The following is a 56777-nucleotide window of genomic DNA, read 5'->3' on the forward strand; positions in this document are numbered from 1 at the left end:
TTTACGATGGGGGTACAAAATGATGGGAAGCCAGGGCATTGGTTGGCCTACTACGTTACGACAACAATCTTGAAAGAACGGGATGAGAGGAGAGCGGAATACAATGACCCTTCTCTGTCAATTTTATCTGACACAACAACCTCGACACCAGATTTCTTTTGGGGCAACGGATCACCGGCCTGGGAAAGCCTTCTGACAATGGAAGAAAGGCTCGCTCAAGAGCCAGGGATTGCTCATACCTTTGTACTGACTGGGCTGCTCCGTCATTATACGGACAAAACTTTGCGACAAGATCCAACGGTCCTTACTGGTCAAAATGATTCTACCCTTGAAATCAATCTCCAAGCCAGTTTGTGGAAAATAATTTCAATTAACACAACAGCACATACCTTTGTAAGTGCATTTATCTTTCCCTCCGGATCAGAAAAAGCGGAAAACTATTGTCCGTTCATTGTCGATGTATCCGCCATCGAAAGAGAAACCGGATTTACCTTCTTTCCGCTGACAAACCAGCTACTTCCGGAACAGCGCGAAAACCATTTTCAAGAATTGCACCCCTATATAGAGTGCTCTTGAGCATTTGATATATTTGACTAAGTTACTTTATCTTGCCTTGTTCTTCGGCACTTTGTTTTCTTCATTATCATCAGAAGTCGGAGCACCAGATATCCCTATCTCGGAAGAAATAGCCCTCGTGCACGGAGTACCTGTCTCAATTGATAACAATACAACACTCGAACTCATTTATGTATTGGATGAACGACAAGTTCCGAACAAACAATCAAAGCTATATTTTGGACTGAAAATTAAAAGGATAGATGAAGAAGCTTTAATAGAAATAAGTCCAGAATCTTTTACTGCGTGGAAAACTTATCATTTCAAATATATGAGCTCTTACTCAAGCACTCTACGCATCAAGATTTCCATGATTAACGATAAATAGAAAGTTACATTTTCTATTTTCACCCCACAATCACGCAAGTCTCTCGCGAAGCAATAAAACCTTATTAACTTCGTACTCTCACCCTTTTAAGGGTATATCCCGGTCTCGATTTGCCACATCACTGCAAAAAAATTTCTTCAAAAACTCCTTACACAAAATTCACAAAACTTTTGGTACACTCACTCTTAAAATCAACCGCATCAAATCAGATCGTTTTTGCGTACCAGTTTTGAGAAAAATCGATTTAATCTGAGTTCGGGTCGTTGCAATAGAAACTTTGCGAATTTCTGAAATTTCCTCTGTGCTATAACCTTCCGCCAAAAGGGATGAAATTTCAATCTCTGCCTTGGTTAAGCCATAGAGACCTTCCAAATTATTACAGGAAATACCACGGCGGCAGGCCGGATCAGTTAAAAACAATAATGTGCCTTCCTCAGAACGAGCAAAGTCATCCGGCTGACTGCATGCCGGGGAAACCTCCAGAATAAAAGCATCTCCTCCAGAATGCCGTTCGATAAAAATGGCACCCCCAAAAGCAATACCATTTGCTGCAATGGTTTCTTTACAGCCAGCCAAGAGTGATAAAAATACTGACTGAATACCTGCATTCTGAATACTCAGGCATTGCTCTCTGTCCCTTTTAATACCATCATCCAACGACAGGATGCGTTCTGCTTCATCATTGGTAAAAAGTATTTTCCCTTTCTTGGATACTAAAACCGCACCTACGGAAAGACGGTTCAGTGCATTAAGAGAACTTTTGACAGAACTTTCAAGCTGACATAACGGTTCCGCTAGTCGTAAGGCTCTAACCAAATGAGGTGCGAAAATCTTGACCAATTCCTGAATAAAAACGGGATCAACTTTATTCCCTTGATCACTATAAAAAGTCACCAGATCATTATAGCCATCCCGCTTACCCAAATTGGCGAAATATCTGTTCCCCAATCCAAAGACATCAGCTTTCCATGCCGAAGCAGGTGCTCGGGAACTTGAATAGTTTTCTATGCTCAGACATAGATCCTGCTCGGCAATCAAGGCATGGGGAATAAATTTTCCAATCCCCCCCAAAACTTTTGCTTCATCCGAGGCAAAATCCTTGGAAAATTCGCTATGTGCTTTTTTATTCAACGGATAACTGCGCTGAGTAATTTGCAATACACTGTTAGCCGGATCCACACGCAAAATATTGACTGCCCCCACACCGGCCATTGTTGCAAGTTTACCAAGCTGACTTGTCCACGTTTCATTATCCAAAACAGTGTCATATGTTTCAGATATGAATTTTAAATGTTCTTCTGTAATACGCATGTGATTCCAACGAAACCATGAATTATTATAACAGTACTCTTACCTTCACATCACCGGATATATCTCGGCTCATTAGATGAAAGATCTAAGCAATAAGCCTCTTTTAATAAGATCAGAATTTCTAATTTAAATTCAGGTCTTTCAGGACAAGATATTTATTATCCGGCGTGTAAAAAGGGTGATCTTGGTATAGCTTCTGAACAACCGTCCTGATATCGGTCTCTAAAACATCGACAAGTTCTTCGGCCTTTTCTGCAATCGATCCAGAATAATCCTTTGAAAAAGTCATCTTAGAAGGATCAATCCAGCCTTCTGCAACAAATCCACGAGCCTTTTTCTCGCAACGGCATGAGTTTGAGGGATCAATCAACCCACAACGCCCTCCCATAAAGTTACGAATATCTTGTACTGCTCGTGATTTTAATTTTCGAAATCCCGACGGGTTTACATCAAATATATAAGCACCTGTTTTGTGATCAACATCCAAAATTTCACCCAGAATATAAGCTAATCTTTGGTCAGCTGAGAGACACATTAACATACCTATGGTACAACTCACTTTGACTTCTTTTAGGAGCAGATCATCCTCTGGCGTTGCACCAAGGTTGCTATCTTTTATAGTATCCAACCCAGCATCAAAATCATCAAACCCCAATTGTGGAGCACGATTTTTCTTTTCTTTCTCGTTCAAAAAATGATTAACAGTCATTTTATAAACCCAAGCTTTGAAAGAAACGTCCTTGGTATATTTATTCAGGTTTGTGATCATTCTCACGATCACATCCTGTGTGATATCCAATGCCTCTTCATGCTTAAACACCATACGTCTGGCAACGTTAAACACAAAATCATAATATCGTGTAACAAGCTTATTTAATGCTTCTTTATCGCCCTCACAGGCTTTTTGCACTAACTCAAAATCATTTTGTTCAATAGGCATTTAATTAATCACGCTATTCGATTATTCATAAAAGGCCTGTATTGAGAAACACAACTGGCTACTCGTACAATATTTTGGGCATGAGTTTTCGCAACATTTAAACTATCCACTGATATCTCTTTTGGACACATGTTCTCATTGGCAGACAGAGCATAAGCACCCCATTGTAACCCTCCTTTATCAAAGCCCACAGTGTTTTTAGGTAACGGAACATAAACCAGTCCCATTTCTAGTAATACATTTGCCAAAGATATCATTGTAACTTCTACACCAGCACCCGCCTTGCCAAAACCGCCACCTGTAGCGAAACAACCGGCAACTTTGCCAACGATTTCGTCTTCTATCCAAAGAGATGCCATGACAGTATCAATCATAGCTTTTAGTTTATGATCAATCCCTCCCATTTTCACAGGTGTACCGATTATTATCGCATCTGCGTCAATAAAATCTTGTGCCATCACCTTATCACACTCAATTAACTTGGCTTGATCAAACCCCAGTTCCTTAACTCCTACCAGCATTGCTTCGGCCATACGACGGGTGCTCCCGTTATGGGAGCAATATGTAATCAGTGTTTTTGTCATTTAATTACCTATAATTACAGCTCTATAGATACCTAAACAATTGGCAATCAAATGTGTGACGAAAGTTTTCAAATAAAACTCATACCTGTTGATTTTTTTCTGTATCACCATGCTTGATCTAACTTTATAGAGTTATTTTGCCAAAGCTAATTTATCACAACCTGAAAATTATCAGATAGATGGCAAATATTCCTTCTTGTTAAAAAGCAGGATTTTCTCTTTATTCTATGTGGCTGATTGTAGCCATTACATTGCAATATATTTACAAGGTGACACAACTATTTACGCCCATCCAATGACACATTAAAGCCGACAATTTTGAAAACTTCGCCTTCTCGCAGATATTTTATAGTGAATGAATATTTATACATCTTGTTGAAATAATACCCATCGATTGCATGAACCAAATCGCCCTGTTCTTTATCATATTTCTCGATAAAAACTTGCGTTTCTAATAAATCAGAAATTTCATCAGCATAGCCCTTGAAGGGACCATAGAGATTAATAAATTCAGCTTCGCTATATTGCTGTTGAAAGGCTTCCGCAAAATTCTTGTAAAAAAAGATTAGATCATCATTGCGAACAGCTGATAGGAAAATTCGTAAATCCAGGGGGATGCGACTTTCCAGTTCTTTTTGCACCCCAATCTCGGTTCCTTGATTGTTTTTATCCAGCCCAGTCAAATTTAAGGCGTAAATTCTCCAGTCATCCTCATCTTGCCCTAAAATAAAATCAAAATGAGTGCTTTGTTCATTTTCGTTAGTCAAATGCCCAGAGACGAAACCGACTTCATTCTCTCTGTAGCGGTCTGCCCAGCTAATTTTTCCATCACGATCAAAAGAATAATTCTCCACATGAGATCTAAAACCCTCATAGGTAAGCTCATTCTGCAGATCATTTGAAAGAAGGTTATAGGCCAATTTTGTTTCCTTACTCTGCAAAGAAGCAATAAATACTTCACCTGTCTTTTCCAGACTATTGATCTGAAAAACAACAATGACAACAAGCAAGCAAACTAAACTACAGATCAAAAAGGCACCTTTTGCGATCGTTTTTAATGTCATGCTCATTCCTTTTTGCACCTTAACTTTACCAACGGAATTGCTATTCGACATTACCTACTTTTCGATCGCTTCGTGCCAAGTCGATACAACTTCTTCACTTGTTTCACTTCCCTCACCTCACCGCATCCCCTAAATGAGGTATATACAACTATATTATCGAAAACTATTCGCTGACACTCGACTAAACCAGTTTCTCTCCAATATTTGATGCCCTTATAGGCAATCACAGACACTCAAGTTTAATGAAACTATCACTTGCTATTCAAAAGCAAAATGTTCACTATACGTTCTTATTGTTTGCGAAATAAATTACAGAGAATATAAATGGCTAAATCCGATAAACTATCTGATAAGCATTGCATATTTATCCAACAACAGCCTCTTTTCTTTGTCGCAACAGCGGGAAAAGACAGCCGGGTAAATCTTTCACCAAAAGGCCTGGATAGTCTGCGTATCATTAATCCAAACCGGATCATGTGGTTAAATCTCAGCGGCAGCGGGAATGAAACAGCAGCTCATTTGCTTGACGTTAATCGTATGACGCTCATGTTTTGTGCCTTCGAGGGCGCAGCGCTAATTCTGCGCGTATACGCTCAGGCTAGTATTCTACATCCCAGAGACGATGGATGGAACGAAGCACTTTCTAATTTTCCCGAAGCAGCAGGCAGCCGACAGATATTCGATATGACAATCGATCTTGTTCAAACGTCTTGTGGAACTGGTGTACCAGAAATGAGCTTCGTCAAAAGCCGGGCAGAGAAAGAGCTGCTACCCTTCTACGAAGAAATGGGGCCAGAGGGAGTAGAGAAATACTGGGCGCGCAAAAATGTTAAAAGCATAGATGGTCATGCCACCGGAATTTTTAACGACGATTAAAATAATCCGCCTTCTTAATCGGGAATAACCTGTCCGTCCCAGGCAAGAATTTGACCGCTCTTATCCGGCGTTATCTCTTTGATAACTGAAATCATTTTTTCTGCTGAATAGTCTGAAGGAAACAACTTGCCTTTGGGAACATTTGCCTGAAAAGGCTTGGAGAGATCGCTATCAACCGTTCCCGGATGCAGGCCTATAATAACAGCATTCTTATTGGTTCTTTTAATTTCAATACTCGCCGTCTTAATAAACATATTAAGCGCCGTCTTTGACATACGGTACGCATACCATCCCCCCAGACGATTATCACCAATAGATCCAACCCTCGCTGAAATTGCAGCAAAAACAGAACGTGACTTTCGATTTAACTTGGGAAGAAAGTGTTTAGCAACCAAGGTTGGCCCAATTGTATTCACTGCATAGAGTTCGGCTAACTTCTCATAAGATAAATCTTTGAGCGACTTTTCCGGCATCAAGTCTTTGTCATGAAGCTTTCCTGTCGCCACAATAACAAGATCAACAGGCTCCTTGATCATATTTGCCTTAAGTGAAAGTTCTTCTTCATTTAAGAAGTCCAGCTCATAGCAGGTTATTTTCGGTAAGAAATAAGGTATCTCACGTCTGGAAAACACATGTAAAAATGCAGATGGATATTCGCTAGAGAGTTTTTGAACCAAGGCTTTGCCAATCGTCCCCGAGCCACCAAAAACAACAATATTATCCATATATTTTACTTCCTATTGTCCATTTCACAAAACCAGCTTAGGGCCACTTAATAACATTGCGTAAGACACCAACACCTTCGATCTCAACTGAGATTTCATCACCAGAAACGAGTGCTGAAGTTCGACCTGGTGTGCCCATGAAAATCATATCGCCAGGTTCTAACGTGAAATAATGGCTAAGATAACTAACAACTTTTTCTGGTTTATGGATCATATGAGCCGTGGTTTCCTGTTGAACAACTTTGCCATTTAATCTGGTGGTTAACAGCAGCTTGTTCCAATCAAGTCCTGTGACAATAGCTGGTCCCACTGGCCCAAATCCATCACTTGCTTTGGCCCGCATCCACTGAAGGTCACTGCCTTGCCAGGATCTTTCAGTCAAGTCATTCCCCGCCGTTATCCCAAAGATATATTCCCCAGCCTTTTCTTCTGTAACATTTTTGGCTTTCTTGCCAATAACAACTACCAGTTCTCCCTCAAAGTGAACATTTTGCGCATCTATGGGTACCAGGACATCCTGGTTATGACCGATGAGCGAGGATGGTAATTTTAAAAAAAGCGGTGGAGGTGCATTAGCAGCTGAAGACATGTGGCTGGCAAAATTCATTCCGACAGCAAACACCTTCGCAGGATCTGTCGGCGGCAAAAGCACAACATCTTGCAAAGTAACTGTATCATCTGAAAGTTCAGACAAGGGAAACAACCCTCCCTCTAACCGTGTGATTAGTTGTCCGGACAAGACACCGTAATAAATCTGCCCCTGTGACTCGTATCTCACATAACTTGCGCTTCGAAGGTCATCACTCTGGGCAACCTTGCCAAGATATAGAAGGCTAATACCGACCCAGATAACGATCAACTTTAGTTGCATGATTTCCTCGCTTGTCAGTCACACACCCTAGATTTCCCAATAAGTGTAGCCCTCATATATCAAACGATGGAAACATTATTTTCTAAGCTCATCATGCTTAAAATATAATGATCATCGGATTGGTTTACACCCTTTGAAATAAAGAAATATCAACGTGTTAATCACCTCTATATTTACAAGTTCTCTTTTTGTAATTGCTTATATTGCTCGCCAAACATACCCTAATAAAAACTTGCACTTGGTGACATTATGAAATCTCAGTACGAATTGTATATTTGTGATATCACAGGTGCGCATGAACCTGTTGCACTATTTATTTCGAATACTCCATTTCCCAATCAACAAGTCGGACAGCGTTTCGATGATCATGGGTGGGATAGATTAAGAGGAGTTGGTAAAATTGCTTCGGAACAAGAACCAAAGAGATACACAGTACATTCAATAAAAACGACACTCCTAACCCAAAAAAATATAAATATCTTTCAAACCTGGCTAAACCTCTCTCCTTTTCATGGCAAAAGATCACCAGTTTTTGGAGATACGCCCCCAACCATGTCTTCGGAAGAAGCAAAGCAAAAATAACTCTGCAGAATTAATTCGACACATTTTGGGAACGTTTAACTATCAGCTATAATTGATAAACTTAATATCATCATAAAATCATAAGACTATGTATCTGTAATATTTTTTGATCAGGTTGAATAAGGGCATTTACTTTTTCCCCATTCTCGCTGTAGTATCCCCGTCACAAAATGAGAAGCCAAACACGAAGATACCTACAGTTCTCGTATTTGATGGCTCGCATAGTACAAAAATACAACACCAATATAATATATCAACAAGCTCTTGAAATTATAAACATTTCCGGAGCTTTATGCCATACAGACAAATCGAAGATCCAGATCAATCCGGGGGATAGGTTATCGTGAGTCCTGACGACGGTAGCACTCAACATAATGCTTTGAATTACAAGGCACAGAACCAGACTTCGCATGAAGCGCTATATCAGGCTGCAATGCACCCCGGAAGCACGCGTCCACGGATAAGCCTTATTGCATCAGCAGCAACAACCTGCTCGATTATCCTCTGTTATGGCACGCTGATACTTATTAACCTGTTCGGCAAAATGGGTTTTGAAATTACTGTCAATGAAACTCTCTGGGCCGGTGCCATTACCATCGCGTCTCTTTTTGCCATTCTTGGCTTGTTTGCTAATCTCTTTCGCCATAAACACTTCTTACCACTTGTTATGGGGTGCCTTGGCTGTGGATTTGTGAATTTTGTCATGCATTTCGATGACAACATGTTCATTGAATTCACTGGCTTTGCCTGCCTTTGCTTAGCAGCAGTACTGGACTGGCGCGCCTTAAAAAGAAACTAAAATAACCATAAGCGTCGCAGAGCAAATAAAATCTGTTACCTTGTGTTAAATCGCGAAACTGACATCAAGCAAGACAGTGAAAAAAGAGATACCTTCTGTACCTGTACCTTCTCAGGACATCCCAAACCCGGATAAATCCATGTCCAGACGCAGGGATGATGATCCTGCCTATAATGATGCCTGTCGCTTTATCATAAAGCTGGGCACGGCAGTACATGGATATGGTCCCTCGGCAGCCCGCCTTGAAGCTTATCTCAACGGTGTCACTGAAGCTTTGGGCTATCAAGGTGTTTTCCGCTCCACCCCGTCCGAAATTACCTTCGCCTTTTCCAAGCCGGGTCAGCTATGGCAACGAACGCATATCGCACCGGTTCCTGTTGGCGGCTATAATATGGCAAAGCTGGCCTACGTTGGTGAACTTGTCGAAAAGCTTGTGTCCGGTGAATATAATCTCTCGGAAGCCTATGACAGGCTGGATGAAATCGAAAACATGTCAAACCCTTGGGGCGTTACGACCTATGCGCTGAGTTTTGTCCTGGTCGGTTTTGGCTTCGCCGGCCTGATCCAGGGAAACTTATGGGATGTAGCAATATCCGGCCTCTTAAGCCTTGCAGTTTATATTATACTTGTCATTGCCGATAAAACCGGGGGGCGTTTTGCAGATGCCCTCCCCTTTGTTTCTGCATATTTTGCCGGGCTGAGTGCCGCCCTCATAAAACTGTTTTTGCCAGAGCTTAACCACACTGTTGTCACTCTTTCAGCAATTGTCATTTTGATTCCCGGTTTTATGGTTTCTGCCGGAATCATTGAGATTGTTGAAAACCATGTGGTTGCAGGATCTGCCCGATTGATGGGTGGACTTGTTTATCTGATCAAACAGTTTACAGGTGCCTGGTTGGGCATTGCTACGGTTGGTCTTCTCTGGTCTTCGGAAAACGGGGCCATTGGCTCTCATACGACAGGTAATGAAATCTGGCTTTATATTGCCATGCTCTTTCTGGGCCTTTGTTTCGCTTACCAGACATTACTCAGGGATTTTATCTGGGTTGTGATCAGCTGTGCCCTTTCCTTTGGTGCAGTTAATCTCAGCAGCGTTCTTTTAAATGCAAACCTCGGCACTCTTTTCGGAGCTATAGCAGCCGGACTTTTTGCCAACCTCTGGGCCAGGACAACCGGACGCCCAACATCCATTGTTCTCATTCCCTCAATCACGGTTCTTGTCAGTGGATCGATTGGTTTCCGGGGGCTTGTCGTTGTCGCCGCGGGTCAAACAGATCAGGGCCTTGATCAATTCATGCAGATGTTTGTTGTTGCCTTGGCTATTGCAGCAGGTCTTCTGGTGGCCAATACAATTTTACGCCCCAAAGTAACACTTTGAAGTAACAAAAAGGGTGCTCAAACCGCACCCTTTCAAATCAGCCCACCGAAACAAGATAATGAAACGGGATAATTAAACCGTCAGATTTGGTATGATTTGCTTCTTACGGGATACAATCCCTGGCAACACAACACTGTCACCAGAAACACTGACGCCAAAAGATTTTTCGGCAACTTGTTTCACCAGATCATTCGCAACTAGCAAGGTGGCTTCTTCTTTCAGGATATTCACAACAAAAAGAAGAACCTGATCAATACGATCTTCGGCAGCAACCGTTGCCATTGACGCCATCAAGCTGTCTTTCCGGGTAAATATTGTTTCCGGGCTCGTCGTCTCCAAAACTGAAACGCGGAACTTGGTATCACCGATCTCATATTTCTTACTATCAAGACGAAGCAACTCGGCATCGGAAAAATGAGAAACATCAGATTTCGCCGCGAACATTTCCCCTGCATAGGTTGGAATATCCAGCCCCAGATCACTTGCCAGCTCTGCTGCAAGTTTGCGATCTACAGCAGTGGTGGTCGGGCTTCTGAATTCCAGTGTATCGGACAGGATACATGACAGCATCAACCCCTTAATGCCTTCGGGTGCTTTGGCAACATCATCACCCATCATTCCAATCATAATTGTCGCGGTGGATGCCAAGGGCTTGATGGTAATATTAATCGGCTGTTTTGTTTTGATACCGCCAACCAACAGGTGATGATCAATGATCTCTATAATATTGGCGTCATTAACATTCACAGGTAATTCAGCCGGATTATTGGTATCGACAATCACGACATCCTGATCAGCTTCCAAATCCCCCAGAAGATCCGGTATTTCAAATCCCCAGCGTTTGGCAACAAACTGTGCTTCTGTATTCGGTACTCCAAGAACAAAAGCTTCTGCGCTCTGCCCTTTTATTTCTTTAAGATACCAAGCCCAGATCAGGGCCGAGCAAGTTGCATCTGTGTCAGGCGCCAAATGGCCAAAAATTTTGATCATGTTCAAACAGTCATCATTTTATCAGTAAAAAGATCGGATTCACCTGCTGTTATAATAAAGCATCAGGCGTCTGTCACGATCCTTTCAACTCTGTCGGACATGGTCTGTCGCCCGCAGCAGTTATAATCGTTGAGTTGATAGGAATAGTCTCGGGATAACAAACTGCCACAAGGATAAAAACTTAGACTTTAACTTACTGATATTAAAGCTAGGCATAGAAAAGAGGCGCCGATGATTGCGATAAAAAAAACCATCGTTTTATACGAAAAAGAGACCTGTTTAGCACCCTGACATTTAAAGCGTTTGGAATTAGGTATTAACTAGGATCATCGCTTTCTGTCTTGTTAAAACCATACTCAGCGAGGATTTGATCATACCTGCCACTTTCTTTCAGCGCGTCAATTCCCCGATCAAAGGCCAAGGTTAATTCATGCTTTTTAAACACCGCATATTTGTGCCCGGGTAAAAACACCTGATGAATGGCAATCGGTTGCGTTGTGTCTAGTCCCTCGCGAAAACGGGCATTTTTGACAAACCAGGCCAGAATGTTCTTGTCACCAATCACCAGATCAACATCACCGGCATAAAGCCTTGTGATTTGTTCGCGTTGTTTGGGAACTTCCTGATAAAATTTAAAGGTCGGGATCAGTTGAGCAAAATCATCCCCCAAAACTTTCGAAGCAGTTTGAAAGGCCACAACGCGCATGCCTTTCAAGTCTGCCAAACGATTAATACCCAGATCATTCTCGGCCAAGGAAATCGCTACGTTTTGGTAAGTTATATAGGTTTTGGAATAAAACCCATCCAACTCTTCAAGCGAGGAAACGGTAATGGCCCCATCGGTCACACCATCAAGAAATTCCGCATTGCGACGTTTGTTTGATACATAAAATGGGATAATTGTATAGCCCTCAAGGGCCATAGCCTCACGTACAATATCCAGCTCTGCCCCTCGGTTTTTATTTGTTAAAACATAGGGCGGGACAGAAAATCCCACACTGATGTGAACCACTTTATCGCTTTTTTGGGATTCCGACGTTTGCGCCAGAAGCGGCGCAGAATAAATAACAACCAAACCTATGGACAAGAGCAAACAAAGGAACTGCTTCAGACGGAATGTTTCTGATAGTTTTAGTACAGTATTTCGTAAAGTACGACACCCCGAGCACATCTAAAGCATCCTCACTCTTTTTAAATAAATGCGTCTTTATTCAAAAAACGAGTTCCAATAGGACGTACGACTATATCAGAAAAAATTCATCTATTGCGAGAAAATATATATAAACCACAATCAAATTTTCGTCACCCTTGATGGCCAAGTCAAAAATTCGAATTAAGACCACAGCTCCATGAGCTATCCATAATCCAAGATATCACCCGGTTTACAGTCCAGCACCTCGCATATCTTTTGCAAAGTATTGAACCTTATCCCTTTGACCTTACCTGACTTGAGAAGCGACAAATTTTGTACCGTAATGCCCACCTCTGCGGCCAGTTCGTTTGACCGCATTTTCCGTTTCGCCAACATAATATCCAGCGTCACAATAATTTCTTTTTGGCTTTCTTTTTCCGGCACGTCCATTTTTTCTGCTTTATCATCCATCGAGTTAAACAATCTTTTCGTATTCTTCGGCAATTTCACCAGCACGCATCATGACTGATGCCATCAAAGAAAGAAGGATACCAACCAGCAATAAAACAAAAGCAATCGGTGCGGTAGATGCATCCAGATCCAATGTAATCATGCGTTGTCCCGCTGGGTTATTATAGGTCAGCGCCAAACTCATCAATGCCTGTACAACAGGTATAAGGATTGTAAAAAAAACGAGAGACAATCCAAAACGACGAAGAGACTGACTAAATGAAGGCAAATGCCATTCCCCTGTATTAATTTGCTTGAATATGCGCCCGACTGCCATCAAACCAACGGCTAATACCATCAGATGTGCCGTCGAAATAAATCCCCCCAACAGGCGATTGTTTATCGCAACATTAAATTCCGTCTCCATCATTCCGGAATAGGCACGTGCAGGAAATTCAACGAGTTCCGGGCTCATCCACAAACCGATATTAATCATCAGGAAAAGTACCGCCAACAAACGAGAGAAAGGGGCTAAAAATCGAGTAAGATACATCAACATAAAAACAATCCGAATTCATTTTAATTTATTAAAAATTTATCGCTAAACAATAATTATGTCAATTAAAACATGTATCGACTCCATCGACATTTTTAAATTTAAAACCTTGCTGATCTTTCGCCAGAGGCTTTACCCCCCATACAACTCCCAAAGCCATTGTTCTAAGAGGCCTGCAAAAGAGTATTGATCTCCACAAAGGATAAAGGCATGATCGCCAGCGAAACCTAACTAAATTAGGAATAATACTGAATATGATAACGGGGAGAATAATCGTGGGTCGTTTAGCTGTACGCTTCATAATGTCGTTGGTAATGCTATTGACTATAGGGCTTCCGGTACTTGCTGATAATCTGGACGACGCAAAGGCAGCGATAAAACAACGCGATTACAATACTGCATTCAGCCTATACCTCCCCCTCGCTGAACAGGGCAATCAGGAAGCTCAATATGCCTTGGGTCAAATGTACAGTAAGGGGTTGGGCACAGAACAGGATGTTACCACAGCTGCAAGCTGGTATGAAAAGGCCGCGGATCAAGGGCACCTACTCTCACAAGTTCAGGTTGGGCGTATCTACTTCTTAATCACGAATGATCTGGTTAAGGCACATAAATGGTTAAATGTTATTACCCTGCGAAAGATCGAAGGCGCAAAGAAACTACAACTCTTTGCCAAACAGATGCGGAATGATATTGCCAAGGAAATGACATCCGAAGAAATTGAACAAGCCGAAAAAGAAGCACAGGACTGGATCTTAAAAAACGAAAAGCAGGCTGGGGTAGAATAATTATCTCTCTCAAAAGACTGTCAAAAAGTGGCGCCTATATATAGTAAAAAACTTTTCGGCTCCAAAGTTCCCCTGAAGAACACCAGCGCATCAAGACATCATTTCGGCCCTTAATTTTGGAGTATTATTCTGAAGCAGGCTCCAGAAAAAAAGCAGCCTTGTGATTGCGAGCGCTGTAATAACGTGTGCTAAATTCAGCGCCTCGAAAGCCGGGGTCAGCTTGTTCCGCCAACTGCGCCAAATCGATCTGATCACTCGCCCAGGCAAAAGCATGAAGACCGCCAACATAGGTGGGGATTGCGGCATGGTAAAACCCACTGAAACCAAAGAGAGACAGCATCCGGCTTCGCATATGCGTCAGAATTGAAGGCTGGTAGGAAGGGCAACCAGCCTGAGCAACCATAAGACCGCCCTCGGCTAATCGGGCCTTACAGCTTTTATAGAAATTATCGGTAAAGAGGCTGGTGGAATTATCATCGGGATCGGTAGAATCAATAATAATGGTGTCATAGAATTTCTTTCCTGACACAAGATATTCAGCACCATCCCCGATAACCAAATTCAAACGGGGATCGTCATAGGCACCATCAAGAAGTGTTGATAAATGCTCTCGGCACACCCTCACCAAAGCACCATCAAGCTCAACCATTGTCACCTCTTGAACACTTCTGTGCTTAAGAACTTCCCGCAGTACGGTGCCATCACCGGCGCCGATAATTAAGACTGACTTTGGATTAGGATGCGAGAGCAATGGCACATGTGCAATGCTTTCGCTATAGATTTCTTCATCATGCTCGGTAATCTGAACGGCGTCGTCCAGAACAAGAACACGCCCCAACAAATCGTTTGCGAAAATCTCAACATGCTGAAAGTCTGTCTTGCCTTCAAACAGAACCTGATCCCGACGGAGTGACTGACGGATCTCAGGATGGATACCTTCTTCGAACCAAGACATTCTTATCTAACTTTCAATAACTTAATCTGCGCTTATAGGCATAAGACTTTAAGTGTTAAAAGTCCATTATTTTCAACCAAAGAATGTTGTCCCAATAAAAATCACAACAGAGATTTGATAATTTCATTCGCGGCTTGATGCCCCGTTTCGTAAGCCCCAGGCGCCATGCTTGCCCACTTCCCATGCAGGGCTTCTCCTGCGAAGAACAAACGATCATCAACAGGCTGGCGCGCGACTTCCCGTAAGTGGTTTTTGCCAATATTTGAATAGGCATAGCCCCCGCGTGCAAAAGGATCTGCGAGCCATTTTGTCTTATGCCCTTTAAGGAAAAGCTTTTTCACATCTTCTCCCAAAACAGACGCAAGCGATGACAAGGCAAAATCCTGTGCTACTTCGTCACTTTCAGATGTAAGATCACGGGCAAGGTCTCCACCAACGAACATCGTACTCATCGGCGCACCAAAAGGACATAAAAGATGACTGTGCCAGCTATCAGTCTGCTTCATACCTTTAGGTGTTTCTAAATATGCTTCATTCGTGTTGGCATCAGGTATGAGCGACTTAAATGCGGGATCAAACTGGAGAGTTATTTTGTCCAATACCCCCATCGGCAACTCGTTAAAGGCAGCCATTTTTTCTTGTGGTAAAGCAGGCAAAAACATCAAGGTTTCATCTGCGATAATCTCGGTCGGAACTGTCACAAGGACAGCGCGACAGGCTATTGTTCCCTGATTGGACTGAACCTTGATATCATGTCCCTGCCAATCAATGCTTTCAACAACGGTTTTCAGTTTTACCGGCACAGGACCAAGAGCTTTGAAAATACCGGCAGCCAGCCCTTGCGGAACCATCCACTCGGTTCCGGTTTCATACTGCGTTTGGTAATCGATGACTGATAAATGGTCCGAATGCACCCCCGCCTCGAATGATCCCTTTCGCAATTGAGCAAGCTGATCCCAATTATCTCTTGGCGGTCGTAAATTATGAATAGAGGTATCGCCATTTTTTACCGCATCGTAACCCCATAGATCGTCATAGAGGGCATCTTCCGCCTTCTCGATCTCAATGACTTCCTGCTCCGATGCTCGGCGTGCCCCCTGATTTCCCTCTCGAGATCTATGGACAAAGTAAATCGGCTCTCTTTCCCCAAAATCAAATATATCAAACCCGGCTTTATCCCTCACTAAGGGAGACAGAGGGTTTTCATCCGCTGAATGCAGCCAAGTACACCCATGATCATAGGGAACACCAAAGGTTTCGCATTCGGTATAGGCCCTGCCCCCGATACGATCCCGCGCTTCGAGAATAAGCACAGATATTCCTTGCCGCATCAATGTCCGGGCGGCAGTAATTCCCGCTATGCCAGCCCCGATAACGATCACGTCAGGGTTCCTTACTTGCGCTCCCAAGGTTAAAGACGCCCTATTCATTGTCTCCGTATTAGTCAAAACCTTACCCCAAGTTTTTGCCCAAGCTCTTGACGACCAAGATCAGTCAATTTGATTATCCTGCGGTGTTTAGTCCGCTCTATCCACTTCAAGCTAAAAGCCAAATTCGTTATCGCAGCCCCCAGTGCGCCGGCAACATGAGGTTTTCGTTCACTCCAATCCAGGCACTGTGGCGCAAACTGACGTCGTGCTTTTCGTAAAGTTCTCAGATCAATGCCCAGTTCGGCAAAAAAACTTTCGCCTGCTTCAGTCACATCGTAGTGACGATCTTTTACGACCAGATATCCTTGATCAACCATCGCTGTCGTGATTGAAACACCCAGTTCTCCGGCCATATGGTCATAACACAGTCGGGCACATCTGATTTGTTTTTGCTCAGGAGATACTTGCCGGATTGGTGCGGGTTTGTGACGAACGAGATGTATCAAAGGCTCCAGTGCTTCAGCAACTTCGTCACCAGCGAGTTTATAATAACGATGCCGCCCATGCTTTTCACAAATCAGCAAACTACCGGAAACAAGCTTGCCCAGATGTTCACTGGCCGTTGCAGGGGAAACACCTGCGGCTTGGGACAACTCAGTTGCCGTCAATGCCCGCCCGTCAAAAAGAAGCGCCAACATCGCCGACCGTGCCGGAGACCCAATAAGTGCGCCAATAGAGGCCATAGAAGGTTCTGCATCCATATTTCGGTTTTATCCAAAACATATCGACAGCGCAAGTGATATGGTGTTTACATGAAACAAACATCGCGCAGAAAAGCTTCCATCTATGACAACTAAACACACTCCAAAAGCTACAGTTTCAATATCTCCGAGCCCTTCATATCCAAGTGATACGAAAGCCAGTAGCACCGAAGCCGGCAACATCAAAGAAAAAGATCCCCAAAAACAGGATCAAGATAATATTGCGCGTAATAAAAGAGGTATTATTCTTGTTATCTTATCGGCCACTCTTTTCAGCATGGCAGGTATTTTCACCAAAACTATTCAAGCTGAAACCTGGTCGATCATAGCCTGGCGCGGTATTTTCGCAGCTATTCTCCTCTTTATCTGGATTATATATAAGAGAAACTTCATCCATAGTTTCCTGAGGATGGGTACAAGTGGCATAGCCGTCGCTATAATTGGTGCGCTGGGAACAGCGGCCTTTCTCTCGGCTTTTAAACTGACCTCTGTCGCTAATGTTTCCCTAATCTACGCCGCCGCGCCTTTACTTGCAGCGATCATTGCCTGGATTTGGCTCAAGGAGAAAATAACCAAACCAGTTGCATGGGGATGTTTCGGGGCGATTTCAGGGGTCTTGATTGTGGTAAGCGGATCACTGGGCAATTTGAATCAGAGCAGCTTAAATCTGGAAGGCGATATGCTCGCCCTTGGTATGACTTTTTCGCTTGCCTTGATAATGGTTATTTATCGCCGTTATCCAAGTACACCCTCTGCCGGCCCGACGGCTTTATCTGCGCTTTTGTTAATTCCAGCTTGTTTCTATATGGGAACTCCACAGGATATCGCTCTGTCAGAAATCCTTCCGCTCGCCTTGTTTGGCTTACTCTTTTCGATCGCGGCTATTTCCCTAACCGAAGGTGCCAAGTTAATAGCATCCGGGCGTGCCGCCTTGCTCAGTTCTCTGGAAACACCCATTGCACCATTACTAGCCTGGTTGATCCTCTATGAGCTCCCGACTTTACAGGCTATTATTGGTGGCATCGTTATCATGATCGCCGTGATTTATAGCCAAAGAACGCACTGTCCGTAATTTTCTCAGAACTCAAGAACAAGCGCCAAAGCTAAGGTTAAATCATTAACCCGGGGTCAATCACCAAGATGGCAGAGATTATTTTCTGCTGAAAAGGTCTTTGCTAGGAAATCAATAAAGACCCTCACTTTTGGTGCAAGGTTTCTGGTACCGTTATATATAGCATTTATATTCAAATCGAAGGCATTGTACTCGTTCAGTAGCGGTATTAATCGGCCAGTCTTGATATCAGGCATCACGATAAAGCCCGGACAGAATGCGATCCCATTACCATTAAGAGCAAACTCTCTTGCTGAACGGGCTGAATTCACCGCCAGAGCACCATTCACTGTTACGCTGATACGTTGTCGATTAACAATAAAGGGCCAACTTTTTCCCGGACGAAAATTTGTATCAATAATACAGTCTAACCCTTTTAAATCATCGGGATGAGCAGGAGTACCCTTTTGTTTCAAATAGTCTGGAGAGGCACAAAGTATCATCGGAGAAGGTGCCAGCTTCTTTGCAATAAGCCCGGAGCTTTCTAAATCTCCTATACGGATAGCAAGGTCGAAACCTTCATCTACCAAGTTCACATAACGATCAGTTAAACGAAGATCGACCGAGACCTGCGGATAAAGCTCTAGGAATTTGCTAACTTGAGGAGCAACATACATTTCTCCAAAAGTACTCGGTGCTGAAATCAACAACTTACCACGAGGTGAAGCCACTTGATTTTGAACCGTAAGCTCCAACTCTTCCAGATCGTCAAGCAACTGTAAGCAACCTGCATGATAGAGTGTTCCCACCTCTGTCAAACTAAGGCTACGTGTTGTTCGGTGTAACAGCCGACTACCCAGACGCTCTTCCAGTTGGCCTATGTATTTACTCACCAGCTTCTTTGAAACCCCCAAGCGTTCCGCTCCTCCGGTAAAAGACCCGGCGGCGACAACTTGGGTAAACGTTCTCATACCATCAATCAAATCCATAATTGTCGCTATCACAGCGACAATTATTCGTCAATAGGCATGTTTATTCCCAACAAAAGACACCTTAAGTTTATCCCATCGTTTATTAATCAGAATCTCAGATAGAAATTTGGATGTTCAATATGACAACACGAAAACTAGCTCCAACAATCCATCCGTCTTATGCAGCCCTAATTTTACGTCTATCACTCGGCGTATTATTCCTTGCGCACGCCAGCCTTAAAGTTTTTGTCTTCACACCCGCTGGTACAGTCGGCTTTTTTGAATCATTAGGCCTGCCAGGCCTTTTCGCATATCTCACTATTTTAGCAGAAGTTATCGGCGGCATTGCTTTAATTGTGGGTTATCACACTCGAATTGTCAGCATTGTTCTTCTTCCAATAGTGTTGGGTGCCATCATCTTTGTCCACGGAGGAAATGGTTGGCTCTTTTCCAACAGTAATGGTGGGTGGGAATTCCCGGCGTTTTGGGCTGTTACTCTCATTGTCCAGTTTCTTACAGGTAACGGCGCTTATGCCCTTAGCTTTTCAAATGGCCGTTTTTCCCTATCTCATCCTGATTAAGCCCTGCTCAAATTAAATACAAAAGCCTGCTCAAATTAAATACAAAAGAAGGAAAAACCATGTTGGTAAATGGCAAGTGGGATGCAGAATGGCAGCCCGTACAAGATAAAGACGCACAAGGGCGCTTTATACGGCAAACCTCAACTTTTCGCGACTGGATCACTATCGACGGCAGCCCTGGTCCAGAAGGGCAAACAGCCTATAGAGCAGAAGCAAACCGTTATCACCTTTATGTGGCATACATCTGTCCCTGGGCTTGTCGAACTTTAATGGTACGTGCCCTTAAAAAGCTAAACGACGTCATAAGCATTTCTGTCGTATCACCTGTCCTGACAAACAAGGGCTGGAAGTTTGATAATTTTCCCGGCAGCACTGTTCAGGAGCCCCATATCAACGCAGATTATATGCATGAAATTTATAGTCACGCCGATCCGATGATAAACGGACGAGCAACTGTTCCTGTACTTTGGGATAAAAAACGTCAGACAATCGTTAACAACGAATCAAGTGACATTATTCGTATTCTCAATAACGGATTTGATGACTATGGAGATGAAACTGTCAACTTGCGACCGTCTCACCTTCTTGCAGAGATAGAAACACTTTCTCAACAACTCTATAATGATCTGAATAACGGTGTTTACAAAGCAGGCTTTGCAACCAGCCAGTTGGCTTATAATGAAGCTGTCACCAATGTGTTTAAAAAACTGGATACATTGGAAGAAAAATTGAGTGATAACCGAAAATACATTCTGGGCAATGTTCTGACCGAAGTGGATATCAGATTATTTGTAACCCTAATTCGATTTGATGCCGCCTATGTCAATATCTTCAAGTGCAACCTGAAACGCATTGCAGACTACCCAAACCTTTCCGCCTATACCAAGCGTCTCTTTGACACTGCTGAAATTAACGGCACCGTATTCTTTGATCACATCAAAGCTGGATATTACTCGATCAAGGCACTCAATCCATCGGGGATCATCCCGCAGGGGCCAGAGTTACCAGATTTCACATCTCAAAAGCTGGTCGCGTAAAATGGCTATATACTCATCACAGCCTAGCCTCTTTTTACCCCACGGAGCACCGGACCTTCCTCTGAGCACTCATCCCGCAACCACTTTTTTGAAGGACCTTTCCGGTCAACTGGAAAGGCCAGATGCCATCCTGATTATCTCCGCACACTGGGAAACAAGGGGCTTACATATTACGACGAGTGAAACACTTGAGACTATATATGATTTTGCAGGCTTTTCGTCAGAGCTATACCATCTAAAATACCCAGCAAAGTCGAGCCCGGTATTAATTAATTTACTCCGTGAACATTTAAAAAGTACAGGCTACGACCTCATCGAAAATAAACGACGAGGATTGGATCATGGAGCTTGGATACCTCTATTACTGACTTTTCCAGAAGCAGAGATTCCAATTGTTCAACTTTCACTGGATCGCAGACTTTCAACAAGCGATCTCTATCAATTAGGATTGGATTTATCAATTTTACGTAACGATAATATTCTCATCATCGGTTCAGGGGCCATCACCCACAACCTCGGAGCTTTAGCCCCTGAGCACACGCCGCCGCCCAATTGGGCCATCGAATTTTCTGATTGGGTAGAGAATACTCTACAAAATTCTCAATGGGCCTCACTTTGTAACTACATGACTGAGACCACTAAGGGTCAAGTTGCACACCCAACACCTGAACACTTTCTCCCCCTTTTAATCGCAGCAGGGGCTGGTGGTGAAAATGCTGTAGCTCGCAGACTTCACAACAGCTTTAGTTACGGATCAATCTCTATGGGTGCTTGGATGTTTAATGCCCCCTGATCTCTCGTCAGTATTTTGAACCATAAGTTAAATACGGGAACTCTATCTGTTTTCGACACCCATTCTGGCTTTATAAAGATTGAGAGACGACAGTATTTAAGATATACACAATGCATGAAAATCCTCGCTATCTCTGGCAGTGGTCGTAAAGAGTCGACCAACACGGCCTTGCTCAAAACTGCTGCGAAAATTGCAGGCCCCGACCACAGCGTGTCAGTGTTTTCTGATATCTCAGAGCTACCTGTCTTCTCGCCTGATGCCGAAGAATACCCCTTGCCACGTCCTGTACAGGCGTTCTGTACTTTGATTGAAGAAAGCGATGGCCTGATCATATCAAGCCCTGAATATGTCAGGGCCATTCCGGGTGGTCTGAAAAACGCAATTGACTGGCTCGTTGCCCGCGAAGAAATTATCGAGAAGCCGATTGCGTTAATGCATGCGTCCCACAGAGGGGAAGATATGCTCGAACAATTGCGTCTGGTCCTGTCCACGGTCAGTAACGGCTTTACGCCAAATATTTTCCTGAGATTTGCACTAATGAAGCTCTCGCCTGATGAAATACATCAAGAAATTATGACACCGCCAAATCGACAAAAAGTGAACGATTTTCTTCGCGATTTCACACGCTGCATTAAATAAGCAAAAGGAACTAGGACATCAAATCGTTCGCCACTTTGTTCGACAAGGCTCTCTCGCCATAGGTAAATGTACCCTGCTCTTTTATTTCGGTTGCGGCCTGCATAAAACCGCCCAGTGCAGCCCGGGCCATTGAGCCGCCCGTCGATATTCTTTTCACCCCGACATCTGCAAGTTCGTCTACGCTAAAGGTCGCCCCGACAAGCCCCATCACCACATTCACAGGTTTTGATACAGCCTCACAAACAGTTTTAATCGCTTCCAGATCGGGTAATCCCGGCGCAAAAAGAACATCTGCCCCGGCACGATCAAAGGCCTGTAAGCGGCGGATTGTATCATCCAGATTTGGACGACCGCGGATAAAATTTTCACTGCGCGCAGTCAACAAAAATGGCTGTCCTCGGCACGCTTCGCTTGCGGCATGAATACGCTCAACGGCCAGTTCAAAATCATAGATTGGATTTTCAGGATCACCTGTGGCATCTTCTATAGAGCCACCAACAAGCCCGACTTTAATTGCCCCTTGAATAGTTTCCACGCAATTCTCTGGCGCAGTTCCAAAACCATCCTCCAGATCTGCAGAGACAGGCAGCTCACTCGCCTCGACAATCTCGCGGCAATTCGCAAGGGTTTCGTCACGAGTTAAAGCAGCAAGTCCATCCGCACGCCCCAGAGAGAAAGCAATCCCGGCTGACGTCGTGGCCAGCGCCTCAAAGCCCAAAGATGTTAAGATTTTTGCTGTTCCGGCATTCCATGGATTGGGGATAACAAAAGCGCCGGGTCTTTCATGTAATCTTTTAAAGGTCTGGTATTTTTCTTCTTGCGTGGGCGACATATCTAGATTTCCTCAGGTAGTGCTCATTAGACTGGGCATTCGGAATAAAGAAAATAAACGATAAGCTTAGTCATTTAGTCTAAACCCTACTTGAGAAGGAAACCTTGAACAATAACGACGGATAATGATGAAAAATTTATAAGTTTACCGATCGATCCAGCGCTTTCCCCCATGCCAGAATTTTAAAGTTACGATGTTCTGGCGTAAAGTAAGGATCATTTAACACCAGAGTTAAGACCTGATCATAATCATCGGCTTCAACAACCCACAATCCACCAACAAAAGGAGCTTCTGGCACAGAACGCAAGCCCCCACCGATAAGAATAGTTTCCGAATTCCTTTTCAAGTATGCAATATGTTCAGCCCCTTTTGCTTTACGTACCGGAAGCATAGCGGGAGTATCTTCAAAATAAACAATCCAACGAGACATCGTAATATTCCATAGTTTATGACGGAATATAAAAGGATAAAACGATAGAGACTGAAGGCTAGTACCAGTTATGCAAATAAACCTATGCCAAACCCGGCATAGCTTGATTTCATAGGATGACCGAGAATTTCTCAAAATTTTTAAAGCTAAAATAAAGGAACTTGGCACAAGAAGTATAATACCTGTCGTCCGGTAAGCTCTCGCCCGCTCCCAGCTTTACTATTCCTTTAGGTTGATCACTTAAACTCACACAACACATCATCCGAGCAAGGAGATCACCATGTTAGGCGTTATTGGCGCAATGAGTGAAGAGGTACAGCTTTTGCTGGGGCAACTCAGTGATGTGAATGAAAGTACGCATGCCGGGATTACCGTCAGGACGGGAAATTACAAAGGGACAGATATAGCACTGGCACAATCCGGTATTGGCAAGGTCAATGCCACCATCTGTACTCAAATGATGATTGATCTCTTTAAACCACATAAACTGGTTTTTAGTGGTGTCGCTGGGGGTTTACTGCCCAACATGCAAGCCGGCGACATTATCATTGCCAGTCATGTGGTGGAATACGATATGGATCTGACTGCTTTCGGACGCCGTCATGGGGAAACCCCCGGGCGGGAACGCCTGATTGAATGCGATCCCGACCTTGTCGGCAAAGCCACGGCCGCTTTTGACAATGCTTTTGAAAGCGTTGAAGGCGCACCAAACCTAATGCTGGGTACAATTGCTTCTGGAGATACCTTTGTCCAGGACCGCGACAAGCTCCGTTGGCTCCAACGCGAATTTGCGGCACTTGCGACCGAGATGGAAGGTGCAGCCTTTGGACAAACATGTCGCCTCAATGGCCTGCCCTTTGTTGTTATCCGGGCGTTATCAGACTCATCTTCTGACAGTGCCAGCGAAGATTTCGAAGCCAATCTGCACCGCGCTTGCCGTAATTCTTTTGAACTTATGGACCTAATGATCCCAACAGCCTTGAATGATTGGGATAAAACAGATCGCCGAAATCGGGACTAAGTCTCAGGGGTATTTCACTGTTACATACAATCAAATCTGTTACATACAATCAAACCTGGCGAAGCCATAGCTCGTGTTTGAAAGCCAAAGTGTTTAAACCTGAACACACCCTGCACACTCATAGCCAATAGATAAGAGGAAAAAGGGTGATAATGAGTTACAATAACTTTATCACCCTATCCATTTTAAAACGGTAATTTAGAAAAAGAACTGCTTACTCTGGCAACATCTCACCAATCTGTTTTTCCAACGCTTTTGGATCGTTCAAAAAACCTGCATGGAAATCAACCGACATTGGATCGGGATAGACATCTTCTGTGCCGTTATCAACGGCATCCAGAACCGCCTTGGCAACAACATTCGGGGATGTTTTATCCAGCGGAACACCTTCGGTCATGTCAGTGTCAATCGGACCGGGATAAACACCCACAACATGTGTTCCTTGCGCTGCAAGTTCAGCACGAACCCCCTGTATTAAAGAAAGAACAGCCGCCTTTGATGCCGAATAAGAGCCAAGGAAAGGAAAGTTCACGTACCCCGCAACAGAAGAAATATTTACGACAGCCCCGCCATCATTTGCCTTTAAGACAGAGGCAAAGGCACGGATCATATTCAAAGGTGCAAAATAGTTCGTCTCCATTTCATCACGCGCATCATCCAAAGACGACGCATTCATGAAACTGGTAAAACGAGCAATCCCGGCGTTATTAATCAACAAAGAAACATCTTTGAATTCGTTCGCAATCGCATTGATTGTTTCCGGTTGGTTCACATCCAATTGAACAGGAATAATCTTATCTTCCTTTCCTTTGACCAAATCTGCCAAGCTATCTGTATTACGGGCAGCGGCATAAACTTTAGACGCACCTCCAGCAATCAACTCCTCAACGAATGCACGACCGAGACCGCGGTTAGCTCCGGTTACAAGTGCAACTTTTCCAATAATTTTGCTCATTATACGTTTCCTTAAAAGTGATACCTGAATTTCAGGAACAATTTAATACCGATAAGTATTAAAATAAAGATTCACCCCAATATGTCAAATTAAAATACCAACCAGTACTAATTTAATGTCACGCCCTAAGAGATGCCTGTGACGACTCTGCATCAAATCATAGATCGCATATTTGTAGCTTGAAGAAACCTCGCCACATGATAGAATACCGGTCGGTATATATGCTAAAGATGAGATAAAAATGGGACGCGGCCGACCACGTAAAACAGACCCGGAAGAAGTTCTTGATACAGCGATGAAAGTCTTTTGGGACAAAGGCTTTGAAGGCACATCAATGAGCGACCTTGTCTGTGCAACGGGTATGGCGAAACCCGGACTATATGCCTGTTTTGGTGATAAAGAATCTCTCTACAAAAAATCCCTGACCCGATATTATGAAAACCTGGGCACACCATTACTTGATGATTTTAAGAACTCAAAAGATCCCTTGCCTATTGCCCTGAGACGATTTTTTGAGGCCGTTGCCCGATCCATGCTAGATACCAACTGCCCAAGCGGTTGCTTTGTTGTCAACAGCCTTGTTGAAGGGACCTCTCAACACCCCGAACTAGAAGCTCTTGGCAAAGAGTATGATCAAAAACGCCGAGATGCTTTTGTCAAGAAATTCGAAGATGCACAAAAAAATGGCGAACTCCCCCCCAATATTGATGCCAGAGCATTCGGAGAGTTTTTTTCAGCACAATCCCTAACGCTTGGCGTCTTGGGAAGAACTGATGCCTGCAAGAACAAACTTTTCAGCTTCATTGACGTAGCAATGACGGTCTTGCCCAGTAGGGAATAAATAAGCCTCTACTGTAAAAACAAGATTGTCCGAAATATTCAAGACCTGATTAAAACACTCCCCTAATCTGGATTTTCATTATTGGAAAAGCATCAGATCGAAGGAGAAACAGGTGCAACTTGCCTATACCATTCTTTATGTCCAAGACGTTCCAGCAACGTTGGATTTTTATCAAAAGGCTTTTGGTCTCAAACAGAAAATGCTCCATGAAAGTGGTGATTACGGCGAACTTGATACAGGACAGACAATCTTGTCATTCTCTTCCCTTTCCCTCATGAAAGAGCTCGGCAAAAAACCAGCATCACCGCAAAAAGAGCATCCCTGTTTTGAAATTGCCTTTACCACTGACAATGTATCCAAAGCCTTTGATCGCGCTTTAAAGTCTGGTGCCGAGCCTGTTCAGGAACCAGATAAAATGCCTTGGGGACAGACAACAGCTTATGTCATCGACCTGAACGGATTTCTTGTGGAAATTTGCACCCCAATAGACATTTAGTAATTATCAATACTTACCCCCTATAGTCTCAAGCAAAAAAGTAATGGGGATTTATGGGGAAAGGTTAAAAGGGTTGCGCAGGTATTATTCCTGTCGCCCTAAATATAATGAGGAATAGATCAAACTTTTTTCAACATCTATTATTCATATTAATTGCTCAGTTGATAGTTGTCTCTGCTGCTATTGCTGAGCAAGAAAAAATTATAATACACGCTGTTGACTACCCTCCCTATTCCATTGAAAAACCTACAAAAAATAATCTTCGAGGCTTTGATGTCGAAGTGGTCATCGAAGCTTTTCGACGCGCCGGCATCAACGCCCAAGTCGAATTCATGCCTTGGCCCAGAATAATGATGCGAACAGAACAAGGGAAAACAGCAGCAGCATTATCATGTGCAAAAAACCCTAACAGAGATCATTTTATTTATTATTCCGATCCAATCAGTAATTCAACATCCAGCTACATCGCAACACAGAATTATGATGGAGATATTCCGCGAACCCTACTCGACGGTATTGGAAAAAAAATAGTTGTCAGCGTTGGCTATGTAAATGAACTGGAACTTAAGGAAGCAAAAATTCCTTATCATTCTGCTGTAAATGATATCGCGGCGTTAAATATCTTATTGAAAAGAAACTTTGATTTTTTTTATTCTACCAAAGAATACCTACGATATATAACGTCTGGCCAAAAAATTGCCTCAGAAATCAAATACTTTGATTTAAAGAAGCTGCCTTTTCACCTGTGTTTTAGTAAAAAATGGCCCCCATCAAAGGTCATGATTTCTAAATTCAACAAAGGGTTGGCTGAAATCAAAGCTGAAGGCACCTACGATAAAATTCATGCAAAGTATCAATGACATAGAATATTTCCAACACTAAGACTTCACCATTAATTCTGTCGCAAATTCGAATATTTCAGGAAGCTCCGTTGGCGTTATAAGATCTCGACACTCATCAACAGAAACCCATTTCATTCTAATTTCTGGTGCAATTGAGAATGGGTACACAGGTTTACAAAAATATATTTGATCAATGTGATAGTGCTCTCCATCTTTTTTATCGAGAACAGGCTGCTTCAATGTCAACATTGGTAGAATGAGACTGCTAACTCTGGTTTTCAATAGGCATTCTTGAAGATTAGAACTTATTGGAATAGCGGGAAGTATGGTAACAGAAATACCAACTTCTTCATTCACTTCACGCAAAAGAGCTTCCACCGGATCTTCGTCATTCTCAACATGCCCTCCTGGATAAAGCCACATTTTTAACTTGTCGTGCCATAGAACTAAAAACTTACCCTCATGATGTATTAGGGCTGAAGACGTAAATTGATGAACAGTCACAAAAGCTCTTTCTTACACTAAAATCAACAAAGGCAATTAACAGAAGCTCAAAATAATTAAACTTCAGATTATGCTGTTTTCATTCATACCCGGGTTGAAAGATTCCTTGTTCTTTAGACATTTCTCCAAAAGAACGGGGGCTGAGTGAAAACCACTGACTAAACTCTCGCGTCATATGAGCCTGGTCGGAAAAACCATAATCCAGCGCAAATTCGGCAAGGAAAGTTGTCTGCTCAATATCTCGTCCGGCTTTGCGTACCCGCGCCAGCCTGTGCCAAAAAACCGGGGACTTTCCTGTTTTCTTTCCGACATATCGCTGCAGGGTTCTTGCACTAACCCCAAGAATTAGAGCAGCAGCACTTACAGTCAAAGCATCAGATGCCAAACACTGCAGTGCCTCGTCAGTATTCGCATCAAAAGAAGCATAGTGATTGATGATATCCGGAATATTCTGATCAGGAAGATGGCCCCTTACAGCATTAGTCAAACCATCAATGTGAACATTCGTTCCGGCACGCAATCGGTACCCTGTAAAATGGTCCCCTTTTTTTACGGGTACGACCTGACTGGTTTCAGCAAGATCAGACATAAACCACATTGGTTCTTGTCCAGGTCGGGATTTGAAAATCAGATCACAACAGCCATCAGGTATGATAAATGCCAAATCGTTTTGCTTGGCAACCGAGTGCCACACTTCCAAAACACTGCTGCTCATGACGTCCAATTCTCACTTGAAATGTAAAAATTCTTAAATGTGATTGCTCTAAGCATATCAATATCTTCCAGCAATCTCACCTTCTATTTCCAATGTTATACACACAAGCGACTCGTATATTTAATATTGAATATTGTATACAATAATTGCTATGCTGATTGTACAAAGTGGTTGAAAACAACAGAACAGATCAAAGAAACTTCAAAATCTTATATTCCAGCCCCAACAAATCTTGAGCTTAACAACTCTGGACAAGGTCAGTTAAACAAAACAGACAACCACTTAACACATCAAGCAGGTCGTGCCACACTGCCTTTGGCATACGTTCCAAGCTAATGACCAGGTGCACGGCCCCATCAAGCCCCGACAAAAGGGGTACATAATACTGGAGGACTTCATGTTTAAGAAACTTATCGCCCCTGCCCTTATTGCGGGTTCTATCTGTACCGGGAGTATTGCAAATGCAGCTGAAATAACATGGCGCATGCCAGCAGCAATTTCCGAGGGTTCATTTTTCTACAAAAACTTTATGGAACGTTTTGCCGCAAATGTGGAAGTTACAACAGGCGGTAAACTGGAAATACAGCCCTTTGGCGCAGGTGTAATCGTTCCAGCCTTCAAAGTATATGAAGCCGTGCAGGATGGTTTGGTTGATGCCGGGCACTCTACACCGTCATATCTCGTCAACCAAGATCCGACAAATGCCATTTTTGCCAGTTTCCCCGGCGGAATGTCCGGCGAAACAACCCTGCATTGGGTATATAATGGCGGCGGCGAAAAGATGTTGCAGGACTTCCGCCGCGAAAAAATGGGCCTTCATTCCATTGTTGTGGGTATCGGCACATCAGAGTTTATGGCCCATTCAAACAAGGAAATCAGAACAACAGCTGATCTCAAAGGCCTGAAATACAGAACATCCGGCGCCTGGGCAGCTGTTGTCAAAGAAACCTATGGCGGTGTGCCAACCGTCGTTCCTGGTGGTGAAATTTACACCCTTCTGCAAAGAAAAGGCGTTGATGCTATTGAGTGGTCAACCCCCGGCGCGAACCTGAGCGAAGGTTTCCACGAAGTTGCGCCCTATATCATTATGCCGGGTGTACATCAGCCATCTTTCCTTTGGGAAGTTTTTGTAAAGGCGGAAACCTGGGATGCATTACCTGACGACCTCAAAGCCCAAATCGAAGCAGCAGCAAAGCTTACAACTTACGAAAGTTATGCTCATTTTGGTAATTCTGATATCAAAGCAATGGCTGAATATAAAAACACCAAAGTGACAATGATTACCCTCGATAACGCAGTTGTTGAAGAAATGCGCGAAGCAGGCCGTAGCTGGGCACGCAAAAAAGCCAAAGAACTCTCTGATGCCGGTGATACCTCCATGCAGAAAATCATGGACTCATATTTTGATTACCAAAAAGCATGGGCAGAAAACTCTGAATACCTTGTTCGGGATATTGTGAAGTAAAACCTCGTTCTTTATCCACAATACATTTGGTGAGCCTGCTTAATGCAGGCTCATTTAAAGTTCCTGTTCGACAGGTTTGTTATAAAAATTTTCGTTGATATCAAACCGATCCACATACATTCGGGGTAAGTCATGACCTCTTTTTTGTCTTTAATAGACAGGGTTTCCGATTTCTTTGGTCACATTGCAAAGCTGGTAATCCTCTGTCTGGTTATATCAATGATCTATGAGGTCGTTGCACGCTATATCTTTGATGCCCCTACTCTTTGGGCTTTCGACATTTCCTATATGCTCAACGGGACGATATTTTTGCTGGGTGCCGCTTTTACCTTGCAGGCCGATGCCCATGTTCGGATTGATTTTCTATCCAGTCGACTGAGCCATAAAATGCAGCAATTCCTGAATGGTTTCTGCTATAGCTTTCTTCTAGGACCATGCTTCAGTGTCTTTACCTACATTGCAGGAAAGAAAGCATATAAAGCCTTCGTTACCAATGAAGTAGAAAATGTAAGCCCCTGGGCACCAGTGGTCTGGCCCTTTTACAGCGTCATTGCCCTTGGCCTTGGTATTTTTGCTCTCCAGTTTTTCTGCGAAGGAATCAAATATCTCAGACGCGAAAAAATCCCGGGAGAACATGCCGGAGAAATTGATAATGTCGAGATTGATAAGGCGGGAGAAAATTCATGAATTTCCTGCCAATTATCATGTTCCCGGCCCTCTTCGCTCTCGTCTTCATGGGTCTTCCCGTGGCTTTTGCCTTGGTTTTGATATCTGTCTTTTTCGGCTATATCGTCTTTGGTGACATGATTTTCCTACAACTCTATGGACCAATCCTGTCAACCAGTTCCAACTTTATCCTTGCTGCAATTCCGCTATTCATCTTTATGGGGGCCATTCTAGAACGATCCGGGATAGCTCTGCGCCTGTTCAAAGCATTACAGCTTTGGGTCGGGCGACTGCCCGGCGGTATTGGCATTGCAACAATTCTGATGTGCGCAGTATTTGCGGCGGCATCCGGTGTTGTTGGCGCGGTCGAGATTGTTGTGGGTCTGATGGCAATCCCGGCAATGCAAAGATATAATTACAACGGCGAACTTATCGCCGGAACCATTTGTGCTGGCGGATCGCTCGGCACCATTATCCCACCTTCTATTGTTGTTGTTGTCTATGCCTCAATCGCACAGTTATCCGTCGGACAGCTCTTTGCGGCTTCGCTTATTCCTGGCTTGTTGATGGTTGTCTTCTTTTTAGGTTACCTGCTACTCAGAGCCATCCTGAAACCACAAGACGCCCCTTCTATTCCGGCAGAAGACCTTGATATTTCACTTTCGGAAAAATTGACCATTACTCTTAAAGCTCTTATCCCACCTTTGGTGTTGATCTTTGCAGTACTCGGGTCTCTACTTGCCGGGGCAGCTTCACCGACAGAAGCCGCCGCCGTTGGGGCGATTGGTGCGCTGTTACTCGCGGCTTCTTTCAAAGAACTTAGTGTCGAAACCCTGAAAGCATCATTGGCTGTTACCGTCCGTGTTACCTCTATGATCATGTTGATTGTGGTCGGTGGCACCATGTTTACCGGCATATTTGCACTTGCCGGTGGCGGTCAGCTTATCAGGGATTTGGTTGATTTTATCGGGTTTGGCAATACCGGATTGATCGTCTTCCTGTTGCTAATTGTGTTCATCGCCGGGTTCGTGCTGGATTGGATATCGATCGTCCTGATCTGTATTCCGATCTTTGCCCCTATTGTGAAATCAGCAGGCATTGACCCCATCTGGTTTGCCGTGATGGTTATGGTCGTTATCCAGACATCCTACCTGACCCCGCCAATGGCCCCGTCAATCTTCTATCTACGCTCCATAGCACCACCAAGTTTGACCTACCAACACATGTACAGAGGCGTTATTCCCTTTGTTATACTGCAGCTGCTGGTCTTACTCGTCGTGGCTCTTATCCCGGCAACAGCGACCTATCTGCCATCCTTGCTGGTTGGGCTATAAAAGCTTATTTAGAGCTTCCCATAACTCAGGGCTGTTCACCGTGACAGTCCTGAGTACCATATCTCTCTGAAGATCTTTGCCAAACATCAACGTGGTGCTGAAGGATTTGGCTCAACAAGAGCATCAGGGGGCAACGCGGCAGCAGATGAACTATCGACCTGCTCGCCATCCGGGCCAACGACCTCGACTTTTCTACGGGCGAATTCAATACCTTCTTCGGCAAAGACAGCTCTTAACTTGTGATAGATATCACGTCTCAGCACAAACTGAGCCCTCGGCTTACATTTGAACTTCACCCGCATAATCAGGGCGGAGTCATCATCGATACTTAAAATACCCTGACTTTTGAGTGGCTCAATAAACTTGGGGCCGTGTTCTGGGTGTTCCATAAACTCTGCCCCGACACGTTTGACCACTTTCTTTAAATGCTGAGGATCTGTGGTTGGTTCAAGTCTGAATGGCATCTTATAAATCACCCAGTCCCGATTATGGTTCGTGATTTTTTTCAACTCGCCAAAGGGAATGGTGATAACAGATCCTCTGTGGTGTCTAAGCTGTAAAGAGCGGATAGAAATTGCTTCCACTTCGCCGCGGGTTTCTTTGTCCAATTCGATATATTCGCCTACTCTGAAAGCATCATCGATCAAAAAGAAAATGCCCGAAAAAATATCCTTAACCAACGTCTGGGCCCCAAAGCCCACTGCGATACCGACAACCCCGGCAGAAGCAATCAGCGGCGCAATATCAACCCCAATGGCTGATAACACTGTCATGATGACAATAATGCCCAAAAAACCGAGCAACGTATTACGAAACAAAGGTGTTAGTGTATCCAGCCGCGATGCGGATGGGGCATTGGCGGGATCAACATCTTCCGACGCATCGCTAATACGTTTTTCGGTATAGAGCGCAGCGCCAATCATTTTCCAAATAAGCAGCCCGATCAAAAGCGTTATAAGAATATCAAACGCCGTGCTGGCCCATAACGGCGCGTCTTCTCCCTTTGCCAGCGACAAGAGGTCAAGCCCCCAGAGATCAATAGCCAGAATGAAAGTGATAAGAGAAACAAGAACCCGCCAAGCGCCCCTGAAAACATCCCTGAACCTCTCTGCCCGATCACTCTCTTTTCTCAGAAGCGTTCCCACCACTTCACGGCCCAGCCGATCAAAAATAGGAAGAGCAAAAAAGACAATAAAGGTTCCAACCGGTCCTTCTAGCTGATGTTGCCCTCGCTCTAGCCAATGGGCTAACCAAAAGATCCAGGCAAAAAGAATATAGACGGCAAGGAAAATTGGTGCAGCCGCAGAGAGAACACGAACGACGCCAGAAACTTCCTGCCCATCGCTTACACTTTGGGTTCCCGACAGGATTGATAGGCTCACTCCTTTGACCTTTTCAAAATTGCGGATCAAAGCAAAAAAGAGTAATCCGGCAACTGCTGTGCCTGTAATCGCCACCGTAATTAACGCCGGCGGAAATCCCCAGCCCAATGTGGGAAAGAACCCCGCGCCAACCCACCCGGCCGCGCCAATACATACGGCCCGCTGCAAAAGAGAAAAGGTCTTTTGTGCTGCTTCATCTTCCAAAGGGGCAATCCGGATCTGGGGGGCATCCGGCGCGAAAGCACGTCTGGCCACCACAACAAAAAGCCAACTATAGGAAATACCTGTATAGTAAATCCATACCATCCCGTTCAAAGGACCAAGAGGCCCTTCAACAAACGATGCGAACACACGTGTACCAATTAGAAAGCCAACAATAGGCAATACCTCGAAAAAGCCCAGGGTAAGTGTTCTAAGCACCCTTTCCCAGTATCCATAATGGCCTTGATCTCCATATTCACCGGGGGCGCGTAAAGCCCCGCGCCATTTTTTCAGTGATAATTTAACGATCATCGCGAACAGGAAACCAACGAGAACTAACGCAGCCCCAGATAAAAGCATTCCGCCGATGCCATAATCTGCTAAGGCCAACCGCTCATCCACCTTTGGTCCTCTGCCCCCCAGATTGGCAATAGCATCTATCCAACGGGTTACGCGTGTTTCAATACGCTCGGCCATTTGTGTCAGCCGCATTTCCACCCCGGCAAGAATACTGATACCTTCAGCCTCTTCAGCTTCTTTTGCCTCTGCCTGTCGCAATAACTCTTCGCGGAAAAGTTCCCTTAGCTGTTCATCACTGGTTTGCGCCAACAAACTATCAATTAGCTCGGGACTTAAGTCCTCTGGGATTTCCAGCTCTTCAGATGAGGCACTGTCATCACCAGAAAAAATGGTCTGAGCATAACCGGGTTCAGGATTTGAAAGAAAAATAACAGAAAGAAAAAATGAAAGCGTCAAACAAAGGGTGAGGTTTTTAAGAATGCGTTCGTTCATCAGGACCACTTCATTTTTATCAAAGGGACTTACGAATAAGATCATGTTTGATCACAAGACAACTCAATTTACATGATCAACATTCTGTAATAGCTATATTTCTTGAATAAAACTCTAATCCCCCACCTCTTTTATTGCAAACCTCTCTATTCCATTGAGACCAGAGCTTCCTTCACAAAGGCGTGAGATGTGCCGATATTTTAATAGGCTTCATTGAACATTGGATTGTTTACACCAAATAAATTTAGAACCAATTGGTATCAATTTAAATCAACAATAAATTCAAGTCTTTTCAAAGGATAAAAAGAATGAGCTTTGATCTTCACACAAAAGAAACAGCCTCGAAAAACAGCCAACCGTTACTTGATAATTCGGTAAAGTCATTTGGTATGATCCCGAATTTACATGCTGTCATGGCTGAAGCACCTGCTGCATTAGAAGCTTATCAAAATCTGCATACGCTTTTCCAACAAACAAGTTTTGATGCCGAAGAACTAACCGTTGTCTGGCAAACCATCAACATTGAACACGAGTGTCATTACTGCGTCCCAGCTCATACGGCCATCGCCCACTCGATGAAAGTTGATCCCGCTATTATTGACGCCTTACGCAACAAAACGGATCTGCCAACCGAAAAGCTACAGATACTCCGTAGAACAACGCTCGCATTAGTGAAAAACCGTGGTCGCCTTTCACCGTCAGAAATTCAGACTTTCAAAGAAGTTGGTTATAAAAACCAGCAACTTCTCGAAATTGTACTCGGCCTCGCGCAAAAAGTAATGAGCAACTACACCAATCACCTTGCCGATACACCACTGGACGAGCCTTTTAAGAAGTTCGCATAGCAGTATCTATAATAAAGGCCTGAACAAATTAATATTCAGGCCTTTTGTGCCACTCATTTCATAAGCATGTATTCGCAAACACAAGTCTGTTGTTACTTCCCGGCATCTGTGAAAGCAAACCGATATCACTGAATTATATTCAACACTTCAGGCTTTCCGCGTAAAAGCAAGGGCAATTCCGGTGGCAATCAACAAACCACCTGTGATTTTATTTCTGATTGCTGCACGTCGTGTTCCCAAAAGATAGGGACGCAGTCTCCCCGCCAAAACCGCGTAAGTCATATCCAGAAAAGCGGCAACAGCAAGGAAAGTCACACTCAATACAAAAAGCTGCCCCGGCGCAGATAAACCCGGGTCCATAAATTGAGGAAAAAAAGCCGCGTAAAAAATAATGGTTTTGGGGTTAGTGATTGCGACAACCACACCCTGCAAGAATAAGGATTTCCCCGGTTTTGTTGCCTCTTGATCTTCCAATCCCTGTCCTTTGCTGCGCCAAGATTTAATCCCTAGGTAAACCAAATATAATGCCCCGGCGAGGCGAAGAACATCAAACCAGTTTGACAACGCATTCAGCACCCATGCCATACCCAGACCACCAATGAGAAAGAGAACCATATTCCCCAAAACGGTTCCCATAACATTTGCAATGCCAGCACGTGTCCCTTGGCTTAGGCTATTTGCAATAACCAGCGTAACAATAGGCCCCGGAATAATTGCGAGGACAGCAGTGGCCACCACAAAAGCCAACCACAAATTCAAATTTATCGCGATATCAAACATACCTTCACTCTTTCTCTCTTAAATGATCATACCAAAGCAAAGAACCGAAAGAGAAAAGAAGTCAAGTATCTCAAGATAAGAAACCCTCCTTTGCCTCATATTGCCACTATGGGAAAACCTTCCAGGCAAAACAAAAGCCCCAAACCGGAGCTTTTGTTAAGGACACAACTACAAAAAATAGATCCTTGAGTTTGGTAAAGACCAACCCTGACTTACCAGCTTCCGATATTTTCCATGGATGCCCAAGGTTCTTGAACAGGCAGAGATCCATCTGCATGTAAAAGCTCAACAGAAATTCCGTCAGGTGATTTGATAAAGGCCATGCGCCCGTCACGTGGTGGGCGATTGATTGTCACCCCTTGATCCATGAGTTTCTGGCAATATTCATAGATATTATCGACGGCATAGGCCAGATGACCAAAATTACGATCTCCGGACAGCTGTTCAGGGTCATAGTTATAGGTCAATTCCAGTTCCGCCTCCGGTTGCCCCGGCGCAGCCAGCATGACAATGGTAAAACGACCTTCCGGATTATCAAAGCGCCGGGTTTCGACAAGGCCCAGCTTGTTGCAATAAAAATCCATAGAAGCATCAAGGTCAGAGACCCGTACCATGGTGTGTAAATATTTCATTCCGGTTTCTTTCGCTTATCGTCATACAACATTTGAATTGTTTAGCATGCTATCTACAAATATCCCTTTTGGAAACAGAGAGATAATCACTAAAACGAGAGCCATAAAATGCCCATTAAAGAAATCATAACCGTTTGAGGTAATCGCGGAATTCTTTGCTCGCTTCCCTTCGAAAGTTCTCCCCTGTTCGCTGGACACTTTGCAGACGGTCGATGCGAAAAGACCTGAAGTCATCACTTTTCTCACACCACGCAGTCAACAGCCAAACCTTGTCAAAAGCTGTAAGGCCAAGGGGGCGAATAACACGTTCACTCGACTGATCTTTCAGATCCATATACCGGATCTCTAACAAGGCCCGGTCCCGAACAGCCGTTCTTACCGGGCTGAGGAAATCAATCGTTTCTTCTTCGGATTTTGGTTGAACTGAATAGGCCAGCAAAGGCGCATCATAATAACTGTCTTCCATATCCTCGGGCAGTACAGCAGATATCTTGGCCGATGCCCGTGTTGCAGCATCGGCAAGCGGCTTGTCCCCGCGTGCTGCCACCAGCCGCATCCCGATAATGATGGCATCCAGTTCATCCGCATCAAAATGCAAGGGGGGCAGGAAATATCCCTTTTCTATCTGATATCCGATGCCCCCTTCCCCACGGACAGGTGCCCCCATGGACTGTAAAGTCACCATGTCACGATAGATCGTGCGAAGAGAAACACCTAGCTCTTCGGCAAGACTTTCAGCCGAGACAGGTTGCCGCCTTGCCCGCAAGCGATCCAGAATGGAGAAGAGTCTTTGAACGCGCATCATTTTTCCAAGTTTAGAGAAACTACCCTGACATAAATTGTCAGGGGTATCCAGTATAACCCGTTCACAAGCCCATGTGACCAATTCCAGAGCAAAATCTCCGGGAACGCATGGCAACACCCATCAGGACATTAAGTGACTGATATAAAACATTTATGTAACCTCTCATATCTAAAGAAATGGAAAAACAGGCATGTTTCAAACAAACCTTGGTTCGCTAAAAACAATGGGCTTTGCCCGCTATGAAAAACGTGATGGTGTCGAAACAGCAGAAATCATCGAAGCAGCCCTGAACTGGCGGCACGAATTTCTTTCAAACCAAGAAGGTATCGCCATGCATTGTTTTCTCGGGAATGACAAAGGTCACTTTGCAGATGCCATTATGGCAAGTGACCACCAGTCTTTTATGGCAATGTCGGAAAACCATCCCCAAGCCAAGAGCTCTCAGAAATTTATGGCCCTATTAAAACCGGACAGCATTCGCCTGGCCGCCAATACCATCCTCAAAGAAGATGTTGTTGTTCCCACAGACTTTTCCTGTATTGAATTTGGTACCTTCAGCCCGAAATCACCTGAACAATTTGATCAAAAGGCTATGCTGGATATATCCGATCAGATTGAAGAAAAATATCTAAGCAACTTTACCGAACCACGTGCTCACTTCATGGGTAAAGTTGATGATACGACCTATTCAGAAATAGCCTTTGTTGAAAATCTGGGCATGGCGCGCAGAATTTGTAACGGTTATGTTCAGGATGATACCTGTCTTGAACTTCTGAATATCTTCGATCCTGAAAGCGTCGATCTGGACTTCTGGTTTAAACTGGCCTGACCACAAGTTAGTGTTGATAACGCCCCGAATTAACCTTGAAGACAGGGAGCAAGGTTATCCGGGGCGCTTCGTATAATCTTTCGCCACACCATACCTGATACCAGAGATTGATATGGCGCCACCTTGCGAAAGATTATGCTCGTTTTCCCTGAACAACACGATCAAGGATCATTGCACAGAAAAGAATAGCAAAACCAGCCAGAATGCCCTGTCCAACGGATGCATATTGAAGTGCTTCGAGCACATCTTCTCCAAGACCTTTAGCTCCAATCAAAGAAGCAACAACAACCATAGCCAAACTCAACATAATTGTTTGGTTTATCCCGGCAAGTATTGAAGGAGCTGCCAATGGCAAATCAACTTTGGTTAAAAGATACCATTTGGTTGCTCCATAGGCGATTGCCGCTTCACGAATGGTCTCAGGCACCCCCCGAAGCCCCAACACAGTCAAGCGTACAACTGGTGTGCCACCAAAAATCATTGTGGTGACAACTGCAGCTGGTTTGCCTGTTCCAAAAAAGGCAATAACAGGGATCATAAAAACAAAAGCGGGCATTGTTTGCATAAAATCCATTATAGGTCGGATTACAGTATAAATTCTAGGACGGCGAGCACAGAACAATCCAATTGGAATACCGATTACAATAGAAATACACGCCGCAGTGCCTAACAAAGCTAACGTAGTCATAGCTTTTTCCCAAAACCCGAGGAAACCCATATAAGCAAGAAACCCTGCGACATAAATTGAGGCGCTAGTCCCGGCAGAAAGCCATGTAAGTAAAAGAATAAAACTTGCTATCACAATCCAAGGCGTATCAACAAACAACACTTCCAACCCGTCCAAAACAGCGCGAATACCAAACGTGATTATATCAAAGAACCACTGCCCTGACAGAATAATGAAATCAAAAAACTGTTCGACTTTGGCTATTGCATCAAGTCTGAGTTGCGGATCGGTTGGAAACTTTGAAAACCATCCAGTGATCTCAGGAAAGCTGTAATGAACAACACTTATAGAGAAAACCAAACTGACAAAAACAATACTGATACCTGTACGGAGAACATTTAAGCCAGATGCAATCGTGTTATCAGACAACCAGTCAGAAAAACGACGTTCAAGAGCAGAGTTGGCAATCACCCCTTGGGCGATTTTAACCAGAACCAAGACAATCAAACCTAAAACAGCAACCCAAATTGCACTTGCTTCAGCTAATGCAGCTTCTGCCTGAATATCACCAATTGCCTGTTCCAATGATTCGATATTTCTTTGAAAAACATCAACATTGTCAGCCTGCTTTTTAATTGCCGCTTCCAGTTGTTGCCGGCGGAAATCCAGTGTTCCCTCTATCTGCGCAATCCGACTATTTGCCTCGGCACCAAGATCTCCGAACAAACCACGCCCGAGTTGAATTAAGGCAAAGGTTTCCACGATGATAAAGGTAAGCGCCCAATTCCACAGGCCACGCATACCAAACCAGATTGGCCCCAAGAAGGCCGCCATCAAGTTAAATGTCCATGAAAACCCCGATTTAGCACCAATCTTCTCGAAATTCTCTTTATAATACTTTGCGTTTGTTACAACGAATTCGGTTAACAGCGTTTCATTATTACTGGTCATGACGTTTCCGTTCCTTCAATCACTGTACGTAACAAATCGGCACGTGTAATAACCCCAATTCGCTTTCTTGTTTTATCAATAATAGCAACAGGACTTTCAGTCTCAATAGCAGCTTCAATCAACACACCAAGATCAGCATCTTCAAAAAACTCTTCGACGTTTTCGTTAAGACTTCCATTTTCTGCTTCATATTCAGAAAGCTGCTGCATTACTGCGTGCGCACGCACGACTTTCAGTCTTGAAATACCTGCAACAAAATCCGAGACATAATCATCCACAGGATTCATGACAATATCTTCTGGCGTTCCTGTCTGAATAACCATCCCGTCACGCATAATTGCAATACGATCACCAATACGAACAGCTTCATCCAGATCATGTGTTATAAAAACGGTAGTTTTATTCATCTGGGCTGCCAGCTTCATGAACTCGTCCTGCAACTGACGTCTAATAAGAGGATCAAGTGCAGAAAAAGGCTCATCCATTAACAAAATTTCAGGATCTGCAGCAAGTGCACGTGCTAATCCAACGCGCTGTTGCATCCCACCGGAAAGTTCATGGGCAAACTTATTTCCCCATGGCGTCAAATCAACCATGTCGATGGCTTTCATTGCGGTTTCCAGCCGCTGGTTTTTATTGACACCTCTTATTTCCAAAGGCAAAGCAACATTATCTAGAACAGATCTATGCGGCATAAGGGCAAAGTTCTGAAACACCATGGCAATATGTTCATTGCGATATTGTCGCAAGGTGTCTGGGTCCATCGCCATAATGTTCTGCCCATTAACGTTGATCGAACCAGCTGTCGGTTCCAGCAGTCGATTTATATGACGCACAAGTGTAGATTTCCCTGAACCAGAAAGCCCCATGATACAAAAAATCTCACCAGGTCGAATATCCATTGAGGCATTAGCGACACCGACAACACAATTGTATTTTTCTAAAACTTGCTTCTTGCTGATATTATTGGCTTCAACGTCAGCCAAAGCTTCTTTTTCCCGTGCGCCAAAGATTTTCCATACACCGGAAATTTCGATTGCATTTGATTGTGACACAACATACCCCATTAGCCTTTTTTACGATGCCACGCTTAATGGCGCGGCGTCGTATTTTTTATTAAAGGGATTACAGGCCTAACCAGCTATCAACTCTGTCAGAATTTTCTGCAACCCAATTTTTAACGACTTCCGATGGATCATCTCCACCTTCAATCTGATAAGCGAACTCAGATACCATCTCAGCATCAAGCTGCATGTTCTGCAACAATTCAGCAATTGCAGGAGAACGTTCAATCAAAGATTTAGAATAGGCAATTTGTACTTTTTTAAGAGCATCAGCTGACATTACTTTAGATTTGTTAAACCAGTCTGGATCATCAGATGGTTGAATAGCAATATACTTGGCTGGATCATGCTCTGGTTCGGATAAAGGAACAATATCAAACTGATACCAGATGGCATGAGGTGCATAACAATAAAATGCATACCCAATCCCCTTACGAACACTATCACCAACAGTAGCAGTCATAACCGCCTGATCTGCACGAATTGGCTCCATAAAAGGCATCAATCCATAATCACGAACTTTTACTTCATTCACATTAGCAGAGGCCCAACCAGGCGCACCAATCCAGATTTCACCCTTGCCATTACCATCACTGTCCATCAAAGAAGCTATTTCCGGGCGGGCAAGATCAAAAATTGACGTAACATTATTTGTTTCAGAAAACTCTTTGGAAACACAAAAGCTTTGTCGGCCTTCATACGGTTTTTGAGACAAAGCAACAGTGCCAGCCCCTTCTACGTATTTTTTTGTAAAACTTTCCTGATTTGGTAACCAAACATCCGGATGGACATCAATATCTCCCTTACCTTGGTGCATTGCCTGAAAAATACTTGCATTATTACCTGGCACCAGTTCGGCTTCGCCACCAATTCGTGTTTCCACAACTTCAGCAATCAAGTGTGCAATAGCTTGTGCTCCCGTCCATGCTGGTGCACCAATTTTCACCTTCTCACTCGCAATCGCCATTGACGACGAAACCATTATAGTTGCGGCAAAAGTTACTCCGAGAATTTTGTGCTTCATATTATTCTCCACTGTTCTAATACGATCTCAAGCACCGGAAGCCGTTGATCATTTTATGATTAATTTTAATTTTTGTGAGACATAAGCCTCTGTCTTTCATTTCCTCGCCGGTAAAAACTTTCTTAGAATTGAATTAAAGAGTTCAGGGTTTTCCATATGAGCGTTATGTCCACAATCAGGCATTACAGCCAGACTGCTCTCTTTAATTCCTGTCCATAACGATTCTGGTTGAGTCCAATCATAGGATTGATCCCTATCTCCCCACAAAACCAACGTTTTCTGGCAAATGGATGACATGGCATCACGTCCATCCCATGTCTCCATCGCTTTCAGGCCTGCCAACGCTGTTTCAGTAGTCACATTATTATTCGAAGATGCACATTCCTGATAACGCAAAGCATGTTTGCCATTAATAAACCACGTTGATGCTATGCGTTCTGCAGTGCTCTTCACGCCATCGCTTCGCAGTCGTTTTCTTGACTCGTCCAATGTCTCAAATCGATTAGGCATCATTCCTAAAGGGCCTGTACCATAGCAAATCAGGCAATCCACTCTCTCCGGAGCCAATTTGGTTATATGCTGAGCAATCATTCCTCCCATCGAATGACCAACCAGATGAAATTTCTGAATATCAATTTTGGAAAGAAAATCTAATACTTGATTGGCGTATCCCTCTATAGTAGTACACGCTTTCTGATGATAACTGGTTCCGTATCCAGGTAATTCTGGCGCAATAACATCAAATTCCTGACTAAAAGCCTGAATTTGATCGATCCATGCTTTTGCCCCTCCTAAATAGCCGTGGATAAAAACCAGTGGAAATCCGCTTCCTGCCCTTATGTGAGCAAGTAAATCGTCATCCAAGTTATTTTTTTTGACGCCAAGCACGATATTATCCTTCGCACCTAAGCTACTTTTTGGCCTGAAAATAATTGTTGGTAAGCGAACAACGATGCCGCCCCACCCGTATGAATAAAGACAACATTCTCGCCTTTTTTCAAAACTCCCTGACGTATCAAGCCAATCATACCAGCCATCCCCTTACCAGAGTAAACCGGATCAAGAAAAATACCTTCTTGCTGAGCAACAATCGAAATTGCTTCAATCATGCTGTCTGTTGGTTGGCCATAGCCAGACCCAACATAATCATCATGCGCTTTTACCATATCGATTGCTAATTCTGTTTTAGTTCCAATAAGTTCAGCAGTCGCAGCAGCCAATTTATGAACATTCGCGATTTGCGCATCACGTTTAGCACGAACAGAAATACCAATGACATCAATAGGCGCGCTCATTGCGTGAAGGCCAGCCAAAATCCCAGCTTGCGTTCCGGCACTACCAGTTGCGTGAACAATCTTGTCAATTTTCAAATTAGTGCTATCAGCTTGATAAATTAGTTCTTCAGTTGCATTAGCATACCCCAGTGCGCCAATTGTATTTGAACCACCACCAGGAATAAAATATGGCTTCTTACCCTTTTCACTCAAGCTGTCGGCTAGAGACAGAGCCTCGGCATTCATATCTGCACCATTAGAGCGGAAATCATATTCACACTTCAGGATATCATCTAACAGAACATTGCCCGCAGCTTCATAACCATCACCCATGTTTTCGACACGACGTTCTAAAAGTGCATGACACTCCATACCAACAACTCTTGCTGCAGCGGCGGTTTGACGAACATGATTAGATTGTGTAGCCCCCTGTGTAACCAATGTGTCTGCTCCCTTAGCAAGAGCGTCAGCAACGAGGAATTCCAACTTACGTGTTTTATTACCACCAGTTGCCAAACCGGTACAATCATCTCGCTTGATATAAATATCAGGGCCACCTAATGATTTCGTTAGGTTTTCTAGCTTTTCAAGCGGGGTAGGAAAGTGACCAAGTTTAATTCGGGGAAAGCGGGCAAGATGCATTGTAGTACCGTTCTGTTTTTGATGTTGAGGTCGTTAAGAAGTCATACAAATGATAGAACGATGTTTAAAAAAATCTCCAATTCAAAGATTTCATTAAGTTATTCCATTATTGCATAACTCAACAATTTCAATTAATTTGACTGCCTGAAAGGCATAAAGTGGATATAAATTGGTTAAGAGATTTTGTTTGTTTGGGCCGCACACTTAACTTTACACGCGCAGCAGATGAAAGAAATATCACCCAATCAGCATTCAGCCGACGCATCAAGTCTCTTGAAAGTTGGATTGGTGTTCCCCTCGTTGATCGCGCAAACTTTCCTATCCGCCTGTCCCACGCTGGGGAACAATTTTTACCCGTCGCAAAAGAAGCCATTGTTCGTCTTAGTGAAGCCAGACAATCAATACGAGATCAAGATCAAGGGAACATCAAATTTGTACGTTTTGCGGTTCTTCATACAATCTCTGTTCACTACCTGGCCCCTCGTATAGAAGAGCTTGAACAATCCATTCAAGATTTACGTATCCGGGTCATCTCAGACAGCTTAAGTACATGCTGCCAACTTCTTGACGAAGCAGCGTGTGAGTTTTTGCTATGTTATCGTCATGCAGAAGTAAACCCGGTTTTGGACGAAGCAAATTTTGCGCGTAAAGATATTCTAATCGATCAATTGGTACCTGTTGCGGAAAAAAATACAGCTATATTAAATAAATGGACTCTACCTGGTCAACGTAGCAAAAATGTTCCTTATCTTGCATATGAAAGCAGTTCTTTTTTAGGCGAGGTCGTCGAACATATTATTGGCAAGAAATCAGCCCATCTGGATATACGCTATATGGACGGACTGGTAGAAGCATTAAAACGTCGTTTGATAACCGGCGGGGGGATAGCCTGGATGCCTTATTCAGCAATTAAAACTGAATTAGAGGACGGCCAATTGATTACCGTTGGGGATGAAAAATGGGAAACACCTCTCATATTATCACTCTATTGCGCACCAGATAAAATAGACACAATTGCAAAAGAAGTATGGAAGCAATTCTAAAATAAGTAATTAATAATATATCGATTTTAGCACTCCATTATATAATTCATTCAATTTCATACTTGTGAATTCCTACTTGACCTCAAGTTAACTTGAAGATGTAGAAGTTAGATGTATTCAACAAGAAGCTGGTAGAAATAATGGAAGAAGATTTTTGGCATAACAGATGGCAAAACAATCAAATCGGGTTTCATGAAGCAAAGCCCAATCCAAGATTACTTGACTATTTTCACGAATTGGATTTAAAGCACAAAAGTCGGATCTTTGTTCCGTTATGCGGAAAAACGCTTGATATTCAATGGTTACTGTCTCAAGGCCATCAGGTTGTTGGCGTAGAATTAAGCGATTTGGCCATAACACAGCTTTTCGCCAGTTTAAGTCTGGAGCCCGAAATCACCCAATCGGGAGAACTGAAACATTATCATGCAAAGAACATTGATATCTTTGTCGGTAATTTTTTTGACTTAAAACCATCAATCCTTGGACATGTTGACGCTATTTATGACCGGGCGGCCCTTGTCGCTCTGCCAGAAGACATGCGGCAGAAATACGCAAAGAATCTAATAGAAATTACCAATAAAGCCCCACATTTATTGTTGACCTACAGTTACGATCAAAGTTTGACCAACGGGCCGCCTTTTTCCGTTGATCAGGATATGGTTCAAACCTACTATAGCGACCATTATACTATAAATCTTCTTGGCTCAGAGCCTGTTCCAAACGGGTTACGTGGTCAATTTCCGTCAACACAAAGTGTATGGATACTAAAACCATGATTGCCCGTATCTGGACTGCACGTTTCGATCTTGCAAAATCTGATACTCTGAAAGCCTATGCTGACAGTAAATCACTCCCCTTCCTGAGCAGCGTCAAAGGAAATTGCGGCGTTCTCTTCCTCACCCACGAAGATGAATGGCAAACCATTACCTTCTGGCACAATGAAGCCGACTATCTAGCCATGGAATCTGACCCGGCCTACCAAGCGCTCAATCAAGGTATCTTAAACATTGATGCCATCAAGGAAGTCATTAGCGTTAAGATATTTAACGTCGATGCATCAAAAGGTGTCGCAGACCTCTAACCCTGGTCAAAGTCTTTAACATCCGTCATAAATCATCCCAACCGACCGGCGGGTCGTTTTCATCTTCAAGATCAAATTAGGCAGCTTATGGAAACATGGTACTACTGGGCAGATAATCAGGAATTTGGCCCTGTCACAAAGCTGGAACTCTACAAGCTATTCAAAACAAATGTCATTGCGGGCTATAGCTTTGTGCGCCCACAAAACAGTGACGCATGGCTTTCCTATAAAGAGCTGAAAATACGCAGAAGTGATTTCACTTGGGAAGAATTAAACGAAAAAAAGCTCAACAATACGATCCCGGTTGTAACTACATCAGAAAATATCAGCGATGCCAACACAGACGATGTCTGGAACGACTTCTCACCACATCCCTGGAGAAGAAGTTTTGCTCGCTGGATCGATATATCAATTTATGCGAACCTGATATTCTCACCTGCGATAACTGGCTTTTCGCCAGATGATCTGAACGATTTAATGCAGCATCCTACCATCGCCGAATTGCTCGTAATTTTGATTATTATACCAATGCTCTTTCTTGGTTTTGTTGCCTTCTTGAATGCAATTTCAACCGGAATCTTGGGTACAACAATTGGCAAGTATCTTCTTGGTGTAAAAGTCCTGACCAAAGATCATTTGCCACTTTCCATGAAACATGCAACAAAACGCGAAACCTTGGTTTTCATCAAGGGCTTTGCACTAGGGCTACCTGTTTTATCACTAATTACACAGATGTACGGGTACTTTGACCTCACGATGGATAAAGCGACCTCATGGGATAAAAGCATGGACACCGTCATTGTTCACAGAGAAAACAACGGCCTTCAACTTGTGATCTGTATTATTGCAATCGGCCTGTACCTATACTCCGCTCTAAGCCCCTATCCATATCATATAGCTTGGTTTTGAGCTCTAAGCTCACTCGACGAGAACAGCCGTCTTGCGTTCATCTGTATCCATCGGTTCAAAAATCGTTTCACAGAAATCAAAGATCTCGCGAGAGACTTCGAATTGAAAGGTTTCTGTCTGAGCTTCATTACGATGGTTCACACGATCCCACCTGGTCTCTTTATCCACATCCAGATAGTGCACTTGAAATTCACAGCCATGATCTTTCAGAAAATCAGCGACCCTTTCACGCTGACTTTTGGCAAAAAACCCTAAATCGAGAATAACAGAAATGCCCTTGCTTACGACTTTAAGCGTTTCTGCAAGCTGTTGACTTTCACACCGCTGCGTTCGCTCCAGCGCCCATGAATATAGCGGCGGATCGGGCATATCCATAAAGAACAGGGTCTTCATCCACTCATCAACAGAAAATATAATCGCGTTCTCACGTTTGGCTAACTGCGCCGCATAGGTACTTTTGCCCGCACCGGTATTCCCGACAATTAAATAAACACACGCCAATTCATAGGCTCCTATTTCTTTTTAGATTAATCTCTGCAGATCAGGACTTTCACCTAAACATTGAGATGGCTTTCATTTTGATAACGATAGAGCATGCTATAATGTTATAATCCAGATTATTTCGATCAAGCTCGCATGATTTCTGTCTCGAATAATTTCTATCAGGGGAATTACGTTTGTCTCATTTAACCGCATCCAGAGTACGCCTGTTCCTTATTCTCGTTTTTCTATCTGTCCTTGTGGGTTTTGCGGAAACATATGATCACTATACGCTTCATGAACCACCCAAAGACAATCTGACAGTTACCTTTGTTCGAGGAGGGTTAACCTGGCTGTTTGGAAGCTCTCTCTTATGGGCCTTCGAGATTTTTTTTGTCCCCAGTCAGTACGGCGTTTTCTTAAGAAAAATGTCCATTGTTTCAGCGATTTTCATCAAATCACTTGTCGTCGTTTGTATCGTTATGCTCACGGCCATTTTTAGTGGTTACGCCTTTCATGGCCGATTTAATTTAGAGTTTTTTACCGAAGCCCATTATATCCGGGTTCTGATCATTGTGGGTATCCTCTTTATCGCCCTGCAAACAGCAACACAGGTCATACGGATTGTAGGCGCGCGCGCCCTGATTAACATCCTGCTCGGGAAATACAGGCAACCTGTTCAGGAAAACAGGATCTTTATGTTTTTGGATATTGTTGGATCAACCACGCTAGCCGAAAGGCTTGGTGATCTGGGTGTTCAGCATATGATCAATGAATTCTTTTTCGACATCACAGAACCTATTTTGGAACACGGCGGCGAAATTCACCGTTATATCGGTGATCAGGTCATCGTTACTTGGCCCCTAAGTGCTGGCACAGCAAATATAAGAGTTATTCAATGCTGCTTTGCGATCAACCGCCTCATTAATGTCAAAGCCCAAAAATACGAGAAAAAATTCGGATTTGTTCCCGGTTTCCGTATCGGACTTCATGGTGGTCCTGTGGTCATCGGTCATTGTGGAGATCAGAAGCAGGAAATTTCATATTTTGGCGATACAATAAAAACGGCGGCGCGTATTGAACAGCAATGTAAAGTCCTGGATTGCCCCCTGATCATTTCGTCAGAGCTTCTAAACCGTATCAGTCTGCCTAAAGATTACATTGCACAGCACCTCTCTACTGTGCAGTTAAGAGGGCGTCAGGAAGAAACGGAGCTCTTTACCATCAAGGCCATTTAGTCATATCAACAGTATCAGTACCTTATCAAAATCGGATACCGCAACCAATACATGAGAAATCATTCCCCCCCTGATACACATGATACACATGATACACATGATACACATGATACACATGATACAAAATCCCAATTGACCTCGCATAAACAACCACAGATGATAAAAGCGTAAACATCCAGATATCAGTCAGATAATCATGTTGGAAAGCAATGAGTACGACGGATCAAATTGTCCCCCCACAGCAATCGCTGGATCAAATTCCGGCAAACCGTGCTCTGGTTGATCAACTCTATAGCCATGGGAAGATCAGCAAAGAAGCCAGAATTGAAGCCCTGCAACAGCTTATCCCTCATACGCAGTGGGTCATTTGGGCTTCGCGACTACTACTTGGCCTTGGGGTCTGTTTAATCTTATCTGGTGTGGTTTATTTCTTTGCCTTTAACTGGGCCAAGCTGTTACCTGCCCATAAGTTAGGGGGTGTTCAGTTTGCCATCATTGCCAGTATTATCAGTGCCTGCGTCTGTAGCCTGAACCGCCTTTCCGGTCAGCTCTCTTTGATATCAGCAAGTGTTTTTGTCGGGATATTTCTCGCCGTTTTTGGACAGATTTACCAAACAGGGGCCGATGCCTATCAGCTTTTCATGGTCTGGTCTCTGTTAATCCTAGGCTGGACGATCCTGTCCAAATTTGCCGCTCATTGGGTTCTTTGGCTTGTGATCTTTAATGTCTTTTTAGGTCTTTGGTGGGATCAGGTTGTTATTGCCCGGTCATTAGTAGAGCACGACTGGACACTCTTAATCCTGCCGTTTCTCGCATCTCTCAACGGCCTAGTCCTTTGTATACGCGAATTCTTAACACAAAAACCGTCTTACTCTTGGCTTGCCCCCAAATGGACCCGCTGGATTATTCTTATCCCGATCCTCATTGCTTTGAATATCCCGATTGTCCTGCTAATCGTTGATATTGATCAGGCTTATGACGGTGTGTTTATTGGCTCATTTATCGGCGTAATCGGACATATCTGTGTTTATGTCTATTACCGCAAAATCGTCAAGGATATCTGGTCATTGGCGGCGGTCATCATTTCAACGTTGGTTATTGTTGAGACCCTTGCCATAAGAGCTTTATTAGACATGCTCTGGGACGAAGAAGAACTTGGTCTTTTACTTATGGGTATTGCCTCTATCGGCATTATCACAGGATTTACCATGTACCTGAGATACCTGACCCAAGCGCTGAAAGAAGACACGGGGACCTCAAATGCCTAGTCCAGAGACAATTCAACATCAAGAACAAATGTCCGCAGCAGATCTTGTTAGCTTTCTGATGAACAAGAAGCTGATTACTGCCCCCGATGATATCAACAGCTTCATTCAGGATCAGGAACAGAACCCGGACATTCCAGTTTATCTGAAAATTCTATCAGGCATCGGGGCCTTTATCGCCTCTATCTGCTTTATTGGCTTTCTAGTCCTGATCGAGGTTATCAGCTTTAACAACACAGTGGGTGCCTTGACGACAGGCGTTCTCTTTATTGCGGGGGCAATCGGGCTTTACACTGTCACATACGATGACAATACAACGGGTAAAAACTTCTTCCTACAGGTTTCCTTTGCCTTGATGGGAACGGGAAAATTCCTTTTTATTTTCGCAACGGTAGAATGGTTCGGCGAAAGCTTGCTTGTTATTGCCCTGTCTTCTTTCCTCATCACCGCCCTGACCTATCCTTTCTATCGACTGCATGTTGAACGCTTCATGTCATCTTGCGGGGTATTGATTGTTATGCTGCTCAATATCCTCTGGGAAGATCATCTTATCTTACCAACAGACATCGCCTTTAACCTGTTCATGCTGATCCAGCTTGTCGCTTCTGGCTGTCTTCTGCTTTCCCCCAGAATTCCAGCTTTCTTTCAACCTCTGTCACAAGCACTGATCGTTAGTCTTGCAATCTCGGTACTCTTTCTGTCATCCTATAACGAGTTTGATTATCTCGGCAATCACCTCTTTATCTCTCCCTTTATCAGTAACATCTTGCTTGCTCTTGCCCTGACCCTCTTGATTATCTGGGCAGCTGGCGGAAAGGAATACATAAAACGCGAGCCCGTTATTGCCGGCATTATCGGTAGTGTCTTTCTCGCGATCCTCTCGGCGCCGGGCATTCTCTTGTCACTTGGCCTGATGATTTTTGGTTACGCCCGTCACGACAGGCTCTTCACCTTGTTTGGCTTCCTTCTGTTGCCCGTTTTTCTTTGGCTTTATTATTATAATCTCGACATTACACTGCTCGAAAAATCAATTGTTCTGGTTGCCAGTGGTGGCATCATGATTGCCGGAAAGTTCTATTTAAAACTCAGGGGATGGGATCGCGCTGCCCCCCAGATCCCAAAGGAAGATAGAAATACAGCCAAAGGAGACACATCATGCGACTGAAAATCATGATTGGCCTGACGGTTATTATTCTTCTGGTCCTGAACTACAGCATATATAAAAAAGAAGAGATTATCGACAAGGGAGAGACCGTCTTGCTGGAATTGGCTCCGGTTGACCCGCGCTCGCTTATGCAAGGGGATTATATGCGCCTGCGTTATGCCCTAGAAAACGATGCAGAGAATGATGCCGCAAACGCAACATCACCGGATGTAAAAAGCGGCTACATGGTTATCAGCGTCAACCCGCAACAAATCGCAAGCTTTGTCAGGTTTGATGACGAAACACCACTGGCTGATAACGAAAAACGCCTCTACTACCACAAAACCTATAGCAGGGTCAGAATTGTCCCGGACTCATTCTTCTTTCAGGAAGGACATGCAGACCGTTATCAGAATGCCCGTTATGGCGTCTTTAAATTTGATGACAACGGTAACCACATTTTAACAGATCTGGTTGATGAGCCAACCTCATAAGCAAAGTGTCCCTGATCTGATTTTTTGGTACAGGGCCGGTTTATCGCAGGATGGATTGATCCACATCCTTGATATCCCGCTTGCCGCACAAGGCCATGGTGATATCCATTTCGTTGCGGATAATCTCTAACGATTTACTCACGCCTTCTTTCCCCATCGCGCCCAGACCATAGAGGAAAGGTCGCCCGATATAAGTTCCTTTTGCGCCAAGAGCTATAGCCTTTAGCACATCCTGTCCGGACCGAATACCGCCATCCATGTGCACTTCGACTTTATCGCCAACGGCCTCTACTATTTCCGGCAACGCTTCGATCGAAGAAATTGCTCCGTCGAGCTGACGACCACCATGATTGGAAACAATGATGGCATCGGCCCCGGTTTTAAGAGACATCTTGGCGTCTTCGGGATCAAGAATACCTTTGAGGATCAATTTCCCGCCCCAACGCTCTTTGATCCACGCGACATCTTCCCATGACAACTTGGGATCAAACTGTTCTGCTGTCCACGAAGACAAGGAACTAAGATCCTCGACACCCTGTGCATGACCAACGATATTGCCAAAGGTGCGGTTCTTTGTGCCCAGCATACCAAGACACCAGCCCGGTCGTGTAGCCATCTGCCAAATATGGTGGGGGGTAAACTTGGGTGGTGTGGAAAGACCATTGCGCAAATCTTTATGACGCTGTCCCAGAATTTGCAGATCAAGAGTAAGGACCAAGGCAGAACAGCCCGCGGCCTTCGCGCGATCAATCAAACGTCCGGCAAAATCCTTGTCCCGCATGACATAGAGCTGAAACCAGAAAGGCTTGGTTGTTTTCTCAGCAACGGCTTCAATAGAACAAACTGACATGGTTGACAGAGTAAAAGGCACCCCGGCTTCTTCACAAGCTTGTGCCGCAAGAATTTCACCGTCTGCGCGTTGCATTCCGGTCAGCCCAGTTGGGGCAATAGCAACAGGCATGGACACGTCTTGTCCCACCATTTGACTGGCAAGGGTTCGATTGGTCATATCCACTGCAACACGTTGGCGGAACTTGATCTTCTGAAAATCGCTCTCGTTAGCGCGATAGGTCCCTTCGGTCCAGGATCCGGAATCTGCGTAATCAAAAAACATTTTTGGCACACGACGCTGGGCCAGCTTTTTCAGATCGGCAATTTCCAGAATCTGCGCCATGACATGTTTTCCTTTTTCTGTGATCAGGCTTCTTTGGACAAATAAAATATTGACATATTGGATAAATAATTTTACCAATCATGTAAAGTGGTAAAATATTATTACCAAAATTAAATAACAATCATTCAGGTAAGATGGCACTTAATAAAATACGTTCTGAAAAACTTGCGGATACTGTCGCAAAACAATTGGAAAACTACATTCTCGAAGGTGTTTTGCCGCCCGGGGAATACTTGCCAGCAGAACGTGATCTTGCGCAACAGCTGGATGTTTCCCGCCCTTCCCTGCGTGAAGCCCTGCATAAGCTGGAAGTTCAGGGGTTACTGGAAACCCATCAGGGGGGCGGAACGCTGGTTAAAAATTTCTTGGGCCCTTCCCTTACCAATCCTTTGACTGCAATCTTCCAGAACCATCCCGATACTGTTAATGACTTTATGGAATTTCGGGCCATTTCCGAAGGTAACGCCGCCTACTATGCCGCCGAGCGCGCCACAGATGCCGACCGGGCAATACTCACCGCCTGTATAGCCGAGATGGGCGCTGCCCATGAAAAAGGTGATCTGGAACTGGAAGCCAGTATCGACGCCGATTTTCATATGAACATCGCCGAAGCTGCACACAACGTTGTGCTTCTACACGTTATCCGGTCCTTGGTCGAAGTTCTAAAAAAAGGTGTCTTCCTAAGCCGAAAACAACTCTATACTCATCAGGGATCAAGAGACCGCTTGCTTGCCCAACATCATGCGATCTATGACGCCATCATCGCCGGAAAGCCCGACGAAGCCCAAAAAGCATCCCAAGATCACCTTGCCTACGTCCAGCAAGCAATCCGTGATCTGGAACGCGAAGATCATCGCATCGAAGTCTCAAAAAGACGCTTGGAACGCTTTATGGAAAAGCAAAGAAAAAGCAGTAAAAACGCAAAGAAAAGTTAGATTTTTTTTCAAACTCATAAACCAGAGACCGTTTTTTGAGTACCGATTGGTTGCGCTTTCTCTTCCTTTGACTGTCGAGCCTTGAATATTGGTTTCAGAAGATAATCCAGAATAGATTTCTTGCCGGTTAAAATTTCTACATTGGCGGTCATCCCCGGAATAATTTCCAACTCTTTGCCTTTGCTGACAATTTTATTGTCGTCTGTACGCAAATAAATCCTATAGAAACTCTCGCCTTCTTCATCTTTAATTGTACTTGCAGATATGCGTTCCAGCTTGGCTGTCATTCCACCATAGACAGAGAAATCGTAAGCAGAAACCTTGATTGTTGCCTTCTGACCCTTTTGCAAAAACGCGCGGTCAGATGGGCGGATTTTAGCCTCGACAATCAATGTATCGTCCAACGGAACAATTTCGACGATATCTTCGCCGCCGCGGATAACACCGCCAACTGTATTGCGCTTCAATTCTTTGACGATCCCATGAACAGGTGATTTCACATCCGTACGTCTGACGGTATCCGCCCCGGCTTCCATACTCTCTGTCACAGATTTTAGCTCTGATCGTGCTCTATTCAGTTCATCCGACAATTCTGCTTTGGTCGTCAGAATCATTTCTTCTACGCGCTGCTTTGATTCCAGCACGGCATCCCGTAACCGTGGAAGACTGACTCCCAGTGTTTTAATCTCCCCTTCGAGATCGACAATTTCCCGGTTCAGGCGAATAAGCTGCAGACGGGGAAGAACCCCTTTATCGACCAAAGGTTTTGTGATGCTACGTTCTTGCTGCGCAAGACCAAGCGAGTTTCGCAACTGTCCGATCCGGCTATTCGCTTCCGAGATCTCTTGTTCCCGTTGCCGTGTCTGATTTTCAATCACCTGTATTTGCGAAGACTGCTGGTTACTTCGTGCGGTATAAAGCGCCATCTGATCATCGACTTCATCAGCCGATGTCTCCATTTGCTCTTCGCTATAGACCAAGGGAGTACCGTTCAATTCCGCGGTCATGCGTATAACGGATACCGAAAGTATCCTCCGCTGGCTCTCCAGATCATCCGCGCTTGCTTGTGCCAACGAGTTATTAATCCGTACAAGAATACTGCCCTCTTCAACAATATCACCTTCTTTCACCAGAATTTCAGAGATAATCCCCCCCTCAAGGTTCTGAATAATCTGTGTCTTTTGGGCCGGTGTAAAGTTGCCTTCGCCCCGGGTTACCTCATCAAGTTCGGTCAGAGATGCCCAGATAAATAAAATAATAAAAAAGAAAAAAGACAGGAAAGTTAATACATAGGCGGCTTTACGCCCTTTACGAAGCTCGGCAGATTGCAAATCTGACATAAAGAGCAGATCTTCCTCTTTTCTGGACATGGAAGACATCGTCGTCTTTCCCTTCTGTCATCTAATTTTATTGAAGAGGATCTGCTACAATTTTTAAAGAGTGCAGTGCGTATAGTCAGCGTATTTCAAGCGCTCTGATAATGTTCGCCAAGACTATATACCTTTACCCGGAAAGGCGAGACATTAATATAAACCAATCACATAACTATGAAGAATTAGATAACGATAAGGAAACCCTCACTCTCTGTGATCAACGCAAAGATGGTCATCTGGGTAATATCCCCTAGCCCATAACAAACATAACAGGTTCAAAAAAATCTTTAGTCCTAAGCTCATGTAGTGAAAGAAAGATCAGCCCGCTGGTTAATCGTTAAAGAGTGCCTTGAGCTTTTCCAGATCAATATCTTGTTCCGACAGATTTTCCGGGTCCCATTCACTGCGTTCAGCTTCGAAAAAATCACCGCCATAGACATGAATTGCCCCGGTCAACTTTGTAATCGGATTAGCGACGGAATGAATAATATCACTGCCAAGTGGGGCATAGTCCCCTGTACTTAATGCCGTAGCTCCGGCTGCTTCAATCCGTCCATTCGGATCATCTTTGATCCGTCGCCAGAAAATATTATCTTCTCGTCCGCCGTATACACCTATCGTTGCCCACATATTATGATTATGCGGAGCAATCATCATGGATGGTTTCCAAACCAGATTAAGGATCGTCAAATCCGAAGAACAATAAATCGGTGTCAGGCCCGCTTTTTGAGGTTCACCCAAAGCCGTGGCAATGGATGCAGGGTCACGAAAGGCACGATCAAATATTTCAGAAACACTTTTATGTGTTTTATCCCGGCGAACTGCTGTGCAGCAGTCTTCGACAAAACGTTCCAAATTAAACATTCGGGTTCCTTTTCAGTACAGAGAGCACGGGCAACATCTCTCTTGATAGAACCGGATCGGAACGAGCAATGATCAAGTATCGCAAAAGAACGGTGAAAAATCCAGCATTGCGCCTTGAACAGGATACCCTATTCTATTTCAAAGCTATTGATGATTTGATCAAAACCCTTTTGGACCAATTCTTTATCCTCGTCAGATACCTGGGTAAAAATAATAGCGAAGTCTGAGTCCGTCCTCATTTCATAAAAATCTGATGTGTGGGGAACCTCAACACTGGCGAGCGTTATTGCAAACTGATTACGAATAGCCTTAGCGACATTCTCTTTATAATCAGGTGTAAATTCAAAAACTTCTCCCCTGTTTCGCGATCCCACAGGCAACTCGGCATTAAAGTTTTCAATAATTAAATCGATATAGTCTTCCAGTTCGATCCTTACCCCGTTATGGAACAGAGAAACCCCAGCAACAGCATCCCCTGATGATTCAATGCTGATATATCGAAATCCCTCTTCGGTAATGTCCTCCACGACCTTCCAGTTTCCGGGCAACTTAAAACTCACGCCATCTTTAACATAGGACTGACTGTTGGAAAGATCGGCAGCTTCTTCACAGGCAAACAGAACAAAAGCCAATACCAACAC

The 56777-nt window shown here is 43.9% G+C and carries 62 protein-coding genes (2 of these 62 only partly in view); 29 read left to right on the forward strand and 33 right to left on the reverse strand.

Translation table 11 applies throughout. The features are described 5' to 3' along the window. Positions 1 to 576: the 3' portion of a DNA/RNA non-specific endonuclease gene (locus BKB51_RS01560; protein WP_085899334.1), read on the forward strand. The gene continues 243 nt to the left of window position 1, outside the view; the window shows 576 of its 819 coding nt (coding positions 244-819); its start codon lies off the left edge, out of view; its stop codon occupies positions 574 to 576. 526 nt (positions 577 to 1102) lie between these two features. On the opposite strand, the gene BKB51_RS01570 is transcribed toward BKB51_RS01560, so the two are convergent. The 4 genes from BKB51_RS01570 to BKB51_RS01585 all read right to left on the reverse strand — a co-directional run bounded on the left by BKB51_RS01570 (position 1103) and on the right by BKB51_RS01585 (position 4860). Next, positions 1103 to 2254, reverse strand: coding sequence for a helix-turn-helix transcriptional regulator (locus BKB51_RS01570; RefSeq protein WP_085899336.1), 1152 nt, complete (start codon positions 2252 to 2254; stop codon positions 1103 to 1105). 121 nt (positions 2255 to 2375) lie between these two features. Continuing rightward, positions 2376 to 3194 carry an RNA polymerase sigma factor gene (locus BKB51_RS01575; RefSeq protein ID WP_085899337.1) on the reverse strand — a complete coding sequence of 273 codons (819 nt, stop codon included), beginning with the start codon at positions 3192 to 3194 and terminating at the stop codon, positions 2376 to 2378. Positions 3195 to 3202: 8 nt separating this feature from the next. Beyond that, positions 3203 to 3778, reverse strand: coding sequence for an NAD(P)H-dependent oxidoreductase (locus BKB51_RS01580; RefSeq protein ID WP_085899338.1), 576 nt, complete (start codon positions 3776 to 3778; stop codon positions 3203 to 3205). 278 nt (positions 3779 to 4056) lie between these two features. Beyond that, positions 4057 to 4860, reverse strand: coding sequence for a DUF4864 domain-containing protein (locus tag BKB51_RS01585; RefSeq protein ID WP_125911758.1), 804 nt, complete (start codon positions 4858 to 4860; stop codon positions 4057 to 4059). 306 nt (positions 4861 to 5166) lie between these two features. On the opposite strand from BKB51_RS01585, the gene BKB51_RS01590 reads away from it, so the two are divergent. Next, on the forward strand, positions 5167 to 5718 hold the full coding sequence (locus BKB51_RS01590) for a pyridoxamine 5'-phosphate oxidase family protein (protein ID WP_085899340.1): 552 nt from the start codon (positions 5167 to 5169) through the stop codon (positions 5716 to 5718). Between the two features lie 14 nt (positions 5719 to 5732). On the opposite strand, the gene BKB51_RS01595 is transcribed toward BKB51_RS01590, so the two are convergent. Both BKB51_RS01595 and BKB51_RS01600 read right to left on the reverse strand, forming a co-directional pair. After that, a complete protein-coding gene (locus tag BKB51_RS01595; protein ID WP_085899341.1) occupies positions 5733 to 6443 on the reverse strand; it encodes an SDR family NAD(P)-dependent oxidoreductase in 711 nt (236 codons plus the stop codon). 37 nt (positions 6444 to 6480) lie between these two features. Beyond that, entirely contained in the window at positions 6481 to 7314 is an 834-nt protein-coding gene (locus BKB51_RS01600) for a fumarylacetoacetate hydrolase family protein (protein ID WP_085899342.1), read from the reverse strand. Between the two features lie 249 nt (positions 7315 to 7563). Between BKB51_RS01600 and BKB51_RS01605 the strand changes: the two genes are divergently transcribed. The 3 genes from BKB51_RS01605 to BKB51_RS01615 all read left to right on the forward strand — a co-directional run bounded on the left by BKB51_RS01605 (position 7564) and on the right by BKB51_RS01615 (position 10073). Further along, positions 7564 to 7896 (forward strand): hypothetical protein, encoded by a 333-nt coding sequence (locus tag BKB51_RS01605; RefSeq protein ID WP_085899343.1) that lies wholly within the window; start codon positions 7564 to 7566, stop codon positions 7894 to 7896. Between the two features lie 343 nt (positions 7897 to 8239). Then, a complete protein-coding gene (locus tag BKB51_RS01610) occupies positions 8240 to 8695 on the forward strand; it encodes a MerC family mercury resistance protein (RefSeq protein ID WP_085899344.1) in 456 nt (151 codons plus the stop codon). A gap of 76 nt (positions 8696 to 8771) precedes the next feature. Further along, positions 8772 to 10073: a threonine/serine exporter family protein gene (locus BKB51_RS01615; protein WP_125911759.1), complete on the forward strand. Its 1302-nt coding sequence runs from the start codon at positions 8772 to 8774 to the stop codon at positions 10071 to 10073. A 72-nt stretch (positions 10074 to 10145) separates the two neighbouring features. On the opposite strand, the gene BKB51_RS01620 is transcribed toward BKB51_RS01615, so the two are convergent. The 4 genes from BKB51_RS01620 to BKB51_RS01635 all read right to left on the reverse strand — a co-directional run bounded on the left by BKB51_RS01620 (position 10146) and on the right by BKB51_RS01635 (position 13204). After that, positions 10146 to 11063, reverse strand: a complete 918-nt coding sequence (locus tag BKB51_RS01620) for a manganese-dependent inorganic pyrophosphatase (RefSeq protein WP_085899346.1) — start codon at positions 11061 to 11063, stop codon at positions 10146 to 10148. A 316-nt stretch (positions 11064 to 11379) separates the two neighbouring features. Beyond that, positions 11380 to 12234: a substrate-binding periplasmic protein gene (locus BKB51_RS01625; protein ID WP_085899347.1), complete on the reverse strand. Its 855-nt coding sequence runs from the start codon at positions 12232 to 12234 to the stop codon at positions 11380 to 11382. A gap of 183 nt (positions 12235 to 12417) precedes the next feature. Then, a complete protein-coding gene (locus BKB51_RS01630; RefSeq protein WP_276327905.1) occupies positions 12418 to 12666 on the reverse strand; it encodes a helix-turn-helix domain-containing protein in 249 nt (82 codons plus the stop codon). Positions 12667 to 12670: 4 nt separating this feature from the next. Next, the gene (locus tag BKB51_RS01635; RefSeq protein WP_085899348.1) at positions 12671 to 13204 is read right to left on the reverse strand and encodes a hypothetical protein; all 534 of its coding nucleotides are present in this window, start codon (positions 13202 to 13204) and stop codon (positions 12671 to 12673) included. A 272-nt stretch (positions 13205 to 13476) separates the two neighbouring features. On the opposite strand from BKB51_RS01635, the gene BKB51_RS01640 reads away from it, so the two are divergent. Next, positions 13477 to 13989 (forward strand): tetratricopeptide repeat protein, encoded by a 513-nt coding sequence (locus BKB51_RS01640; RefSeq protein ID WP_158090110.1) that lies wholly within the window; start codon positions 13477 to 13479, stop codon positions 13987 to 13989. A 124-nt stretch (positions 13990 to 14113) separates the two neighbouring features. Here BKB51_RS01640 and speE read toward each other — a convergent pair whose 3' ends face one another. The 3 genes from speE to BKB51_RS01655 all read right to left on the reverse strand — a co-directional run bounded on the left by speE (position 14114) and on the right by BKB51_RS01655 (position 17075). After that, positions 14114 to 14944 (reverse strand): polyamine aminopropyltransferase, encoded by an 831-nt coding sequence (speE, locus tag BKB51_RS01645; protein ID WP_085899350.1) that lies wholly within the window; start codon positions 14942 to 14944, stop codon positions 14114 to 14116. A gap of 101 nt (positions 14945 to 15045) precedes the next feature. Then, entirely contained in the window at positions 15046 to 16374 is a 1329-nt protein-coding gene (locus tag BKB51_RS01650) for a flavin monoamine oxidase family protein (RefSeq protein WP_085899351.1), read from the reverse strand. 14 nt (positions 16375 to 16388) lie between these two features. After that, positions 16389 to 17075: an ArsR/SmtB family transcription factor gene (locus BKB51_RS01655; RefSeq protein ID WP_085899352.1), complete on the reverse strand. Its 687-nt coding sequence runs from the start codon at positions 17073 to 17075 to the stop codon at positions 16389 to 16391. 85 nt (positions 17076 to 17160) lie between these two features. On the opposite strand from BKB51_RS01655, the gene BKB51_RS01660 reads away from it, so the two are divergent. Then, positions 17161 to 18147, forward strand: a complete 987-nt coding sequence (locus BKB51_RS01660) for a DMT family transporter (protein ID WP_085899353.1) — start codon at positions 17161 to 17163, stop codon at positions 18145 to 18147. A 56-nt stretch (positions 18148 to 18203) separates the two neighbouring features. On the opposite strand, the gene BKB51_RS01665 is transcribed toward BKB51_RS01660, so the two are convergent. After that, positions 18204 to 19115, reverse strand: a complete 912-nt coding sequence (locus tag BKB51_RS01665; protein ID WP_085899354.1) for a LysR family transcriptional regulator — start codon at positions 19113 to 19115, stop codon at positions 18204 to 18206. A 122-nt stretch (positions 19116 to 19237) separates the two neighbouring features. Between BKB51_RS01665 and BKB51_RS01670 the strand changes: the two genes are divergently transcribed. The 4 genes from BKB51_RS01670 to BKB51_RS01685 all read left to right on the forward strand — a co-directional run bounded on the left by BKB51_RS01670 (position 19238) and on the right by BKB51_RS01685 (position 22147). Beyond that, positions 19238 to 19678: a DoxX family protein gene (locus BKB51_RS01670; RefSeq protein WP_085900178.1), complete on the forward strand. Its 441-nt coding sequence runs from the start codon at positions 19238 to 19240 to the stop codon at positions 19676 to 19678. A gap of 59 nt (positions 19679 to 19737) precedes the next feature. Next, on the forward strand, positions 19738 to 20715 hold the full coding sequence (locus BKB51_RS01675) for a glutathione S-transferase family protein (RefSeq protein WP_085899355.1): 978 nt from the start codon (positions 19738 to 19740) through the stop codon (positions 20713 to 20715). A 1-nt stretch (position 20716) separates the two neighbouring features. Next, positions 20717 to 21508, forward strand: coding sequence for a DODA-type extradiol aromatic ring-opening family dioxygenase (locus BKB51_RS01680; RefSeq protein WP_085899356.1), 792 nt, complete (start codon positions 20717 to 20719; stop codon positions 21506 to 21508). A gap of 114 nt (positions 21509 to 21622) precedes the next feature. Further along, on the forward strand, positions 21623 to 22147 hold the full coding sequence (locus BKB51_RS01685) for an NADPH-dependent FMN reductase (protein WP_085899357.1): 525 nt from the start codon (positions 21623 to 21625) through the stop codon (positions 22145 to 22147). A 10-nt stretch (positions 22148 to 22157) separates the two neighbouring features. Here BKB51_RS01685 and BKB51_RS01690 read toward each other — a convergent pair whose 3' ends face one another. Further along, positions 22158 to 22979: an isocitrate lyase/PEP mutase family protein gene (locus BKB51_RS01690; protein WP_085899358.1), complete on the reverse strand. Its 822-nt coding sequence runs from the start codon at positions 22977 to 22979 to the stop codon at positions 22158 to 22160. Positions 22980 to 23115: 136 nt separating this feature from the next. Next, positions 23116 to 23409, reverse strand: a complete 294-nt coding sequence (locus BKB51_RS01695) for a YciI family protein (RefSeq protein WP_085899359.1) — start codon at positions 23407 to 23409, stop codon at positions 23116 to 23118. Between the two features lie 280 nt (positions 23410 to 23689). Between BKB51_RS01695 and BKB51_RS01700 the strand changes: the two genes are divergently transcribed. Then, positions 23690 to 24430, forward strand: a complete 741-nt coding sequence (locus BKB51_RS01700) for a 5'-methylthioadenosine/adenosylhomocysteine nucleosidase (RefSeq protein ID WP_085899360.1) — start codon at positions 23690 to 23692, stop codon at positions 24428 to 24430. Positions 24431 to 24644: 214 nt separating this feature from the next. Here the strand turns inward: BKB51_RS01700 and BKB51_RS01705 are convergent, their stop codons facing one another. After that, on the reverse strand, positions 24645 to 25385 hold the full coding sequence (locus BKB51_RS01705; protein WP_085899361.1) for an SDR family oxidoreductase: 741 nt from the start codon (positions 25383 to 25385) through the stop codon (positions 24645 to 24647). 241 nt (positions 25386 to 25626) lie between these two features. On the opposite strand from BKB51_RS01705, the gene BKB51_RS01710 reads away from it, so the two are divergent. The 3 genes from BKB51_RS01710 (at position 25627) to BKB51_RS01720 (ending at position 27582) form a co-directional block, all read left to right on the forward strand. After that, positions 25627 to 26226, forward strand: a complete 600-nt coding sequence (locus tag BKB51_RS01710; RefSeq protein ID WP_085899362.1) for a TetR/AcrR family transcriptional regulator — start codon at positions 25627 to 25629, stop codon at positions 26224 to 26226. A gap of 112 nt (positions 26227 to 26338) precedes the next feature. Next, positions 26339 to 26722, forward strand: coding sequence for a VOC family protein (locus BKB51_RS01715; RefSeq protein WP_085899363.1), 384 nt, complete (start codon positions 26339 to 26341; stop codon positions 26720 to 26722). A gap of 107 nt (positions 26723 to 26829) precedes the next feature. After that, a complete protein-coding gene (locus BKB51_RS01720; RefSeq protein WP_085899364.1) occupies positions 26830 to 27582 on the forward strand; it encodes a substrate-binding periplasmic protein in 753 nt (250 codons plus the stop codon). Between the two features lie 18 nt (positions 27583 to 27600). On the opposite strand, the gene BKB51_RS01725 is transcribed toward BKB51_RS01720, so the two are convergent. Together BKB51_RS01725 and BKB51_RS01730 are read right to left on the reverse strand one after the other, a co-directional pair. After that, positions 27601 to 28068 (reverse strand): NUDIX domain-containing protein, encoded by a 468-nt coding sequence (locus BKB51_RS01725; RefSeq protein ID WP_276327906.1) that lies wholly within the window; start codon positions 28066 to 28068, stop codon positions 27601 to 27603. 79 nt (positions 28069 to 28147) lie between these two features. After that, the gene (locus BKB51_RS01730; RefSeq protein WP_085899366.1) at positions 28148 to 28783 is read right to left on the reverse strand and encodes a helix-turn-helix domain-containing protein; all 636 of its coding nucleotides are present in this window, start codon (positions 28781 to 28783) and stop codon (positions 28148 to 28150) included. A 397-nt stretch (positions 28784 to 29180) separates the two neighbouring features. Here BKB51_RS01730 and dctP point away from each other — a divergent pair, with 397 nt between their 5' ends. From dctP to BKB51_RS01750, 3 genes are all read left to right on the forward strand, one after another. Then, positions 29181 to 30248 carry a TRAP transporter substrate-binding protein DctP gene (gene dctP, locus BKB51_RS01740; protein ID WP_085899368.1) on the forward strand — a complete coding sequence of 356 codons (1068 nt, stop codon included), beginning with the start codon at positions 29181 to 29183 and terminating at the stop codon, positions 30246 to 30248. A 132-nt stretch (positions 30249 to 30380) separates the two neighbouring features. Beyond that, a complete protein-coding gene (locus tag BKB51_RS01745) occupies positions 30381 to 30935 on the forward strand; it encodes a TRAP transporter small permease subunit (protein WP_085899369.1) in 555 nt (184 codons plus the stop codon). After that, positions 30932 to 32248 carry a TRAP transporter large permease gene (locus tag BKB51_RS01750; RefSeq protein ID WP_085899370.1) on the forward strand — a complete coding sequence of 439 codons (1317 nt, stop codon included), beginning with the start codon at positions 30932 to 30934 and terminating at the stop codon, positions 32246 to 32248. The genes BKB51_RS01745 and BKB51_RS01750 overlap by 4 nt, the downstream gene beginning before the upstream one ends. Before the next feature lie 86 nt (positions 32249 to 32334). Here BKB51_RS01750 and BKB51_RS01755 read toward each other — a convergent pair whose 3' ends face one another. Further along, positions 32335 to 34623, reverse strand: coding sequence for a mechanosensitive ion channel family protein (locus tag BKB51_RS01755; RefSeq protein ID WP_158090111.1), 2289 nt, complete (start codon positions 34621 to 34623; stop codon positions 32335 to 32337). A gap of 308 nt (positions 34624 to 34931) precedes the next feature. On the opposite strand from BKB51_RS01755, the gene BKB51_RS01760 reads away from it, so the two are divergent. Next, entirely contained in the window at positions 34932 to 35468 is a 537-nt protein-coding gene (locus BKB51_RS01760) for a carboxymuconolactone decarboxylase family protein (protein WP_085899372.1), read from the forward strand. Positions 35469 to 35615: 147 nt separating this feature from the next. On the opposite strand, the gene BKB51_RS01765 is transcribed toward BKB51_RS01760, so the two are convergent. From BKB51_RS01765 to BKB51_RS01775, 3 genes are all read right to left on the reverse strand, one after another. Further along, positions 35616 to 36248: a LysE family translocator gene (locus tag BKB51_RS01765; RefSeq protein ID WP_085899373.1), complete on the reverse strand. Its 633-nt coding sequence runs from the start codon at positions 36246 to 36248 to the stop codon at positions 35616 to 35618. A gap of 212 nt (positions 36249 to 36460) precedes the next feature. After that, the gene (locus tag BKB51_RS01770) at positions 36461 to 36880 is read right to left on the reverse strand and encodes a VOC family protein (RefSeq protein ID WP_085899374.1); all 420 of its coding nucleotides are present in this window, start codon (positions 36878 to 36880) and stop codon (positions 36461 to 36463) included. A 124-nt stretch (positions 36881 to 37004) separates the two neighbouring features. Beyond that, a complete protein-coding gene (locus BKB51_RS01775; RefSeq protein WP_218043935.1) occupies positions 37005 to 37802 on the reverse strand; it encodes a helix-turn-helix transcriptional regulator in 798 nt (265 codons plus the stop codon). Positions 37803 to 37875: 73 nt separating this feature from the next. Between BKB51_RS01775 and BKB51_RS01780 the strand changes: the two genes are divergently transcribed. Continuing rightward, on the forward strand, positions 37876 to 38514 hold the full coding sequence (locus tag BKB51_RS01780; RefSeq protein WP_085899376.1) for a hypothetical protein: 639 nt from the start codon (positions 37876 to 37878) through the stop codon (positions 38512 to 38514). 133 nt (positions 38515 to 38647) lie between these two features. On the opposite strand, the gene BKB51_RS01785 is transcribed toward BKB51_RS01780, so the two are convergent. From BKB51_RS01785 to cuyA, 5 genes are all read right to left on the reverse strand, one after another. Continuing rightward, entirely contained in the window at positions 38648 to 40132 is a 1485-nt protein-coding gene (locus BKB51_RS01785; RefSeq protein WP_085899377.1) for an ABC transporter permease, read from the reverse strand. Beyond that, a complete protein-coding gene (locus BKB51_RS01790; RefSeq protein ID WP_245813193.1) occupies positions 40129 to 41187 on the reverse strand; it encodes a quaternary amine ABC transporter ATP-binding protein in 1059 nt (352 codons plus the stop codon). The genes BKB51_RS01785 and BKB51_RS01790 overlap by 4 nt, the downstream gene beginning before the upstream one ends. 70 nt (positions 41188 to 41257) lie before the next feature. After that, the gene (locus BKB51_RS01795; protein WP_085899379.1) at positions 41258 to 42220 is read right to left on the reverse strand and encodes an ABC transporter substrate-binding protein; all 963 of its coding nucleotides are present in this window, start codon (positions 42218 to 42220) and stop codon (positions 41258 to 41260) included. 96 nt (positions 42221 to 42316) lie between these two features. Then, on the reverse strand, positions 42317 to 43108 hold the full coding sequence (locus tag BKB51_RS01800; protein WP_198946598.1) for an alpha/beta fold hydrolase: 792 nt from the start codon (positions 43106 to 43108) through the stop codon (positions 42317 to 42319). 17 nt (positions 43109 to 43125) lie between these two features. After that, positions 43126 to 44136 carry a D-cysteate sulfo-lyase gene (gene cuyA, locus BKB51_RS01805; protein ID WP_085899380.1) on the reverse strand — a complete coding sequence of 337 codons (1011 nt, stop codon included), beginning with the start codon at positions 44134 to 44136 and terminating at the stop codon, positions 43126 to 43128. A gap of 158 nt (positions 44137 to 44294) precedes the next feature. Between cuyA and BKB51_RS01810 the strand changes: the two genes are divergently transcribed. The 4 genes from BKB51_RS01810 to BKB51_RS01825 all read left to right on the forward strand — a co-directional run bounded on the left by BKB51_RS01810 (position 44295) and on the right by BKB51_RS01825 (position 47169). Next, positions 44295 to 45179 (forward strand): LysR family transcriptional regulator, encoded by an 885-nt coding sequence (locus BKB51_RS01810; RefSeq protein ID WP_085899381.1) that lies wholly within the window; start codon positions 44295 to 44297, stop codon positions 45177 to 45179. 140 nt (positions 45180 to 45319) lie between these two features. Further along, entirely contained in the window at positions 45320 to 45955 is a 636-nt protein-coding gene (gene tmpT / locus BKB51_RS01815; protein ID WP_085899382.1) for a thiopurine S-methyltransferase, read from the forward strand. Beyond that, positions 45952 to 46260, forward strand: a complete 309-nt coding sequence (locus tag BKB51_RS01820; RefSeq protein ID WP_085899383.1) for a hypothetical protein — start codon at positions 45952 to 45954, stop codon at positions 46258 to 46260. Before tmpT ends, BKB51_RS01820 begins: the two co-directional genes overlap by 4 nt. A gap of 87 nt (positions 46261 to 46347) precedes the next feature. Further along, complete coding sequence (locus tag BKB51_RS01825) at positions 46348 to 47169, forward strand: RDD family protein (RefSeq protein WP_085899384.1); 822 nt, start codon at positions 46348 to 46350, stop codon at positions 47167 to 47169. Positions 47170 to 47178: 9 nt separating this feature from the next. Here BKB51_RS01825 and BKB51_RS01830 read toward each other — a convergent pair whose 3' ends face one another. Further along, positions 47179 to 47670, reverse strand: a complete 492-nt coding sequence (locus BKB51_RS01830) for a P-loop nucleotide/nucleoside kinase family protein (RefSeq protein ID WP_158090112.1) — start codon at positions 47668 to 47670, stop codon at positions 47179 to 47181. 176 nt (positions 47671 to 47846) lie between these two features. On the opposite strand from BKB51_RS01830, the gene BKB51_RS01835 reads away from it, so the two are divergent. The 4 genes from BKB51_RS01835 to BKB51_RS01850 all read left to right on the forward strand — a co-directional run bounded on the left by BKB51_RS01835 (position 47847) and on the right by BKB51_RS01850 (position 51790). After that, the gene (locus tag BKB51_RS01835; protein ID WP_085899386.1) at positions 47847 to 48887 is read left to right on the forward strand and encodes an adenylate/guanylate cyclase domain-containing protein; all 1041 of its coding nucleotides are present in this window, start codon (positions 47847 to 47849) and stop codon (positions 48885 to 48887) included. Positions 48888 to 49096: 209 nt separating this feature from the next. Further along, positions 49097 to 50155, forward strand: coding sequence for a DUF2157 domain-containing protein (locus tag BKB51_RS01840; RefSeq protein WP_085899387.1), 1059 nt, complete (start codon positions 49097 to 49099; stop codon positions 50153 to 50155). Next, the gene (locus BKB51_RS01845; RefSeq protein ID WP_085899388.1) at positions 50148 to 51317 is read left to right on the forward strand and encodes a DUF4401 domain-containing protein; all 1170 of its coding nucleotides are present in this window, start codon (positions 50148 to 50150) and stop codon (positions 51315 to 51317) included. The genes BKB51_RS01840 and BKB51_RS01845 overlap by 8 nt, the downstream gene beginning before the upstream one ends. Beyond that, the gene (locus BKB51_RS01850) at positions 51308 to 51790 is read left to right on the forward strand and encodes a GDYXXLXY domain-containing protein (RefSeq protein WP_085899389.1); all 483 of its coding nucleotides are present in this window, start codon (positions 51308 to 51310) and stop codon (positions 51788 to 51790) included. Before BKB51_RS01845 ends, BKB51_RS01850 begins: the two co-directional genes overlap by 10 nt. A 40-nt stretch (positions 51791 to 51830) precedes the next feature. Here BKB51_RS01850 and BKB51_RS01855 read toward each other — a convergent pair whose 3' ends face one another. Then, on the reverse strand, positions 51831 to 52964 hold the full coding sequence (locus BKB51_RS01855) for an alpha-hydroxy acid oxidase (RefSeq protein ID WP_085899390.1): 1134 nt from the start codon (positions 52962 to 52964) through the stop codon (positions 51831 to 51833). Positions 52965 to 53098: 134 nt separating this feature from the next. Between BKB51_RS01855 and BKB51_RS01860 the strand changes: the two genes are divergently transcribed. Further along, the gene (locus BKB51_RS01860) at positions 53099 to 53899 is read left to right on the forward strand and encodes an FCD domain-containing protein (protein WP_085899391.1); all 801 of its coding nucleotides are present in this window, start codon (positions 53099 to 53101) and stop codon (positions 53897 to 53899) included. A gap of 14 nt (positions 53900 to 53913) precedes the next feature. Here the strand turns inward: BKB51_RS01860 and BKB51_RS01865 are convergent, their stop codons facing one another. The 3 genes from BKB51_RS01865 to BKB51_RS01875 all read right to left on the reverse strand — a co-directional run. Then, positions 53914 to 55278: an HlyD family type I secretion periplasmic adaptor subunit gene (locus tag BKB51_RS01865; RefSeq protein ID WP_085899392.1), complete on the reverse strand. Its 1365-nt coding sequence runs from the start codon at positions 55276 to 55278 to the stop codon at positions 53914 to 53916. 324 nt (positions 55279 to 55602) lie between these two features. Beyond that, positions 55603 to 56136 (reverse strand): hypothetical protein, encoded by a 534-nt coding sequence (locus BKB51_RS01870; protein WP_085899393.1) that lies wholly within the window; start codon positions 56134 to 56136, stop codon positions 55603 to 55605. Between the two features lie 128 nt (positions 56137 to 56264). Further along, positions 56265 to 56777 carry the 3' portion of a hypothetical protein gene (locus tag BKB51_RS01875; RefSeq protein WP_085899394.1) on the reverse strand. Its footprint extends 18 nt past the window's final position, so only the last 513 of its 531 coding nucleotides appear in the window; the start codon falls outside the window, past its right edge; its stop codon occupies positions 56265 to 56267.

This window comes from Kiloniella majae (assembly GCF_002118315.1).
In the GTDB taxonomy this organism is placed as follows: domain Bacteria; phylum Pseudomonadota; class Alphaproteobacteria; order Kiloniellales; family Kiloniellaceae; genus Kiloniella; species Kiloniella majae.

What these genes read in the sequence shown, in the direction of transcription:
- BKB51_RS01570 (WP_085899336.1), bottom strand. Translation starts at nt 2,254, where the DNA reads ATGCGTATTACAGAAGAACATTTAAAATTCATATCTGAAACATATGAC.
- BKB51_RS01575 (WP_085899337.1), bottom strand. Translation starts at nt 3,194, where the DNA reads ATGCCTATTGAACAAAATGATTTTGAGTTAGTGCAAAAAGCCTGTGAG.
- BKB51_RS01580 (WP_085899338.1), bottom strand. Translation starts at nt 3,778, where the DNA reads ATGACAAAAACACTGATTACATATTGCTCCCATAACGGGAGCACCCGT.
- BKB51_RS01590 (WP_085899340.1), top strand. Translation starts at nt 5,167, where the DNA reads ATGGCTAAATCCGATAAACTATCTGATAAGCATTGCATATTTATCCAA.
- BKB51_RS01595 (WP_085899341.1), bottom strand. Translation starts at nt 6,443, where the DNA reads ATGGATAATATTGTTGTTTTTGGTGGCTCGGGGACGATTGGCAAAGCC.
- BKB51_RS01600 (WP_085899342.1), bottom strand. Translation starts at nt 7,314, where the DNA reads ATGCAACTAAAGTTGATCGTTATCTGGGTCGGTATTAGCCTTCTATAT.
- BKB51_RS01605 (WP_085899343.1), top strand. Translation starts at nt 7,564, where the DNA reads ATGAAATCTCAGTACGAATTGTATATTTGTGATATCACAGGTGCGCAT.
- BKB51_RS01620 (WP_085899346.1), bottom strand. Translation starts at nt 11,063, where the DNA reads ATGATCAAAATTTTTGGCCATTTGGCGCCTGACACAGATGCAACTTGC.
- BKB51_RS01625 (WP_085899347.1), bottom strand. Translation starts at nt 12,234, where the DNA reads ATGTGCTCGGGGTGTCGTACTTTACGAAATACTGTACTAAAACTATCA.
- BKB51_RS01630 (WP_276327905.1), bottom strand. Translation starts at nt 12,666, where the DNA reads ATGGATGATAAAGCAGAAAAAATGGACGTGCCGGAAAAAGAAAGCCAA.
- BKB51_RS01635 (WP_085899348.1), bottom strand. Translation starts at nt 13,204, where the DNA reads ATGTTGATGTATCTTACTCGATTTTTAGCCCCTTTCTCTCGTTTGTTG.
- speE (WP_085899350.1), bottom strand. Translation starts at nt 14,944, where the DNA reads ATGTCTTGGTTCGAAGAAGGTATCCATCCTGAGATCCGTCAGTCACTC.
- BKB51_RS01650 (WP_085899351.1), bottom strand. Translation starts at nt 16,374, where the DNA reads ATGAATAGGGCGTCTTTAACCTTGGGAGCGCAAGTAAGGAACCCTGAC.
- BKB51_RS01655 (WP_085899352.1), bottom strand. Translation starts at nt 17,075, where the DNA reads ATGGATGCAGAACCTTCTATGGCCTCTATTGGCGCACTTATTGGGTCT.
- BKB51_RS01660 (WP_085899353.1), top strand. Translation starts at nt 17,161, where the DNA reads ATGACAACTAAACACACTCCAAAAGCTACAGTTTCAATATCTCCGAGC.
- BKB51_RS01665 (WP_085899354.1), bottom strand. Translation starts at nt 19,115, where the DNA reads ATGGATTTGATTGATGGTATGAGAACGTTTACCCAAGTTGTCGCCGCC.
- BKB51_RS01670 (WP_085900178.1), top strand. Translation starts at nt 19,238, where the DNA reads ATGACAACACGAAAACTAGCTCCAACAATCCATCCGTCTTATGCAGCC.
- BKB51_RS01675 (WP_085899355.1), top strand. Translation starts at nt 19,738, where the DNA reads ATGTTGGTAAATGGCAAGTGGGATGCAGAATGGCAGCCCGTACAAGAT.
- BKB51_RS01680 (WP_085899356.1), top strand. Translation starts at nt 20,717, where the DNA reads ATGGCTATATACTCATCACAGCCTAGCCTCTTTTTACCCCACGGAGCA.
- BKB51_RS01685 (WP_085899357.1), top strand. Translation starts at nt 21,623, where the DNA reads ATGAAAATCCTCGCTATCTCTGGCAGTGGTCGTAAAGAGTCGACCAAC.
- BKB51_RS01690 (WP_085899358.1), bottom strand. Translation starts at nt 22,979, where the DNA reads ATGTCGCCCACGCAAGAAGAAAAATACCAGACCTTTAAAAGATTACAT.
- BKB51_RS01695 (WP_085899359.1), bottom strand. Translation starts at nt 23,409, where the DNA reads ATGTCTCGTTGGATTGTTTATTTTGAAGATACTCCCGCTATGCTTCCG.
- BKB51_RS01700 (WP_085899360.1), top strand. Translation starts at nt 23,690, where the DNA reads ATGTTAGGCGTTATTGGCGCAATGAGTGAAGAGGTACAGCTTTTGCTG.
- BKB51_RS01705 (WP_085899361.1), bottom strand. Translation starts at nt 25,385, where the DNA reads ATGAGCAAAATTATTGGAAAAGTTGCACTTGTAACCGGAGCTAACCGC.
- BKB51_RS01710 (WP_085899362.1), top strand. Translation starts at nt 25,627, where the DNA reads ATGGGACGCGGCCGACCACGTAAAACAGACCCGGAAGAAGTTCTTGAT.
- BKB51_RS01720 (WP_085899364.1), top strand. Translation starts at nt 26,830, where the DNA reads ATGAGGAATAGATCAAACTTTTTTCAACATCTATTATTCATATTAATT.
- BKB51_RS01730 (WP_085899366.1), bottom strand. Translation starts at nt 28,783, where the DNA reads ATGAGCAGCAGTGTTTTGGAAGTGTGGCACTCGGTTGCCAAGCAAAAC.
- dctP (WP_085899368.1), top strand. Translation starts at nt 29,181, where the DNA reads ATGTTTAAGAAACTTATCGCCCCTGCCCTTATTGCGGGTTCTATCTGT.
- BKB51_RS01745 (WP_085899369.1), top strand. Translation starts at nt 30,381, where the DNA reads ATGACCTCTTTTTTGTCTTTAATAGACAGGGTTTCCGATTTCTTTGGT.
- BKB51_RS01750 (WP_085899370.1), top strand. Translation starts at nt 30,932, where the DNA reads ATGAATTTCCTGCCAATTATCATGTTCCCGGCCCTCTTCGCTCTCGTC.
- BKB51_RS01755 (WP_158090111.1), bottom strand. Translation starts at nt 34,623, where the DNA reads ATGAACGAACGCATTCTTAAAAACCTCACCCTTTGTTTGACGCTTTCA.
- BKB51_RS01760 (WP_085899372.1), top strand. Translation starts at nt 34,932, where the DNA reads ATGAGCTTTGATCTTCACACAAAAGAAACAGCCTCGAAAAACAGCCAA.
- BKB51_RS01765 (WP_085899373.1), bottom strand. Translation starts at nt 36,248, where the DNA reads ATGTTTGATATCGCGATAAATTTGAATTTGTGGTTGGCTTTTGTGGTG.
- BKB51_RS01770 (WP_085899374.1), bottom strand. Translation starts at nt 36,880, where the DNA reads ATGAAATATTTACACACCATGGTACGGGTCTCTGACCTTGATGCTTCT.
- BKB51_RS01780 (WP_085899376.1), top strand. Translation starts at nt 37,876, where the DNA reads ATGTTTCAAACAAACCTTGGTTCGCTAAAAACAATGGGCTTTGCCCGC.
- BKB51_RS01785 (WP_085899377.1), bottom strand. Translation starts at nt 40,132, where the DNA reads ATGACCAGTAATAATGAAACGCTGTTAACCGAATTCGTTGTAACAAAC.
- BKB51_RS01795 (WP_085899379.1), bottom strand. Translation starts at nt 42,220, where the DNA reads ATGAAGCACAAAATTCTCGGAGTAACTTTTGCCGCAACTATAATGGTT.
- cuyA (WP_085899380.1), bottom strand. Translation starts at nt 44,136, where the DNA reads ATGCATCTTGCCCGCTTTCCCCGAATTAAACTTGGTCACTTTCCTACC.
- tmpT (WP_085899382.1), top strand. Translation starts at nt 45,320, where the DNA reads ATGGAAGAAGATTTTTGGCATAACAGATGGCAAAACAATCAAATCGGG.
- BKB51_RS01820 (WP_085899383.1), top strand. Translation starts at nt 45,952, where the DNA reads ATGATTGCCCGTATCTGGACTGCACGTTTCGATCTTGCAAAATCTGAT.
- BKB51_RS01825 (WP_085899384.1), top strand. Translation starts at nt 46,348, where the DNA reads ATGGAAACATGGTACTACTGGGCAGATAATCAGGAATTTGGCCCTGTC.
- BKB51_RS01840 (WP_085899387.1), top strand. Translation starts at nt 49,097, where the DNA reads ATGAGTACGACGGATCAAATTGTCCCCCCACAGCAATCGCTGGATCAA.
- BKB51_RS01845 (WP_085899388.1), top strand. Translation starts at nt 50,148, where the DNA reads ATGCCTAGTCCAGAGACAATTCAACATCAAGAACAAATGTCCGCAGCA.
- BKB51_RS01850 (WP_085899389.1), top strand. Translation starts at nt 51,308, where the DNA reads ATGCGACTGAAAATCATGATTGGCCTGACGGTTATTATTCTTCTGGTC.
- BKB51_RS01855 (WP_085899390.1), bottom strand. Translation starts at nt 52,964, where the DNA reads ATGGCGCAGATTCTGGAAATTGCCGATCTGAAAAAGCTGGCCCAGCGT.
- BKB51_RS01860 (WP_085899391.1), top strand. Translation starts at nt 53,099, where the DNA reads ATGGCACTTAATAAAATACGTTCTGAAAAACTTGCGGATACTGTCGCA.
- BKB51_RS01865 (WP_085899392.1), bottom strand. Translation starts at nt 55,278, where the DNA reads ATGTCTTCCATGTCCAGAAAAGAGGAAGATCTGCTCTTTATGTCAGAT.
- BKB51_RS01870 (WP_085899393.1), bottom strand. Translation starts at nt 56,136, where the DNA reads ATGTTTAATTTGGAACGTTTTGTCGAAGACTGCTGCACAGCAGTTCGC.